The organism is Clostridium polyendosporum (genome assembly GCF_018332455.1).
Lineage (GTDB): Bacteria > Bacillota > Clostridia > Clostridiales > Clostridiaceae > Clostridium_AY > Clostridium_AY polyendosporum.
In genome coordinates, this window is the sequence record NZ_BOPZ01000022.1 from 1 (window position 1) to 57,671 (window position 57,671).

The following is a 57,671-nucleotide window of genomic DNA, read 5'->3' on the forward strand; positions in this document are numbered from 1 at the left end:
CGCCGCCAGCGTTCGTCCTGAGCCAGGATCAAACTCTCAATTTAAAAGTTTAATCTCTTGCTCTCAAAAGAATTGCTGTACTTAATTTCCTCTGTTTAATTTTCAAAGACCAAGTTGTTTTTGCGTGTCATCAACTGACCGCTTGATTATCTTATCAGCTTTTCGTTTCTCTGTCAACAACTTTTTTTATAATTTTTAAAGTTCAATTGACATCTGTAGAGAAACTACTTTTTAGTTTGTCGCACTAAGTCGACAAGTGATATCTTATCACATTTAAAGTTGTTGTCAACATTTTTATTGATAAACAACTTTTGTTTCTTCTTTGCTACTCATCGAAGCAGCGAATGTAATCTTACCACCTTTAAAACCATTATACTATTACAACATCCCTATCCATGTAATATTACATGGAATATACTCCATTATCCTTTTAAATACTTAAAGTTAACTATATAGATACACTAGACTTAGTTTATGTTGTTATAATAACAGTAACTACTAATTAACATTGATATTCCCACAGATAAATCAGTAAAAGTCTTAGGTGTTAGTCAGTGATTCATCTCTTATAACCGTAGTTCCTCTAAGGGGTATACCCGTACCCATTCTAAGACAGTACATTTAGTATACTAAACTGATAAGCTACTGTTGAAACTTTGTATTCTAAATCTGCCCCCATAACAGTATTTGATCTATTTTCTATACTTATTCATATTTAAGTAATCCATTTTGACTTTTATTAGTTACTCTTAAAGTATCTAATTTATTTGCTAATAATTCTTTGTATTCTAGTATCCAATAGAACCTTGTTATATTAAGTATTAATATTTTCTTTAACCAAACCTAAATAAAATATACAAAGTTGTCTACTCCATTCTTATATTGGTTAACTAAATCTTCTAAAGTAACAGAGTCAAAATACTCATTGATATTTTTATTTATTACATTCCATAAGTTTTCATTTATACATTTCTCCAAATTATCTATATTGTTTGTACTATTAACATCTACTAAAACTAAATCACCCTCTAATGCCCTTAGTATTTCTCCGATAGTTGTTCTATTTATAGGCTTAGATAATGAGTAGCCTCCTTGAGCTCCTTTCTTACCTATTACTAAACCGCTTTTTCTTAATCTTGAAAAAATTTGTTCTAAATATCCCTCTGAAATATTTTGCCTTTCAGAAATACTTCTCAATGTAACTACTTCAGAATTATGATACATTGCAAGATCAACAAGTGATTTTAATCCATATCTACCTTTAGTTGAAACTTTCATACAATCACCTTTCCTATTCATTTCATATCTTTAACATTTTTATATTTATGGGCACATATAGAATCAATAATTAAAACAAAAAAGTATATTAACTTTTTTATTCTAATGTATACTATTCCAATATGTTTTATATGATTGTATTTTCTCATAATGTTTCATTTGTGTCAATATATTACTGTTGTTAATCTTTCTATATTATTTCTATTAATATAACCTTCTAACAACAGATTAAATTTACTTCCCATATTGATATCTGATATTTGAACTTAATAATACTTTTTAATAAAAATGGAGATGCATATATACTTTTTTTGCATCATAGCACTTAATTTACTATAAAAGTTTTCTCATATATCACACTAAATGATTTTATAAAATTTAAAAGCTGAGTTTCTTTTACAAGAAACTCAGCTTTTAATAACTTGATCACATAAAATTTACCATTTTGCTTATATTTAAAAATTTCTGCAGAGATTATAGATAAACATTATTAATCTTGAAATAAAGCTGTTGATAAATATCTTTCCCCTGTGTCAGGAAGAAGAACTACTATATTCTTTCCTTTATTTTCAGGTCTTTTTGCAAGCTGAGTAGCTGCAAAAACTGCTGCTCCTGAAGATATACCAACTAATAATCCTTCTGTCTTAGATAACTTTCTTGAAACTTCAAAGGCATCTTCATTTCTAACTTTAAAAATCTCATCAATTATAGATGTATTTAGTACATTAGGTATAAAACCTGCTCCTATCCCCTGGATTTTGTGAGGACCTGGCTTTCCACCTGAAATTACTGGTGAGTCACTTGGCTCTATAGCAACAATTTTTATATTAGGATTCTTTTTCTTTAATGCTTCACCAACACCTGTAACTGTACCACCAGTGCCTACACCTGCAACAAAAATATCTACCTTTCCATCAGTATCTCTCCAAATTTCTTCTGCTGTAGTTTTTCTATGAATTTCTGGATTGGCGGAATTTTCAAATTGTTGAGGGATTATAGAATTGGGATTTTGTGCTGCTAATTCTTGTGCCTTTTTTATAGCCCCCTTCATACCTTCAGAACCTGGAGTTAGAACAAGTTGTGCATTAAGAGCTTTTAGTAGATTTCTTCTTTCTATACTCATAGTATCAGGCATTGTTAATATAAGTTTATATCCTTTTGCTGCTGCTACAAAAGCTAAAGCAATACCTGTATTCCCACTAGTTGGTTCTATTATAACTGTATCTTTGTTAATTAATCCTTTTTCTTCAGCATCTTTAATCATAGCGTAACCTATTCTGTCTTTAACACTTCCTGCTGGATTAAAATATTCCAATTTTCCAATTAACTTAGCTGTTAATCCATTAACCTCATTGTAATTTGAGAGTTCAAGCAGAGGAGTATTACCAATTAAATCAACTAAACTCTTTGCTATCTTTGCCATATTTCTCCCCACCTTTAATTTATTATTCCAATATGATTCCCATGATTAAATTCTTACATAATTTATTTCTAACGTCAATACATTTTTAACATCCTATTAACAACCTATATGTTTAATAGGTTACATATATAATTTATTGCGAATTTATTATGAAAAAATCGTAATTCTTATAAAATTAATTCTTTACTGATATATCAGAACCAAACCATTTTTCTGATATCTTCTTTAATGTTCCATCATCTCTCATATCCTTTAGTGTTTTATTTACTTTTTCTACCTTGCTTTTATTTTCATCATTTTGTAAGAAAGGAAATGCATTTTCCATTGTTTCTATCGGAGTTCCAGCTAATTGGAGATCATAATTTGATCTCTTAATGGTATCTATTATTGCAAGTTTATCTTCAACTAAAGCATCAGCTCTTCCAAGGTTAACTTCTGAAAATATTGCATTATAGTCACTGTATTGCTTAATATTTATTGAACCACCGTCTTTATTGAATTTTTCGATACTTTTATAAAAATTCATACCTGACTCTACAGCTACTGACTTACCATTTAAATCCTTCAAACTTTTAATTGAGTTGTTACCCTTTTTTACAGCCAACTGTACTCCAGAATAAACATAAGGATCTGAGAAGAAATACTTTTTCTTTCTTTCATCCGTAATAGTTACTTGATGTGCAACTGTATCTATTTTTCCTGAATCAAGCATACCAATTAACCCGTTCCAATTAGCAATTACATACTTGACCTTCCAGTTGTTTCTTTTTGCAATCTCATTCCATATATCAATCTCTAATCCTTTAACTTTTTCTTCACTTTCCCCTTGATCAATATAAGCAAAAGGTCTGTAATCTGTAGAAGTTCCTACCTTAATTTCAACTTGATTATTCTTGGATTGTGGTGCTGCTTCTTTCGCGCAACCTGAAAACACTCCTACTGTAAATAAAGATAATAATGATAGAATAACTACTCTCTTTTTCATTTAGCTTCCCCCTATAAAACTTGATATATTCCTAAACAACTTATATTACTGCTTTTGAAAACAAACTTCTATTATTAAACTTACTCAAAAATTGGTTAACCCTTTCATTAGTTGATTTTTCAAATATCTCTTCAGGTGTTCCACACTCAACTACTTTACCACCGTCCATAAAAACTACTTTATTAGCAATCTCTTTTGCAAAACTCATTTCATGAGTAACAATAATCATCGTTAAATTCTTACTTGCTAGATTTTTAATAACATCTAAAACTTCCCCCACCCACTCAGGGTCTAGAGCTGAGGTTGGTTCATCAAACAAAATGACTTCTGGTTTTAGGGCCATAGCTCTTGCAATCCCAACTCGCTGCTGTTGCCCTCCAGAAAGCTGTGATGGATAGTTGTTAACTTTATCTATTAATCCTACTTGTACTAGTAGTTTCTCACTAATTCTTTTTGCTTCATTCTTTGGGATTCTTTTTACTACTAACAAAGCCTCCATAACATTTTCTAAAACGGTTTTATTCTTAAACAAATTATAGTTTTGAAATACCATCGAAGTATTTTTTCTAAGTTCATGAATTTGTTTTTTTGTAGCGCTCTCTGAATCAATAGTTATATCACCTATCGTAATAATCCCCTTATCAGCGCTTTCTAAGTAATTTAAACACCTTAAAAATGTTGATTTTCCCGTACCGGAAGGTCCTATTACTACAACTATTTCTCCATTATTAATCTCTAAATCTATGCCCTTTAGAACTGCTTGATTATTATAACTCTTGTGAAGATTTTCAACTTTTATCATATAACCACCACCTAATAAGCCTTTGATAATTTCTTCTCAATAATTCTTTGAAGAAAATTAAATATCTCAACTATTATCCAATATATAATTGCTAGAGAAAGATAACTTTCCATAACTTTAAAACTTGAAGCAGCACTCATTTGAGCTCTTGCTAGAATCTCTGTTAAACCTAACACAAAGGCTAATGATGAGCTTTTCAGTAAGTCAACAAATATATTTCCTATCCCTGGAATAGCTACCCTAATAGCCTGAGGATAAATTATTCTCCTAAAAGCTTGAATATAGGTCATTCCAACAGATAATGAAGCTTCAAGCTGTCCTTTATCTATAGAAGTTATAGCTCCTCTTATAACTTCTGCCATATACGCAGATCCACAAAGACTCAACCCTACTATCATTGCTGTTAATGGTGAAATATCCTTTAGTGGTTTTATAATTTGAGGTAATCCATAGTAGAAAATAAATAATTGAACTAGAAGTGGCGTACTTCTAAAAAAAGAAATAAAGATATTAACTATTTGTGATAATCCTTTTATGTTAAATATCCTTATTAAAGCTAAAACTGACGCCAACACAAAACCTATTAAAGTCGAAGTTACTGCCATTGCAATTGTGTAATTAATATATTTTAATAAATCTGGAAAAGCACTGATAAAATATTTTACGTCAAAATTCATTATTTTGCCCCCCGAAATTAAACATAGTAATCATATATGTTTCATCTGATAATATAAATATACATCGTTTTGGTATAAGTGTCAATAATTTCTCACTATAAAACACAACATAAAACTAATAAATTTTATCGAGAAAACTTTTTAATACTATTTAAGAAATCTTTTGAATTTCTCTACTAATTCCATTTGTGTTCATTTATTTTATAAGATAAAAAAACATGCCTCTAAGTGAGACATGCCTTCTAGGATATTTGTCCTGTAAACGGCATACAGAAGTTTTAGCCAGATTTCATTTTGTGAAGTTATATAGATAAAAATTTATCCTTTTTCAACCAAAACAACTATATCTCTTAAAACTACTTTTAGGTAATTACAGTGAACCAGCAAATTTGCTTACAAAGTCCTCCATGAGATTTAATCCTCCACGATATCCAGAATAGTTACGATCCATAATTAAACGATCGTATACTGGGAAACCAACTCTTAATTGAATTGCTCCAAACTCTTCCCCTGCAATGTGCTTTTCTAATGAGCTTGCAAACAATAAAAGGAAATTTCTGCCCTTTAAGTTAGGCCTTGAGCCTATTAAATTTAAGCTAGATTTCACTTTATAAAATAGCAGAAAATAATAATTCAAAATGCTTATTCAATATATTTTAAAAGAGGTATTTTTTCTATAGATACCCCTTTTGTATATTTTATCATCTAGATAGTTCGCTAGATTGGTTAACATTTTTAATTTCATATCTTCTCATAGTGGAACTTCCTATTACTCTTAAAAGTTTATCTGTAAGAAAGCCCATTAACCCTAATGAAATTAGACCTAAAAATATCCAGTCAGTTCTAAAATATAACCTTGAAGTCCAAATCAAATAACCAATTCCTTCTTTTGCTGCAAGCATCTCTGCACTTACAATAGCCATAAAAGAATTACCCATAGCAAGCCTTACACCTGTAAAAATATAAGGAACTGCCGCCGGAATTATGACACTAAATAATATTTGAACTTCTGTTGCTCCTAAGCATCTAGCAGCTCTAATCTTCTCTTGTTCAACATGGGCAACGCCAGTTGCTGTATTTAACATAACAATAAATATAGTTGAATACATAATTAAAATTATCTTTGCTTCTTCACCAATACCAAACCATAGTACAAATAAAGTTAAGAACGCAATTGCGGGTATGAATCTAAAAAAATTCAAAAATGGTTCTATAAATTCCTTTACTGCCTTTATCCTTCCAATCAATAAACCGATAGGTATACCAATAATACTTCCAAAAGCCCAACCAACAAGCACCCTTCCAAAACTAATAATAATAAATTTAAATAAACTTCCGTCTTCAATTAATTCTTTTGCTCCTAATAAAATAACTATAGGGCCAGGTAAAAAATCTGGATTTGAAAAAGATGCTGCAAGCTGCCATATTATAATTATAAATAACCAGGATATTATCCCTAGCTTTAGTAACTTTCTAATAAAATTCATATATGCCCCCCTCCAATTCTAATAACTTTTTCTTTTAAACCTAGATGAGTCTCTTCTTCCAAATCAGCTAAAAGATTTTCGTACTGCTCGTTGAATTCACTACTAGTTATATTCCTTGGATAAGGAAAGTTAACATTATATATTTTTTCAATGCTGGCAGATGGGGATTTAGACATAATCCCTATTCGCTGTCCTAATATAAGTGCTTCTTGAATATCATGAGTAACAAAAATAATGTTTTTCTTAGTTTCGGACCAAATTCTTATAAGCTCTCTTTGCATAATTCGCCTTGTCTGAGCATCCAAAGCTCCAAAAGGTTCATCCATTAATAAAATTTCCGGATTATTTGCTAGTACTCTTGCTAATTGAACCCTCTGTTTCATTCCTCCTGAAAGCTCATAGGGAAATTTTTTTTCATGTCCAGCTAAACCTACTAAGTTTATATACTTATTTGAAATAGCACTTCTTTCCTCTTTATTTACTTTATTCATCCTCAAACCGAACTCTACATTCTCCTTCACGTTAAGCCATGGAAAAAGTGAATCATCAGGATGTTGAAAAACCATTGCTCTTTCTCTACCTGGTTTATTAACATCTTTATTATTTATTAATAATTTACCACTTGTTTTTTGAATAAAACCTGCAATTATATTTAGTAGTGTTGATTTGCCACAACCACTTGGCCCTAAAAGAATAAAAAATTCGCCGCCTTTTAAATTAAGATTAATATTTTCGATTATATAATTTGACTTACTCTTAATTGATTGATTATAACTTTTACTTAGATTTTCAATTATAATTGAATTTGGGATTATCGAACTAATTTTTGACATTTAAACTCTACCTCCCAATTATTTTAAAATTCATTTTTTAAGAAGTTTTACCTCCAATTTAATAATATAAATTTAAAACAACTAATTTAGGTTCCTAATTTATTTCAGATTATCAGGATTATACCCAAGCTTTTCTGGAAGAGCTTGCTTTAATGGTTCAATCACTATTTTTTCTTTTAAATTAAAACCACCTTTAATCAGGTTATTCTTAACTGCATAATCATAAACATCTCTTAATTGTTCAACATCTTCATTTGTTAAACGAATCTCATTAGTAATATCTTTTAAGTCTCTGGCAACACCGTCTTTAGGCAATTTTAATGTCTTAAATGCGATTTCGCCAGCTGCTTCAGGATTTTCATTTATCCATTTAGATGCTTCATTAAGAGCTAGTAATATTCTTTTAGCTGCTTCTGGTTTTTCCTTTAATAATTTATCCTTAGCCACTAAAAAACCTCTTGGAGCAAAAGGTATATCTGCCTGAGAACCTATTACTCTAGCTCCCTGAACTTTTAAAGCTTTATCAAGAAAAGTACCACTGAAAAATGCTGCTTTAATATCTCCTCTTTCAAAGGCAGCTATAAGTTCAGCATTAGAACTTAAACCTTCTTTACTTATCTCATTTGGCTTAATATTAAATTTGTCTAAATATTTTGCTACTACATACTCATTTACTGTTGCCTTTTGAACTCCAATCTTTTTGCCTTTTAGCTCTTCAACAGAACTTATTCCATCACGAGCCAATAATTTACTTTTTTCTGCTTTACCTGTTTGAATAAAACTTAAAATTTTTAAATCTCCACTGCTGAATCTAGAAAGTGCTGCAAAATCCATAGCTTCTCCTACATCAACTTGGTCCGTAAGTGCTGCATTTAAAGTATCAATACCATAAGAGTAAACAGATATTTCTGGTTTAATACCATACTTTTCAAAATAACCTTTTTCTTTTGCAACTTGAAACTGAATAGAAAATGTACCAGAATCTGCTCCAAACCTAACAGGAATGAGAGTTTGTTCTTTGTTGGTTGATGTTTTTGTGTCTATATTAGCTTTATTTTCTTTTTTTACACCACAACCAGTAAGTAAAACCGTTAAACTCATAGTAACTAAGGTCATTAATAACCTTTTATTTTTCATATTCTCCATCCCCTTTGTATCTTAAATAATTTTAAACTATAGATTTTAGCCATTACGTCCTACTACCAAATGTACCTCCTACTACTACATGGTTAAGTTATACTTATCCATCTAGTTAGCAGAATCTATTAATGAATTTTGTTGAACTCCTATAAAATAAACAAGTTCATAATTGAACTTAGAATTTCAGAAAAAGCATTAAAATACTATGCTATTTTCTGAAATTCATTAATATTTACATTATCTATTATTAAATACCCTTAAATTACACTACATATATATATATAAGTTATACCACTATACGTTCACTTAGACTTTTATTATTTACCTGTTTAAATACAGGCAATAATTCATCATTTATTTTATATAGATCGTGGCATAAAGAAGTTGGAGCTGCTGAACAATCATATAATTGATCATAAGTAAATCCTGCCTTCTTATATATGGAGTATATCTTATTTGACAAATCCAAATGCCACTGTGGTTCTGGGCTACGATGACCTTCTAAAGCAGATCCTGGATTAGGACACCATGCTCCTGCAGAGCATATTACTCCTTTAGATGCGAGATACTCTATTCCTTCTAATGTAGATTTTTTAGGCTCAATACCTGCAACTATATTTGATCTTACTCGTCCGTGCCCAAATACCTTCACTGCATACTCTAAAGCATTAACCCAATGCTCCCAACCACCGCACTGCTGTTCCTTACCAGGGCAAATAGTTTTAAAAATGTTTCTATCCCAAACTTCAATATTCATTGCAATAGTTCTATACCCTGCTTCTTTGTATTTATCAATAACTTCTAAATCCGCAGGAGCACCTATAACACCTGTTCCATTAAAATCATCTAAGCCTGTATGCTCTTTAATAGCTTCTGCCACATCAATATAATAGTCTACTTCCCTTCTTTCTGGGATAAAACCACCACTAATGGTTATATGGCGAGCACCATTTTTATACGCAGCAGCAGCAGTTTCACCAATTTGTTTCGGGTACTTCCAAAATATACCCTGCTTTTCACCATAGGTATCTTTTGTAGCATTAATATTGCAATACAAACAATCTAACCCTTTATCCTTTAAAGAGCATTCATTGCTATATGCTACAAAAATTGTACCTTCTCTGTTATATGTTGCTACATGTGACATCTCCATACCATCAGATGTTTTTAAATCATAATATCTAGGACGGGTTAAAAATTCAATAGGAAATACTTCATGACCTTTATGAGTGAGATAATATTTGTTACCATCATAATTTACTGAATATTTTGAACTTTTATCCCATCTAAAAGGTATTTTTAAGCCATTAGGTGAAGTAAATCCTACAGGAAAGTCTATTCCAGCATGTGGATGACGATCATACTCAAATAGAGTATGTATTTGTTCCTGATACTTACCACCTAAATCAAGATTAGCAAAAATCTTAGGATTAATATCAATTCCCTCAACAGTCACTTCATTTTTAATCTCTAATTCCTTATAAAGCTGCTTTTTAATATTACTCATTTTTAAATTCTCCTTATTTAATAGATTATTGTGTTCTTATTTGCTGCCATTTCACAAAGTGAAATCTGGCTAAAAATGAATAGGTTCGATATCTAATTACTTTTATTCTTTCTTTGACAACATATAGTGATATGTTAATCTTTCTTTTTTATTAAATCGCCTCCACTAAAATTGATTATAAAAATAAAGGAGACTACGTTCCTATCACTAAAACAGAAATCATAGTCTCCAGTATATCTGGTCAACCAAAAACATATAAAGTTATTTGAATTTTACTATTGCGGTATATTATTTTTTTATAATTGCTAGTATGCAATAACAGTTTTGGGATCATTAAAAAATTATTTTCTACCTTAACCTTAATTTTTCATTTCTCTCTATTTGAACAACTACTCCATCTTGTACTACCAGAGTAACAGATCCATATTTAACAAATTTAAGCACTTCTAAGAGTTTCTTTAAGTTTTCTTCAGAAATAGTACTGTTATTATATAAAATATTTTTCTCCCCCATACACATACCTCCATATAACTACAAAAGTCATATTATAATAGATACCTTTTGTAAGAATGAACTCGTGCAACGATACATTGAATAAGCAAAAAGATAACTCTTTTTCATTGATAACCCCTCCTTTATTATTATTTTTTATAGTCTAATATGTAAGTCCTCATTTTTTATGTAATTTGTGAATTTGTAAGTCAGAAATATTTCTCATATTTACCCATTTATAACACTTGAAAGATGTGAAAAAAACTAACTCTTTTACACTTTAGATTAGTTAATCTAACTGATAAAGTTTATGAATCAACTGCACACATGTAAATCAAAAGTTATGTTCTTGGAATAAAATTTAATAGGTATCGAGCCTATTAAATTTGAGCTAGATTTCACTTTATGAAATGCCAGTAAATAAAAAAAATTCTGCCTCTCAAAATACAGAGGCAGAATTTATATTCCGCGGTTCCACTCTGCTTATCATAACATTTATAAAAATGTATGACATCTAGCCTAAAAAGTACAATAATACTTCGACGCTATAACAGGCGTACCTGCTGGAGTCTACTACAAATTCGATCCAGTGCTTAGGGATGCACTTCTATTAAGTTCCATTTAAAGTTCTTTTCAGCCATGAGAACTTCTCTCTGAAAACTTTCCTTAATATACTTCTTCCCCTCATTGCATTTAATAACAATATTAATTAAACACACTATTCATATATGTTTAATATAATTATAAACAATACTTACTTACATGTCAATACTTTATTGTAATATATAATTACATTTTCCATAATTATACTAAGAGGTCAACAAAACATATGTTATTATTTTAATGATTGTTCATAATAACTCTTATCTATCCATTTATCAACATTTACATCATTTTTTATTAAGTTGTTTTCCTTAAGGAATTTAGTTACATCTGTTAATTGCTTACCTAGTTTAGATGAAGGTTCTACTGTATATACAAATTCATTTTTAGGATATAAAAAGTCGTATGCTTCCTTTGAAGTTCCATTTTTTGTCCATATTTTTTTTGCTTCTTCAGAATTTTCATCTACAAATTTCTTACTTTTGTTAAGACCTTTTATAATTGCAACTATTATTTCAGGATTTTCTTTTGCAAATTCTGTCCTTGCTACTGTAGCACTTGATCCTTTCCATTCTGGATTTTTATCGCATCCTAATATTATCTTTCCATTCTTAGCTAAAACAATCCTTGCCTCAGTTGTATTAGGAGCAACAATTGCATCAACTTTCTTTGCAATAATTGCTGATTCAGCTTCTGGAGCAGTCATATTAAAAAATTGTATATCATTTATATTTAAGCCGTTTGCCTTTAGCCCTTCCACAAGAGTTCTATGCATATATGAACCCTTCATTGTACCAACCCTTTTGCCTTTTAATTCTTTCACTGACTTAATACTTGAATCTACTGGTACAATAAATGCTGCATCATTAGCAAGATTTCCTCCTGCTACTAAAGTAGTATCAATACCAGAACTCTTTGCAACAATTGCAGGCACATCTCCTAAGGAGCCTAAATCGATACTTTTGCTAGCAAGAGCTTCATTAATAGCTGGACCAGCTCCTACAAATGGAACAAGCTCAAGTTTTCCCCCAATTTTCTTCAATTCCTCATCTATGTATCCTTTTTCTGCAGCTATACCAAAAAGATCACTAGGAAAGCTTTTTCCACCATCTACATAACCAATTTTTACACTTTTTGTTGCAGGCTTTTTATCTGTGTTAATTGCTACTCCATTATTAGTTTTTGTAGCTCCACAACCAGTTGTAAATAAAACTGTACTAAGAATAACCCCTAATAGATATGTGACTTTTTTCATAACAATCCCCCTCTTCCATTCTAAATTAGCACTAAATTTTGAAAATAATAATATAAACATTAATTATTAAAATCCATTGTTAAAGATAAACAACTCCAATCTTTAAACAATTTATGTTAAATAAAATTTAATAGGCATCGAGCCTATTAAATTTGAGCAAATAGCCTCGACATACAATGCTTTTTCTAGGATATACAAGTTCAATCCTTAACGAATTTTAGGAAATAGTCTCGGTATCCAATACTTTTCCTAAAATTCTTAGGTTAATATGAACTTGTATAGCATCAATTATAAGTTTAGTTATGAAGTTGTGTATCTATACTTTTACAGTTGCAAACTCCTATTTTAATTTAATCTATGCAGTTTTCTCCTTGAGAATTGGCAATAAACCATCTTCAATCCTATAAAGATCATGAATTAAAAAATGAGGAAATGGTGCTATATCAAAATACTGATCAAAAGTAAAACCAGCCTTTCTAAAAATAGCAAAGGATTTCTTAGCCATATCAAGATGCCATTCTGGCTCTGGAGTACGATGGCCTTCTAGTATGGATCCTGGATTAGGATTCCAAGCTCCTGTTAGACTAATTATACCCTTTGATGCAAGATATTCTACCCCTTCAAGTGTTGACTTTTTAGGCTCAATACCCGCAACAAAACCACATCTCACTCGACCATAGCCAAATACTTTTACTGCATATTCTAATGCCTTTACCCAATGATCCCAACCACCGCATTGTTCTGCTTTACCAGGACAAATAGTTTTAAAGAAATTTTTATCCCACACTTCTATGTTCATAGCTATAGTTCTATATCCAGCTTCCTTGTATTTATCAATCACACCAAGGTCAAGAGGAGCACCAATTACAGCAGTTCCATTAAAATCCTCCAAACCAGTATGTTCTTTAATTGCCTCTGCAACATCTATATAGTAGTCTACTTCCCGTCTTTCCGGTATGAAGCCACCAGTTATTGTCACATGCTTCGCACCCTCTTTATAGGCAGCTGCTACAGTTTCACCAATTTGTTTTGGATATTTCCAATGTATATTTTGTTTTTCTCCATATGTATCTTTTGTAGAATTAGCATTGCAAAATAAGCAATCTAGCCCTTTATCCTTTAAAGCGCATTCATTACTATATGCTATAGAAATAGCACCATCTGGGCTGTACGTGGCAACACGTGACATTTCTGTACCATCAGAGGTTTTTAGTGAATAATATTTTGGTCGTTGATCAAACTCAATTGGAAACAATTCATGTCCTTTATGAGTTAAATAATACTGTCCATTTTTATATTCAATGGAGTAATCAGATCTTCTGTCCCAGTTGAAACTGTATCTTAAACCATTTGGTGAAGTATACCCGCAAGGAAAATCTATTCCTGCATGGGTTTCATGATCATGTTCAAATAAAGAATGGATTTGTTCTTGATATTTTCCACCTAGATCAAGGTGCTTAAAAATTGCCGGATTAGCATTTACCCCCAAAATACTAATTTTATTTTTTAGTTCAAGTTCTTTATAAAGTTGTTTTTTAATATCACTCATTCTTAGTTCCTCCCTTTAATCTAAAATAAAATTTAATAGGCATAGAGTTTATTAAAGCTACACTATTTCAATCCTTAAACAATTTGAGCAAATTTTACTTTGTGAAATTGCAGTAAATAAGAGAAGGCCAAGCAATTCTATATATAGAATAAACTCAGCCTCCAGTATTTCTGGTCAACTTAAGATTAATTGTTTTATAAAATTCCTAACTTAATCTCTTATAATACATAATCTAATAAAATTTCTTCTTCTTTAAAAAACTCAGTAAATATTTTTTTTCTTATATATCCAAAGTCACTATTGTTCCTGTCTCTAGGACGAGGAAGTTCTACAGGCACTATGTTTTTAATCGTTCCAGGTCTTGAGGACATTACAACCACTCGATCTCCAAGAAATATTGCCTCATCTATATCATGAGTAACAAGAATCATCGTAGTTCTTTCTTTTTCCCATATTCTTAATATTTCTTTCTGCATTTGTATTCTTGTTAAAGCATCTAAAGCACCAAATGGTTCATCTAGAAGTAAAACCTTAGGCCTATTTACTAATGACCTTGCAATAGCTGCTCGCTGTGCCATACCTCCTGATAATTGATGTGGATACGCTTTTTCAAAACCTTCCAATCCAACAAGATCAATATGTTCAGCAACAACCTTCTTTTTTTCTGATTTACTAATATTATATAAACCAAAGGCTACATTATCTTTGATAGTAAGCCATGGTAGAAGCCTATGTTCCTGAAATACCATTCCTCTATCAGTTCCAGGCTCTTTGATTTCTTTTCCACCAAGGGTAACCACGCCTGCATTAAAGTCTACTAATCCTGCTATAATCTTTAATAAAGTGCTTTTACCGCAGCCACTGTGTCCTACTATGCTTATAAATTCACCTTCTTTTATTTCTAGATTTATATTCTGAAGAACATTAACAGCCTCATTGTTAACAGTAAAACTTTTACTCAAATTCTCAATAACAAGATTATTTTTACCTTCAGTTACTGCCATATCATTACCTCTCTCACTTTCTCTTATTGTTATCATCATAATATTCTTAATAATATAATCTAATAATTAATTACTAAATCTAAATTATGTTGCTTGCCATTTAGAAAAATACCTTGATACCTTTCTAAGAATAAAATCCATGATAGAACCTATAATGCCAATTACTATCATATCTGCAATCATAACATCTGACTGCATTAGACTTCTTGCATCATTTATTCTATATCCAATACCTGAACTTGAAGCAATTAGTTCTGCTGCTACAACCATAGCCCAAGCTATACCAAGACCCAATCTAAGACCTACAAATATTGAAGGTAAAGCAGAAGGGAAGTATATTTTTCTAAATAAATCAAACTTGTTGATATTATATAATCGTGCAACTTCAATGTATCCCTTGGGAGTATTCCTAATACCATCTATTGTATTTAATAGGATTGGGAAGAATGCAGCCTTAGATATTATTATAATTTTAGAAGTTTCTCCTATACCAAACCATAGTATTATTAGTGGAATCCAGGCCATTGGTGGTATTTGTCTTATTCCATTAAAAACACCTGAAAAGATTTTATTAGCTCTTAATGAAATACCCATTAACACTCCGAATGATAATCCTAAAATTACTGCAAAGGTATAGCCTCTAACCACTCTAGTTAAACTTATAGCCACATCTTGTATCATCTCTCCATTTTGTATCTGCACAACAAAGGCTTTAAGGACAATCTCCAAGGAAGGGAGTATGGCAGGAGGAGCTATGTTTAGCTTCGTAACTGTCTCCCATAATATCAAAATTAAAATAGGGATCAATGTATAACTTAAAATCCTATCTAGTAACTTTACCTTAGACTTTTTTGATTTTGTTTTTCTCTCTAAGGGTTTTGAAACAGTAGTATTCTGTAATTCATAAGTTTGTGTATTCATTCAAACCACTCCTTATTATTGTTAGTGCCAAACATGAACTAAAAATCCCCCAAGTATTAGTTTTTTAAATTTCATTTGTATTAGATTTTGCTTATCACTTTTTAAACAAAAAGGCCTCCAACGAAATAATAATTTCGTTAGAAGCCTCTAGTTATCTAGTCAGCTTTGCTTTTATTAGTAAACATATATATTTACTAAGTTTTGTCTTAGAGTAAATATATCACTTTATTATATAGATGTCAATTATTTTTCATGGACACATTTTAACATATTTTGCTAACTAAGGTTTTGAACTTTATTTTCCTCATTTATTGCAGGTATATTTAATATAATAGATATACCACATAGAATAAATAAAGGAATAAAACTTAGGAATATAGCTTGTATGCCGAAAATCTCACCAATAAAACCTCCTAAAGTAGGGCCAAGGGTTGCGCCTAGACCTGTACAAGCAGCAAACAAGGCAGATATCTTACCTTTTTCACCTTTAATCTCGCCTATCCCAGAATAAGTAATAAGATTTGTCATTCCAAGTCCAAACCCAATAATAGCTGTTCCTATTCCCAAAAACATCATATTATTTGTTAATACTACAAATAACACTCCCAAAATAACTAAAGCAAAACTACCTAAATACAACTTGTATATTTTATACTTGTATAAAAGCCTTCCTGCTATAAATACTGTAAAAATAAAAGCTCCACCTTCTAATATTATTAACCATGAAGCATAATAAGATTGAAGCTGATAGTTCTTTACTACTAAAATTACAATAAAAGTTACAAAGCATGAAAATGCTGCTGTGGATAAACTCTCTACTAATATTGATTGCTTTATAGTTTTATTTTTAAAAATCAACTTAAAATCTACTATCTGTTCTTTAAAAATATTGACTATATTTGTAGGTCTTACAGTATTATCTTTTTTATTAAGTGAAAGTAATAGAATAATTGGTATAAGGGTAACTATACTTATATAAACAAAAATACTTTTATAATTAACAAACTGAACTATATATCCACCTATAAGAGGACCTAAAAAAGTCAGACCAATAGACATAGAGCCCTTATACCATCCAGCCTTATCCTTTCCTATTAATTTTAAGTTTTTAAAAAAAGCTGCATTTAGAGAGGTAAACCTTAAAGAATTACCAAATCCCTGAAAAAGCATAATAATCATTATAAGTGCTGGCACTGCAGCAAATGGTAGAAGAAAAATGGTTATAGAAAAAATAATTCCACCTATTACATATAACTTTCTCGAACCATAATGGTCAATTAAAAACCCAGAAGGGAAAACTAATAACATTAATCCAAGTCCAGAAATTCCTTTTATTAAACCAACCTGAGCAGTATTAGCATTTATACTTAATGCATAAAGTGGCACTATCATTTGAAGTATTCCCCCAGCGGTCCCAGACAGAATGTTAAGCATTATAAATCCTAGTATTATCTTATTATTGCTATTAAAGTTTCTATACATTACGAATCCTCCAAATAGATTAATTAAGAAGTTATGTATTTTTAACTAATTATAAAAAAAATATGGACTTATCCTATAAACTACCATTTATATTAAAGTCCATATTTTTGAGATATAAAATCATCTAAAAACTGATTTTCAACAATAGGAAATTAACTAAACCTTAACCCCTATATCTAAATAAGTCCATCTTCAATTTTCCATATATCATGAGATAGACCTGTATCGTTATTACTTGCATCATGAGCCTGATCATAGGTTATTCCTGCCTTCTTTTGTAAGCGCACTACTTTTTCAGCAAGATCCAAATGCCAAGATGGTTCTGGAGTACGGTGACCTTCAAGGGCTGAACCTGGATTAGCGCACCATTGACTTGGAAGGCATATAACTCCTATACTTGAAAAGTATTCTACACCCTTCAAGGTTTTTTCTTTTGGTTCGATTCCTCCAACAATATTAGATCTAACTCTTCCATGTCCAAAAACTCCTGCTGCATATTCTATAGACTTTAACCAATGATCCCATCCACCACTATTTCTAGCCTTACCAGGACAAATAGTTTGATAAAAGTTCTTATCCCACAATTCTATATTAAGACCTATAGTTCTATAACCTGCTTCCTTCAACCTATCAATATTACTTAAATCTAATGGTGCAGCTATTACAGCAGTCCCATTGAAATCCTTAAGCCCAGTCCTTTTTTGAATTTCCTCAGCTACGTCAAGATAATATTCTATTTCTCTTCTCTCTGGTATAATCCCACCTGTTACAGTTACGTGATCTGCTATACCTTCTTCGTAAGCCGCTGCAACTGTTTCACCTATCTGTATAGGAGTCTTCCAAAATATAACCTCTTTTTCTGCATAAGTATCCTTTGTTGCATTAACATTGCAAAATAAGCAATCTTCTCCCTTATCTTTATATGAGCATTCGTTACTGTAAAAAGCAGATATATTGCTATCATTAACAAAGGTTGCTATATTGTGCATAGGCTGACCATCGGATGTTTTTAAACTATAGTATTTAGGACGTTTTTGAAAATCTACTTCAAATAGTTTATTTCCCTTTTTCACGAGTATAAACTTTCCATTCTCTAATGCTATAGTATAATTTGAGCTTTTATCCCATTTAAATGGGGAAACTAAACCGTTAGGAAGTCTAAAGCTAGCAGGAAGCTCAATGCCTACATGAGTCTCCTTATCCATCTCAAAACCACTGTGAACCTGTTCTTGAATTTCTCCCCCTACATCTAAAGCATGTAATGCTTCTTTTTCAATATTAACTCCATCAATGGATAAGTCTGCCTTAATTTTTAATTCCTCATACAATTTACTTTTTGATATTAAACTTTTTCTTTCCTCTACTAAATCACCTATAGCCATGACAATCCCCCAATTATTTTTTATTTTTTCATAATAACCTTAATCAATAAAATTACCTATAATAAGGTCCTTTTTTATTAAGCCAAAATTTTATCCTTCAACTCCAGCCTAATATGATTTTCAAATGTTATTATCACACTACTGAAGTCCTCAACTAGAGAAATAGCACCTCTAAAACCTGCATAACCCTTATTTAAAATAACATTTTCTACTATAGGAAACGAGATTACTTGCAATGGAACTTTTAACTCTTCTGAAATTTCCTTTTCCAAGGAACTACCTAAAACCAACTCAATTTTACTCTTTCTAACGATATCCTTAATCTCCCCACCATCCTCAGTAAAATAAACTTCCACATTAAAGCTATCTATTAAATTAGCTATCTGCTTAGTTAAGTAATCTTTATAGGAATCCTCTACTTTATCTGTAATGATAAGAACTTTTGGTATTAATCCAAAGGAATTAGTTAAAAATCTACTTATACCTATCACATTACTTGTTTCACCAACTATTGCAAATTCTTTCTGAAAATTATACTCAACATAGAAGTCTAAAATCTTTTCTACATAATGATCTAATTTCTTTTTTTCTTCTTTAATAAAGTTATTTACTATCACACTATCTAAATTGAGTTTTTCAGCTACTTTAGTTAGAAATAACCCAGTATCCTCAGCTCCAACAGGAAGTGCATCAAATTCTAAGTAAGGGGTTTCATAATGTTCTTCTAAGTGTTTCCCGATATTAACACCCCATGGTGAAAAAACTATGTTTAATTCTGCATTGGTTACTTCCTTCCACGCTTCAATACCTTCTCCATAGCCAACAAGAGTATTAACTTTTAGTCCTACTGCCTCTAAAATTCTCTTTAATTCCTCTAAATTACCTTTCCAAAAGACATCTTGCTTAGGTATGATTCCAAATATATTAACTAAACCTTTAGACTTTTTTGTTGGTGCCTGGTTACCCTTTGCAAGTTCATCAACTAATCCTTTTATAAAAGTTACATAACCATAATGAATTTGTCCTTTAAAACCTGGAGTACTTAAATTAATTATTGGAAATCCTTGTTCCCTGCCCTCTTTTGTCATCGCAGGTATATCGTCACCAACTAATTCTGTTGTACAACCAGACAATACAACATATAAATCTCCTTTAATAATCTTAACAGTATTTTTTATCTGTTCTCTAAGCCTTGATGTTCCTCCAAAAATAACTTGTCTTTCAATAACATTTGTTGATGCTACAGCAAAACCTCCAGCATTTCCAGAACCATTGCAACCACTTACTCTACTTCCACCTAAAAACTGCTGTAATCCGCAGCCAGCATTAGAATGTATTATTGGTACAAAACCTTCTATTTCTTGTATCGTTTGAAGAGCACCATGTAGCGCACACCCATTTCTTGAAGTTTCAATTGGCTTCGTCATGCTATTTCACCTCCTGCTTAATATACCAATTGGCACTTTTCTTAATCCAACTTTCTTCATATATTGAAGAGGTAGCCTTACCTAAATAGCGGACAAATGCTTTATTTTTTAATGCCTTATTTATTTGATGTATAAATTTAGTGATACCACTATATCCGAGTATCCCCGTTGAATCTACAGAAACTACTGGTATCCCAAGTTTTGCTATCCAAGCAGTCTGACCAAGTCCTCCAATATATAAATCTGGTTTTAATTTTCTTACTATATTTACTTCTTCAAAAGTTTGCCCATTAGCAACATGTATTTTAAAATCAGTTTTATTTTTACTAATATTCTCAAGTTCCTTTTTATGCAAATCATCGATGTGTCCAACAGTTACTCCTACTACTTCTCCTTCAAATTCTTTAATTAACTCTATAACTCCAAAGGCTAATGAAGTTGGGAGATTAACATATACTTTTACATCATTTAATTTATTTTTTTCTATATACGCTCTTAATTGACTAACAGCTTTATTAACAAAATCCTCTGTTTCTTTCTTTGTTCCAGTTACTGAAGCAATTTCTGTAAGCCACTCTGTAGTTCCTTTAATACCAATTGGTAAAGATGTTTCTATGAAAGGTATATTATATCTTTCATATAATGCCTTTCCTAAGTAATCCCCATAATCCTTATTAATATTAATTGAAAGTTTAGCTTTTGATGCGCTTTTTATGCTTTCAGGACTTGCGAAACGTGATAATAGATTGACCTTTACTCCTATGTTGTTTAGTAAACCCACTATTTCTTTTAAATCCTCAGCATTTTCAGATATAGAAATTAGATTCACAAAATCAAGTTTTTCATGATTTTCTTCCTCAGCTACTAAATACTTTACCAAAGCATGTAATGCTAAATCGTATCCTGTAATGCTATTTTTTGACTTAAATCCATCGGAGTAAATAGGTATAATATCAACTCCAAGCTCTTCTTTAAGCTCAATAACAACAGCTTGAATATCATCATTATTTATTGCTACCACAGGTGTAGCTACAATAAATATCACCTTAGGTTTATGACGGTTGTACGCAGTAAAAACAGCCTTTCTTAACTTTTCATCTCCACCCATGATTGAATCCTTCTGATTCAAATTTGTTACAATCCAAGGACTGCTTTCACCTTGGGAAAAAAAATGTAACTGAGCTGCACTGCATCCTACAGGACCATGTACTATTACAACTGAATCCTTTATACTGTTAATTGCTTGTAGAACATAAATAATATCGTCAAAACTTGTTTGTGAAAATGTTCTTATTCTTTGCTTAACATCATTTTTTTCTATATCATTTAAAAGAGAATCACTATCTCCCAAATAAGCACCTAATGTATTTAATCTATTTTCTCTAATCTGAGGCTTTTTTCTCGCTAATAGACTCATTAATATTCCTCCTTTAAATTGCTTCTCCCCTCTTTACTACACCAGACTCAAATTCAAAAATTCTATCTCCCCAAGTTCTAGCCCAATCTCTTAATTCAGTAACATTAAGAGGATTCGGTATATCTAATTCATCACTATCTGCTATATATTTAGCTAGATTTCTGTATATATTCGCATGTTCCGAGTGAGGATTCGCCTCAATAACAGTTTTTCCAAATAATTCACTTTGTGAAACTACTAGTGAACGTGGTACATATCCTACCACTTTTGTACCTGTACGCTCTGCAAAATCATCAATTAATGACTCAGAATAACTTGCTGATAATCCATTAGCTATGATTCCTCCAAGCTTAGCTCCACCTGATGGTGCATACTTATTAATAGCCTTGAAAAGATTATTTGCTGCATATACAGCCATAAAATCTGAAGAACTAACTACAAATGCACGATCAGTAATACCATCTCTTATTGGTACAGCAAAACCTCCACACACAACATCTCCTAACACGTCATATAAAACATAGTCTGGCTTGTATTCTTCAAAAAGGTTTAATTGCTGCAATAGTTCAACTGCTGCATTTATTCCTCTACCAGCGCATCCAACACCAGGAACAGGACCTCCAGCTTCTATGCATAATACACCTTTAAAGCCTTCTACTGAAATATCAGATAACTTTACGTTGTTATTCTCTCTAAGACTATCTAACACTGTAGGAAGGTAATTTCCCCCACGTAAAGTATTTGTTGAATCACTTTTAGGATCACATCCAATCTGAATTACCCTATATCCTGCTTCTGCCAATGCAGCACTTATATTAGATGTTGTTGTTGATTTTCCTATTCCTCCCTTACCATAAATAGCAATGTGTTTAGCTTTCTTTATCATAATCCTTTTCCTCCCTTAAGATTTAAACTTCTATCATTTTACGTTTGGACCCAATAACTGATAATTAAGATGTTAGTATTAAATACTAACTCTAACGACTTAATTTACTTACTCTATTCACTCAGCTAAATAAACAAGGCTAAATTTCACTCCTACAAATAAGTAAGAATAAAATTTAGCCTCTAGTATTTCTAGTCAACTAAAATATCTACTTTTCTAATAAATATTGATTAATTTCTTCAACTTTATTTAATTGTTCCCATGGAACATCAATATCAGTTCTACCAAAATGCCCATAAGCAGCTACCTGTTTATATATTGGTCTTCTTAAATCTAAATCTCTTATTATTGCAGCTGGTCTTAAGTCAAATACCTTTTGTACTATTTCTACTATTTTGTCATCAGCTATTTTTCCTGTACCAAAAGTATCTACTTCAATAGACACTGGGCTCGCAACTCCTATAGCATATGCAAGCTCTATCTCAAGCTTATCAGCAACTCCTGCTGCTACTAAGTTTTTAGCAACCCATCTTGCAGCATATGCACCTGATCTATCAACCTTAGTTGGATCTTTTCCTGAAAAAGCTCCTCCACCATGTCTTCCATATCCACCGTAGGTATCAACTATTATTTTTCTTCCTGTTAATCCTGCGTCTCCTTGTGGTCCGCCGATAACAAATCTGCCTGTTGGATTTATATAATATTTTGTTTTATCATCTAATAGCTCTATTGGTATAACTGCTTTAATTACATGTTCCTTTATATCTTTTTCTATTTGTTCCTGTGCAACCTCAGGGCCATGCTGCGTAGAAACAACAATGGCATCTATTCTAACAGGTTTATTATCCTCATATTCTACTGTAACTTGTGTCTTTCCATCTGGCCTTAAATATTCAAGAATACCTTCTTTTCTAACTTCAGCTAACCTTCTGGCTAACTTGTGTGCAAATGCAATAGGCGTTGGTAAATATTCTGCAGTTTCATTAGTAGCAAAACCAAACATCATACCTTGATCCCCAGCTCCTATGGCATCTATATTGTCGTCTTCCCCTCTTCTAGCTTCTAAAGCTTGATTTACCCCAGCTGCTATATCTGCTGATTGTTCATCTATCGCTGTAATAACAGCGCAAGTTTCACTATCAAAACCATATTTTGCCCTAGTATACCCTATATCTTTTACTGTTTCTCTTACTATCTTTGGAATATCTACATAAGAATTCGTTGTTATTTCACCTATAATATTTACTATTCCTGTTGTCACTGTTGTTTCGCAAGCAACTCTTCCATATGGGTCCTTCTCTAATATTGCATCTAATATTGCATCTGAAATTTGGTCACATATCTTATCTGGATGTCCTTCAGTAACTGACTCTGACGTAAATAGTCTTTTCATTATAATTTCCTCCCCAAATTTTAAAATATATTTATTAGATTTATGTTTATTTATTTTGATTATTAATACCTTTTTCCTTAAATATAGGCAATAATTCATCGTCTATTTTATATAAATCGTGCCATATAGATGTAGGAGCTGCAGCACAATCATATAGTTGCTCATAGGTAAACCCTGCTTTTCTAAAGATAGAATATGCTTTCTTTACTATATCAAAATGCCACTGAGGCTCTGGACTACGATGTCCTTCCAAAGCAGAACCTGGATTTGGGCACCATGGAACTGGAAAGCATATAATTCCTTTAGATGCTAGATACTCGACCCCCTCTAATGTGGATTTCTTAGGTTCAATTCCTGCAACAATTTGTGACCTTACACGACCGTAACCAAATACTTTCACTGCATATTCTAAAGCATTAACCCAATGATCCCAGCCACCGCACTGTTGTTGTTTACCCGGACAAATAGTTTTAAAAATATTTTTGTCCCAAACCTCAATATTCATAGCAATAGTTCTATATCCTGCTTCTTTGTATTTATCAATAACATCTAAGTCTAAAGGAGCACCTATAACACCTGTTCCGTTGAAGTCTTCTAACCCCGTATGCTCTTTAATAGCTTCTGCCACATCAATATAATAGTCTACTTCCCTTCTTTCTGGTATAAAGCCACCACTGATACTTATGTGACGAGCACCATGTTTATAAGCAGCTGCAACAGTTTCACCTATTTGCTTTGGGTATTTTAAAAATATTCCTTGCTTTTCACCATAGGTATCTTTAGTAGCATTAATATTGCAGTATAAGCAATCCAATCCTTTATCCTTTAATGAGCATTCATTGCTGTATGCTACAAAAATAGCACCTTCCCTGTTATATGCTGCTATATGTGACATTTCTGTGCCATCAGATGTTTTCAAACCATAGTATTTAGGACGTTTTAAAAACTCTATAGGAAAAACCTCATGACCTTTATGTGTTAAATAATATTTACTTCCATCGTAATTAATAGAATAATCTGAACTGCGATTCCATCTAAAAGGAAACTTTAAGCCACTTGGTGAAGTAAAGCCTACCGGAAAATCTATTCCAGCATGTGGATGTCGATCATATTCAAATAAAAGATGTACCTGTTCCTGATACTTACCACCTAGATCAAGATTAGCAAAAATTCTTGGATCAACATTAACGCCGTCTACAAACAAATCATTCTTAATCTCTAACTCCTTATAAAGCTGCTTTTTAACATCGCTCATTTCTTCATTCCCCCCTCTTTATACTTCTAATTATTTAACTCCAATACTCTTCAGGTAGCTGTTGTCGATAAGGTCATTAATATTTACATCTTTTCTTATTGTATTAGTTTCTCTTAGTGTCTTAATTGTATCTGAAGCAGATTTAATAACCTCATCTGTTAATCTAATATCGAAGTGTTCTTTTTTCATAGCCTTAGACAATATTTCCTTCTTCATTCCTGTATCTTTTGCAACAAGATCTACAGCTTTATCAGGATTTTCATTAGTCCATTTTTCAGCTCTTTCATAAACCTTCACTATTCTCTTCACTATTTCTGGATATTTCTTAGCAAAAGAATTTGTAACAATAATAAAGTTAGAATTAAACTTTAAATTAGTAGCATCAGCAATTTGATGGCCAATACCTTCAAATTCAACAGTTGAAATCCATGGCTCCCATGTTACCGCTGCATCAATATTCTTAGATGCTAATGCAGTTTTAATATCCGCTGGTTGTAAATTTACTTCCTTTACATCCTTAGGAGTAAGACCAACAGATTGAAGATAAAGATATAGAAGTCTATGTCCAGTAGAACCAACTGTAAATCCAACTTTTTTACCTTTTAAATCCTTTGGAGATTTTATATCAGAGCCATTAGGTACAACTAAACCGTCCAATTCATAACCTGATGCATAGACACCTATAGCTTTAACGTCAATACCATTAGCTTTTGCCTGAATGGCAGGCTGATCGCCAACCTGACCTATGTCAAGTCTATTTCCTGCAAAGGCTTCAATCATTGGAGGTCCTGAAGTAAAGCTTTCAAACTGCACATCAATACCGTCTTTTTTAAACTCCTCATCAAACCACCCCTGCTGCTTTGCTGCAATTAATAAAGTATGGTTTACACCAGGTTGGTAACCAATCTTTATTTTTTCTGGTTTTTCAGACTTAGCTTGCACTGCTGCTGACTTATCATTTATGTTCTTTTGTGCGTTAGCTTTTCCGCAACCAGCTAATAAAAATGCACTTAATGTAACTAATGAAACTATACTTACTATCTTTTTTATTCTCATGATAGTTATCCCCCCTGAAACTATTATCAATTTTATATAACTAATAAATTTTAGAATTAAGTTCTTCTAAAGTATCTTTTAGATCTCTGTATTCACTTCTAATAAAGGAAGATCAATATCAACCAAAGAAGGATACTTCAATCCTGTTCCTGTATTTAACAAAACAACTTTCTCATCTTGTTTTATAAAACCATTACTCAGCAGCTTAGTTAATGCAGCAACCAAAGTTGCTCCTTCAGGGCATACAAGCATCCCTTCTGTCCTAGCTAATAACTTTAGTGAATCTATAATCTCTGAATCTTTTACTTCAACTGCTGTGCCTTTACTTTCCCTTACAGCTTCTAACACTAAGAAGTCTCCCAAGGCCTTTGGTACACGTATTCCACCGGCTATAGTTTGAGCATTGGCACAAAACTCAGAAGTTTCACTTCCTTCATTGAAAGCCTTAACAATCGGATTACATCCCTCTGATTGTACAGCAATAAGTTTAGGTACTTTTTCTCCAATCCATCCCAGTTCCTTTAACTCCTGAAAAGCCTTCCAAATTCCAATTATACCTACCCCGCCACCAGTAGGATAAAGTATTGCATCGGGAAACTCCCAATTAAAATATTCTGCAATCTCAATTCCCATTGTCTTCTTGCCTTCGATCCTATAAGGTTCTTTTAATGTAGCTGCATCAAACCAACCATGTCTTGCAACTCCACCAGCAATTATCTTACCTGCATCAGATATCAACCCTTTTACTAAATATGTCTTAGCTCCATAAATAAAGCTTTCTTTTTTAGCTAAATCAGGTGCATCTTCAGGCATAGCTACTATTAATTCAATTCCTGCCCTAGCGGAATAAGCTGCCCAAGCACCTCCAGCATTACCAGCTGTAGGCATCGCTATTGTCTTAACACCCAATTCCTTAGCTTTTGAAACTCCTACTGCTGCACCTCTTGACTTAAATGTACCAGTGGGATTTAAGCCTTCATCTTTTATATATAAGTTATCCATTCCTAATTCTTCACCTAACGATGATGCTTTTAATAATGGAGTATCCCCTTCACCAAGGTTAATAATATTTTCCTCATTGGAAACGGGTAAAAGTTCTTTAAATCTCCATAATCCCTTTTGTCTATTCTTAAATACAGATTTACTAACATTATTTTTTATTGTCTCTAAGTCATACCTAGCTAATAATGGACCACCACAATGACATAAATTACGTGGTATATCTGCAGAATACCTTTCTTTACATTTAGCACATTCTAATAAAGTTAAATAACTCATTCAACAATACTCCTTCTACATTTTTATATTCTATCTTTTTAAATAACTGTTTTCTGCATACTTGCTCATTTTCATTAAAATTGATTGTATTTTACACTCTTTTCTTTTTGCTCTTTAACCAGTAAAATCAACTGATTTCGTGCAACCACCTCAATTATACATATATGTTTACTAGGTTTAAGTGCGTAGTTTATCTAAAAAACCCTAAATATCATAGACGAAAGGTCTATCTACCTGAGCAAAAAACTCATCGTAAATCTTTTTACGAATCTGCATAAAGTCATAACTGCTGCGATCACGTGGCCTAGGCAAATCTACTGGCACTATCTTTTTTACCATTCCTGGTCTGCTGGACATAACCACTACCCTATCACCAAGATAAATTGCTTCATCGATATCGTGAGTTACTAGTATCATAGTAGTCTTTTCTTTCTCCCATATTCTTAAAACTTCTTGCTGCATATTAATACGAGTCATAGCATCAAGAGCTCCAAAAGGTTCATCCAATAAAAGCACTTTAGGCTTATTTACTAAAGCTCTTGCAATACTGATTCTCTGCTGCATCCCCCCTGATAATTGGTGTGGATAAGCTTTAGCAAAACTGTTCAAACCAACCAACTCAAGATGCTCCTGAACAATCTCATTTTTATCAGCAGTATATGTTTTATTACTCAGACCAAACGCTACATTCTGCTCTACTGTTAACCAAGGGAAAAGACGAGACTCTTGAAAAACCATTCCTCTATCAGTACCAGGACCCTTAATAGGTTCATCTCCTAAAAGAATTTTCCCCTCGTAATTTTTCTCTAATCCAACCATTATTCTCAACAAAGTACTTTTACCACAACCACTTGCACCTACAATACTTAAAAACTCACCGGATTTTACTGTTAAGTTTACATTATTAAGTGCGGTAACACTACCAGTATCTATTTTAAAATTTTTAGTTAAATTTTCTATCTTTAGAGCTTGAGCTGATTCTACTTCAAAACCCATACTTACTCCCCCCTAACTAACTTCGATTATTCACATTCCATTTTACAATTGAAAACTCTAACTTTTTGATTATAACGTCTATTAAAATACCTACAATACCTATTGAGAAAACTCCAACTAACATTATATCTGGCTGTGATAACTCTCTAGCATAAGCTATTTTATAACCAATACCCGATGAAGCTGCAATTATTTCTGCCGCAATAACACTCATCCAAGCAGTACCAATTCCTATGCGCAAACCTGTAAATATAGATGGAAGAGCCGATGGAAGAACAACCTTTGTTAATACATTAATCTTATTTTTTTCTAAAATTTCTGCAACCTCAATATACTTTTTATCAGTGTTTTTTATTCCATGAATTGTATTAAGTAATATGGGCCAAAAACTACCAATAGCTATTACTGTTATCTTTGAGGCTTCGTCAATTCCCATCCACAGTATAAGTACAGGTACCCAAGCAACAATAGGAATAGGACGTAAAATACCTATTATTAAATTAAGTGCTTTTTCAGCTCCCTTAAAAAGTCCTATTGCTACTCCGAAGCTTATACCCAAAAAAGCTCCTAGACAAAAACCTTCAAAAACTCTAATGATGCTAATTGTTAAATGTTCAATTAATTCTCCAGTACGTAGCATATCAAGTAGCGCTATACCAATAACTGATGGTGCTGGAAGAATAGATGATCTAATAATCCCATTTTCGCCCAATAGCTCCCAAATTATTAATAATATCACTGGTGCTATCAATGGGATAAAAATATCTTTAACAATTGAAAAATTAAGAAGACTATTTTTATTAAATCTTGTTTTATTTATGCTGACTTTCAAACTATTTAGACTCATTTTAACCCTCCTAAACTGTCATTTTAATTATAATTTCATATAAAAAAAATTCTCCCTCTAAAAATACAGAGGCAGAATTATTTATTCCGCGGTTCCACTCTGATTATCATACATACTAAAATGCATGATATCTCACATAAAAAGTATAAGAAAATACCTTAACGCTGTAACAGGCGTACCTGCTGGAGTCTACTACTACTTCAATCCAGTACTCTGGGATGCACTTCCACTAAGTTCCATTTAAAGTCCTTTTCAGCCAGTGAGGACTTCTCTCTGAAAATTTTCCTTAATATACTTCTTCCCTTCATTGCTTTTAACTTAATTTATTTTCCTATTATTCATATATGTTTAGTAGTATTGTAACCTTCTATATATACTATGTCAATACCCTTTATTTAAATACAACCAAATTATCCATTAATTATAAAAATTATTATTTAATTTAATGTATACATAAACGACTTCATATACGTTTTTCACATAATCATTTTTTATAACAGTTGTTTCTAAATGACTGTTATTGCCAAAATTGACTCATTCCACAGCCAAAATTCTTATTAGGTCTTTTCCAAAAACCAAATTTTTCATAAAAATTCTCTTTACCTTTTGCCGCCATTAACCCCACAATAGCACCAGAACAAGCATTTTTGCTTATAAAACTCATAATTTTGCCCATCATTTCTAATCCAATTCCCATTCTTTGATATATAGGATTTACAATGACATCATGTATATAAAAGCAAGTAACTCCATCCCCTACTATTCTTGAAATACCAATAACTTCTCCATTTAAAATTGCACAAACTCCATAAAGGGAATTTTCTAATCCCTTTTCCATAGAACATCTATCTCGAATTTTCAGTCCTACCAACTTTCGCAAATTAAACAATTCATCCGCTGTTGGTTTTCTTTCTATTAATTCGTAATCATTAATTATATGAATACCCCCTTAATTTTTTTCATATTTCAATGATATTTTCATTTCCTATTCAAAGCAAAGTGACTCTTCTGCTAACACATACATTCCCCGTATATAAAATAGTTAAATATATTCTGCACTTCAGAAAAGTCAACAAATACTCAACAGTTTTGCCACATGAAAATTAACATTTATTGATTTATATTATTAAGATAGGCGTAATTGCATCTCACACGGATTCACCAAGTAGTTCTTCAATATTATTAAATAATATAATCATCAGGTATAAATACCTTCACATCCTTCGGTCTAATGTATACTTCTTCACCCTCATGAAGCTTCAATTCACGATAAACATCCTTACTTAACTCTGCTTCTAAATACTCTCCTGTGTCCACCCGCTTTAACTCTAAATGTACAAATGGCCCAACTGCCCTGATAAATAAAATATTAGCTTGAATAAAGTTTTTATCTATATTTTCACGCTTTATCTCAATATCATGAGGTCGAGCATAGCTTATTGCTCTAGCATCCTTAGTTTCACTGTGTTCTGGCGCATCAATCTGAATTGATCCGATTTGTACCTTTCCATTACTAATTCTACCGTGGAACAGGTTAACATTTCCAAGAAAATCATATACAAAAGGATTAGCAGGATTTTCATATACTTCTTCTGGTGTACCAATTTGTTCTATTCTGCCCTTATTTAATATTACAATTCGGTCAGCAACATCCAATGCTTCCTCTTGATCATGAGTTACAAATACACTTGTAATAGGGTACTCATCATGAAGTCTTCTTAACCAGCGGCGGAGATCTTTTCGTACTTTTGCATCTAATGCTCCAAAAGGTTCATCGAGCAGTAAAACTTTAGGTTCTACTGCTAAAGCTCTAGCAAGTGCAATCCTTTGCCTCTGTCCTCCTGATAGCTGGTTTGGATAGCGCTCTGCTAGTTCTTCCATTTTAACTAGTTCAAGTAATTCATGAACTTTTTTATGAATTTCTTTCTTACTTGGTCTATATTTACGTAAACGGACTTTTAAACCAAACGCTACATTTTCAAAAACAGTTAAATGACGGAATAAAGCATAATGCTGAAATACAAATCCTACTCTCCTATCCTGAATTCTTTTATCTGTATGGTTTTCCCCATCAAAATAAATATTTCCCTGATCTGCAGTTTCAAGTCCTGCAATAATTCTGAGTAGTGTAGTTTTACCTGAACCAGAAGGTCCAAGTAGTGCAACCAACTCGCCAGTCTCGATTTTCAAGTTAATATCATCTAAAGCCTTAAAAGCACCGAATTTTTTTGATATATTACTAACTTCAATACTCATATCAAACCCCTCCCTCTATATACTACTCTGTTTATCTAATGTTCTACTGACTTTCCATTCCACAATATTTTTTACTATTAGATTAATCACTGCTACAACCGTTAGCAAAGATGCCACAGCAAATGCAGACGCAAATTTATACTCATTGTATAATATCTCTACATGTAAAGGTAATGTATTAGTAACACCTCGTATATGTCCTGAAACTACTGATACAGCCCCGAATTCTCCAGCTGCTCTGGCTGCTGTGAGGATAACTCCATATAAAAGAGCCCATTTTATATTTGGTAAAGTAACCTTCCAAAAGGTTTGCCACCCACTTGCACCTAAAGTTAAAGCTGCTTCTTCTTCTGAATTCCCTTGAGACTGCATTAATGGAATTAGCTCACGAGCTACAAATGGGAATGTAACAAAAACTGTAGCTAAAATAATGCCTGGCTTTGCAAAGATTATATTGATGTTATGTTTTGATAACCATGAACCAAATAAGCCGTGATTAGTACTAAAAAGCAATACAAAGATAAGTCCCGCAATGACAGGAGAAATAGCAAAAGGCAAATCAATAATTGTAAGCAATATATTTTTTCCTTTAAACTCAAATTTAGCTATAGCCCATGAAGCAGCAAGACCAAAGATTGTATTTAAAGGTACAGCTACAGCTACAGTTATGAGAGTTAGCTGTAAAGCAGCTAAAGCCATTGGATCACTTATTGAAGCAATATATACTGAAATACCTTTCTCAAAGGCCTTAGCAAAAACAGCAATTAATGGAATAATTATAATTATGCCAACATAAATAAGAGCTATAATTGTTAATAAAAACCGAACTATTCTTGATTCTCCTGTAACTTTTCTCTGTGCAACAGAAGTAGTTTTTGTCTGTAGCGAAATGTTTCCCCCCAAAATTTTCACCCTCCTATCTTCCAGTATGACGTGTGTTATTCCACCACTGAAATAAATTTATAATCAAAAGCATAATAAAAGAAATAATAAGCATAACAGCAGCAATAGCTGTAGCTCCGTTATAATCATATTGTTCTAGTTTTGTCAAAATCATAAGTGGCGTAATCTCTGTTTTCAACGGCATGTTTCCGGATATGAAAACAACAGATCCATATTCCCCTAAAGCTCTAGCAAAAGCTAATGCAAAACCAGTTAATAAAGCTGGAAAAACTTCAGGAAATATTACTTTAAAAAAGGTCTGAATTTTATTAGCTCCTAAACTAGCTGCCGCCTCCTCAAATTCTAGATCAATATTCTGCAAAACTGGTTGAACAGTCCTTACAACAAAAGGTAATCCAATAAAAGTAAGTGCAATAACTATTCCATAATAAGTGTAGGAAACCTTAATTCCAAATGAAGCAAAATATTTGCCAATCCACCCATTCTCCGTATACAAAGAGGTTAATGTTATTCCAGCTACTGCAGTTGGTAGAGCGAAAGGTAAATCTACAAGCCCATCAATTATTTTACGACCTGGAAAAGAATATCTAGTTAAGACCCATGCAAGTAGTAAACCAAAAATTGTATTAATAACCGCTGCAATAAATGAAGCTCCAAAAGTTACTTTATATGAAGCTATAACTCTCTGTTCAGTAACAATTTCCCAAAATTTATACAGCCCTATAGAAGATGAATTTATAAACACCATAGCTAATGGAATTAACACCATTAAGCTTACATACAGAACAGTAAAGCCTGTTGTTATTCCAAAGCCAGGTATTATACTGTGTTGTTTAATTCTTAAAGACTTAACAGATAAATTCATTTGAGCGCCTCCTTACTTCCAGTAATCTATTAAATAAAGATGATTATCATCTTTTTATAGACACACAACTTCATAACTAATTGATTAAGGATTGAAGTTGTTTATCTTTAATAAAGGAACAAGTTCAACATTAATTAGTAAAAATTTATCGAACTTGTTCCTCTTAGAAATAGTATAGAAATCTTTATAATTTGTTTTCGCTTTTTATATCTACAAATTGTATTAGGTATAAACTACTTCTTTACATAAATTTGATCAAAAATACCACCATCACTAAAATGTTCTTTTTGTGCTTTAGTCCATCCACCAAATACATCATCAATTGTGAATAGATTTATTTTAGGAAACTGATTTTCATATTTTTTTGCAACAGCTTCATTTCTAGGACGATAGAAGTTTTTCGCAGCAATTTCCTGCCCCTCATCTGAATATAAGTACTGAAGGTATGCTTCTGCAACTTTGCGTGTACCCTTCTTATCAACATTAGAATCAACAACAGACACTGGTGGCTCTGCAAGTATACTGATTGAAGGTACAACTATATCAAATTTCCCTTCGCCAAATTCTCTGTTAGCTAGAAAAGCTTCATTTTCCCATGCAATAAGTACATCACCTATACCACGTTCAGCAAATGTTGTAGTAGCACCTCTTGCTCCTGAATCCAACACTGGAACATTTTTAAATAATTGCTGTACAAACTCTTTTGCCTTATTTTGATCTGAACCATTTTTCTTTAATGCATATCCCCAAGCAGCAAGATAATTCCAACGTGCTCCTCCTGAAGTTTTTGGGTTTGGTGTAATTACTGCAACTCCAGGTTTAATAAGGTCATCCCAATCCTTAATATTTTTAGGGTTTCCTTTGCGAACTAAGAAAACTATAGTAGATGTATAAGGAGTGGAGTTATCTGGCAACTTCTTTATCCAATTAGGATCAATCAATTGCTTCTTTTCATTAAGAGAGTCAATATCATAAGCAAGAGCTAGTGTAACTACGTCAGCATCTAGTCCATCTATAACTGCTCTAGCTTGTTTTCCTGAACCACCATGAGATTGTTTTATAGTAACGTCTTTCCCAGTTTTGTTTTTCCAATAATTTGAAAAGGAACTATTATAAGACTCATATAATTCTCTAGTTGGATCGTATGAGACATTTAACAGTGTAATAGGCTTTGTATCTCCAGCTTGTTCCTTAGTAGTTGCTGCTTCTTGCTGCTTTGAAGCACTTGTACCGCATCCTACTAAAGCAATCTGAATGATTAATAATACTGTAGCAACTAGACTGTATTTAGTCTTTCTACCCCTTAACTTATTGACATTTGATTTAATAAACATAAATATCTCCCCCTAAATATAAAACTTTGTACTTATAGATATACAACTTCATAACTAAATTGATTAATGACTGAAGTTGTTTATCTTTATTTAAACCTAAACCATCTCTTTCATTGGCAATTTGGTTTCCTCCTAAATCTCTCAAATACCCTTTCCTAGTATTTATATCGGAATAATATTATTCTATGCAATTTTACGAATTCTGAATACAGTAATTTTCAAATAATTCAATTAAACAGTTAAGTGTAGAAACAACTTAATTTAAAATTTAAATTCTTAATAATATAAATATCTGTTTTAAGTTCAGTTGTTTTATCACTTTTCTCAGCCTAATCTTTTATGTTTTTGGTTTGTAATCTTATAAAAAAATTCTGTCTCTCAAAATACATAGTGAGAATTATATTGCAAAATATACTTTTTTCTACATTGCCACAACACCATTTCCTTTTCCAACTATTCTTATATGTTTACTGGTATTATAACGCTTTATATTTACCTAGTCAATAACTTTTTTGTATTAAATAATTAAACTTTGTATTAATATCCTCTTATACCAATTTATATTGAGAATCATTTGATAAATAGGTTATAATCCACAAATATTATACTGACTAAGCATCGAAACTACTCAACTTCAGCCACATTTCACTTTGTGAAATGTCTGCAAATAATAAAAAAAGAGGCTTTATCCCCTAAGTACATTCATTCATACTTTTTGGGATAGCCCCTTACTTCATTCTTCAAATATTAACTTTTTCTTGTTGTTCTAGTTATGGAATTAATCTGCTCTATAAAAATTCCTTTGACCTGAAATCATAAGGATCTATTCTTTTCAACATCCTAAGTTCCTCTTCAGAAGGTTCTGGTGTATATTTTATTTCATTATAGTTTACTTCAAATCCAGTATTCTCAATGACTTCATTTAAGGATGATGTTGGATGTATACTTTCTAACAAGAGCTTGCCCTCTTCGAACTTGAATATACATAAAGGAGTTACAATCTTCCACAGGTTTCCTCTTGTGGTTACAAAATCAACCTTCTCAACAAAAGTTCTTTTATCATGCTTGGTTCTCCATATAATCGCCTTCTTTGCTGTAGGTATAAGAACTGCACTTCCTGCTCCACCTGGTAATCTTACTTTAGGCTTATTATAATCTCCTATAACAGAGGCATTTACATTCCCATTGATATCAAATTGTACTCCACTTAGAAACGCAACATCTAGCTTCCCTCTCATGGATAAATCAAATACTTCTTCTAAGGAAAAAACTGCTTCTGCACCATTCCATAAATCTGCTCCTGCTGAAGAATAATACGCATCCTTTACTGTTTGAGGATTTACACCTCCAGAAATATTAAGGTGAACAAGATTTGGTGCATGCATACTTCTAGCAAGCATCATTGCAACCATTGGCAAATGTGAAGATACACCGTGGAATACCTTTTCCTCATCCTTAAGCAATCTTGCCATAGCGCAAGTCATAATATCACTGACTCTTAAAGTATTTTTATTAGCCACCCTCATTTATCTTAGCCTCCTGCTCACAAACCTTCTATCCTTTACTTCGTATGTTTTCACATACGAATCTATTTCATCAGGACTTTTTATGGATATAAACTTTGATAAAGCATTTTTATCAATATCATACTTTTTAGCACAAGAACAAGGAGCTGCTCCATTAGGTACATGAACTATAGCTTCAACTAAAAAATGTGGTATATCAACCATCTCAGCATTCATCTTCATTTTACTTTCAGGAGCAATCTGTTCCGTAGTGATTATAAGTTTTTGAGAGGCACGACTTATGAGTACATCATCAAATTTAGGACCATAAATCCTACAATTACCTTTAGCATCACATTCCTGTACATGTATTACTCCAATATCAGGAGTTATTGCCTTTACTAAAGCAACAGGTTCTTTACTAAAAGGATCCTCAACCATCTTAAAATAATCGTTGTAAGCAAGCAGGTCTCCATACATTAAGCCTTTAACTGGCATAAATTGTACTCCATATGCTGCCGCCCTTAAGGCACTTATTACTGTATAACAAGCATGCTCATTACTTTTGACATTCCCAGATTGAACTGCTTTTCTATAATGATTTGCCAATCCGTATTCAGTTTCATAACTTATAAAACCTGCATCAACACTTTCTACACACCCTGCAGCACATAAAAGGTCAACCTCATGAGCACCTGCAGTCTTTACAACCTTAAGTCTCTTTTTACCTTGTCTCACCAACTCACGGGTAAAAGCCATAGGTGCTCTATGTAACACATTTCCTCCGAAAGCTATAACATCTCCATCTGATACCAGTTTTACAGCATCTTCTAATCTCAATACTTTATCCTTCATATTTCTCACCACCATTATTTTGCTGCATTACATGCTATGTGCACTGCATCCCATACACCTGCAAAAGGAGGTGCGTAACATAAATCTGTCATACCTAAATCCATTGTAGTCATATTATTATGAATTGCTATAGCAAACATATCTATTCTTAGTACTGCACCTTTTTTGCCGATAGCCTGTGCACCAAGAATCCTGTTAGTTCTTGCTTCATAAATAAGTTTAATCCAAATAGGAGTTGGGTTTGGATAATAAGCAGGATGATCCTGTGCTTTTACAAACACAGTTTTATATTCAATAGCTAGCGCTTCTGCCTCATTCTCAGATAATCCTGTTCTAGCTAATTCATAATCTAAAACCTTAATTGCTGCACTTCCTAAAGCCCCCACATACTTTATATGTTTACCTAATATATTTTCACCTGCTAGCCTGCCACACTTGTTAGAGTTGGTTCCTAAGGGTATAAAGGAGTTCTCTTCTTTAATCTTGTTATATACCTCAGCACAGTCACCGGCTGAATATATGTCAGCTATATTAGTTTTCATCTCTCTATCAATTATAATGGCTCCGTTTCTTGCTAAAGCTATGCCCGCCCCTTTTAAAAAGTCTGTAGCTGGTCTTACCCCAATTGCAAGAATAACTAGATCCGCTTCATATATTCCTTTATTAGTTCTTATACCAGTAACTCTATCTAAGCCAACAATCTCTTCAACTTTTTCAATTAAATTAAGATGAATTCCTTGCTGTATCATATTTGTAGCAACCATTTCAGTTATTTCGCTATCAAAAGGCTGTAGTATCCTTGGAGCTAACTCAATAACTCTTACATTCTTACCAGCATTATGCAATGCCTCTGCTACCTCTATACCTATGTAGCCACCACCAACGATTGCTATATTCCTTATCTCTGGATTTTCTAATGCTTTTCTAAGCGCTATTCCATCATCTAGGGTTTTCAGCACATAGACCCCATTAAGATTTTTCCCCTTTAAAGGAGGTACTACTGGCACAGTACCAGTAGTAATCATAAGCTTATCGTAAGAATCTATAAATAACCTATTAGCTTCTAAGTCCCTAACTAGGATTTGCTTTTTTTCAGGTACTACCTTTACAACCTCATGCCTAGTATTAATCTTCATTCCTACCTTTTCAAATTCTTCCTTGGTTCTTGCTATCATTTTAGTGTAGTCATCATTGATGCCAGCTATATAATAAGGAAGTCCGCAAGCTCCATAGGATAAAAAGGAACCTTTTTCATAAACTACAACTTCTGCACTACTATCAATTCTTTTTATCTTTGAAGCAGCAGACATACCCGCAGCTACTCCACCTATGATAATAACCTTCATACGTACCCCCTCTTCCATAACTATAGTGTTTTACCAATCTAGCAGAAGACTCCATTCCTAAATTGTGGGTTCATTATCAATTATCCCTACTACAATAGAATCTACTGGTGCCTTTCTATCAAGTGCATATTTGGTTGCTTCTCCCTGGGTTATAAGCACTAATTCTCCTACGCCTGCACCTATTACGTCTGCAGCTATAAAATAATCTTTCTTTTCTCCATAATAAGGTTCCACTACCAACAGTTTTAGTCCCTGAAGACTATCATATTTACGAGAGGATACTACATTACTAACGACTCTTCCGATAATCATTGCTTAACCCTCCATATTATTTAAGTATTTCTAGCATGTCCCCATTTTTAATAAGGAAAGCATTTGAATCATCCACATCTATATGCATATCCAAGGCAAAATCTTTTTGAACTCTTACAAATACGTTATCTAATATCCCTCCACGGATACTATCTACTTTTACACAAACTTTCTGACCATCACTTACCCCAAAATTTACTGCATCCTCAGGTGTCATATGTATATGACGTTCGACTACTATGCAACCTCTTTTAAGATTTAGTATTCCCTTAGGACCTACTATCACTAAACCTGGAGTACCTTCATGATTGCCACTATTTCTTACTATTGGTTCGATTCCTAGAACTCTTGCATCGGTAGCACTTATCTCTACTTGAGTTTCTTCTCTTAAGGGTCCCAATACTCTTACATTATCAATTCTACCTCTAGAACCAACAAGTGTTACCTTTTCTTCAGCTGCAAACTGCCCTGGCTGAGAAATATCCTTAACCTTGGTCAGTTCATAACCAATCCCAAATAAGAGGTCTAGATGTTCTCTATTAAGATGTAAATGTCTTGCAGATATGCTCACCGGAACCTTATTTCTTTCCTTTTGAAGTTTAAACCCTAGTGAAGTTACTTCTTTAAGTACTAATTCTGTTATATAATTGATTGTCTCTTTTGTTTGTAAATTATCCATTAATTATCACCGTATTATTTTAATATCGGTAGAATTTTCTCTATATCACTATGAGGTCTTGCAATTACATGAGAAGCCACAAGTTCTCCAACACGTTGAGCTGCGTCAATACCAACTTCTATAGCTGCCTTTACAGCTCCTACATCTCCTTTAACTATTACAGTAACAAGACCAGATCCGATTTTTTCAGTTCCTACTACTTCTACATTAGCTGCTTTAAGCATAGCGTCTGTAGCTTCTATCGCTGCTGTTAATCCTCTAGTTTCAATTATTCCTAATGATCCATTCATTTTTATATCCTCCCTGCTTAAATTAATTATTTATTTAGAATAGGCAAAATCTTTTCGATGTCAGAATGAGGTCTTGGTATAACATGTGAAGCTACTAACTCCCCAACTCTTTGTACTGCATCAATACCAACTTCTACAGCAGCCTTTACAGCTCCAACTTCCCCCTTAACTATTACAGTAACAAGGCCAGATCCTATCTTTTCAGTTCCTACTACTTGTACATCAGCAGCCTTAAGCATAGCGTCTGCCGCCTCTATTGCAGCTGTCAATCCTCTAGTTTCAATTATTCCCAATGAACTCATGTTATTCTTCCTCCTTTATACTATCCTTTTTTAGATCTTTATTACTTCTTTTCTTTTTTGTGGTTTCTTTACTTACTATAAACTTCATTATTTCTTCGTGTGGTCGTGAGATAGTTAATGCCATCTTAAGAAGCTCCTCTCTACCTTCACACACAAGTTTTGCAGCATCTATTGCTGCATTTACATTGCTAATGGAACCACCTATTATAGTAGTTACTAATCTACCACCAAGAGTCTTTTCACTGGCTAAGAGCTTTACATCTGAAGCCTTACACATAGCATCAATTAATTGTAAAGCGGTAGTAAAATGTTTAGCTTCGACTATTCCTATAGCCTCATATTCCTTCATTTACACCATCTCCATTTTGTTCACCTGTGGCTTGTTTATCTGAATCCTTTAATTTGAAATCTTTATTTAACTCAAATAAAGGCTTTGCAATTGAATGTACCGCAATTAACTCACCTGTACTTTGTGCTGCTTCTGCACCTACTTCTAGTGCTATCTTTACAGATTCGATGTCTCCCTCAAATATTGTAGACACTAACCCTGAACCTATACGTTCCATACTAATCACATTTATATAAGCCATCTTTACCATCATATCTGCGGCTCTCAGTGCAGCAGTGTATCCTAAGGTTTCTATAATTCCAATAGATTTGCCCATGTCTGTCACCTCAAAGTCTCATTAAATTTGCTTATTTTTTACCTTGCCAACATTAAGAAGTATTTCAAGTTCCTCATGACAAGAAGCTATACATCTAGTGACTATCTCTTCATTTGGAATATACTTTAATGCAGCTTCTCTAGCTACCTCTAAAGCAACTTTTACATCACTGACGCTTCCTACAAACTTTACCTGAACAACCACTGGGATATGAGCATTATCTCCTGCTTTGGGATTATTGCAATCTATAGCTTTTATTTCAATATCTGCTGACTTACAAGCTTTATCCATAACCGCTAAAGCCACACTATACCCTTGAACTTCTAATAAACCTAAAGCCTTTTTTTTCATAATTTCCACCTATAATTATATTATTCTAAGTCCGCCTTCAGCAAATACGCATCTGCGTTTTCTAGTAAAGTTCTTTGCAGAAATTAACCCTTCTCCTGTTGGTCCTGCAATAGACATCGTAGTATAACCCTCACCTTCTGCACCAACACCTGCTAAAGATGAAGCGTTATTTACAAAAATCGTTGTTTCTATAGCTCTTGCAAACTTAGTAACATTATCTATATTTTTTGAATGTATAATGGCTGTATGTCTGTTTCCATGTTCAACTTCCACTGCCATATCTATTGCGTCATCTATATCTCTCACTCTTACTATAGGTAAAATAGGCATCATTTGTTCTAGTTGTACAAAAGGATGATTGAAGTCAGTTTCAAAGATTAACAGTTCTATTTGTTTGTCAACTTCTATACCAACCTTCTCTAGGAAAAGTCTTGCATCCTTTCCTACCCATTCTTTTGAAATATGATAATCTATCTTATTACTTAGAGAACAACCACAACCTCTTGCAGTGCTATTGGTATCTCCTTCAAGTGCAAACTGCATTATTAACTCCAATTCCCTATTTGATAGCATGTATGCACCGTTATTAAGCATATGGAATATTAATTCTTCTGCAACTTCATCTACAACAAAGACTTCTTTTTCTGCTATACATAATATGTTGTTATCAAAAGAAGCACCCTTTATTATTTCTTTTGCCGCATGCTCTAAATCTGCTGTCTCATCAACTATAACTGGAGGGTTACCAGCACCTGCTCCTATTGCCTTTTTTCCAGACTTAAGTATTGTCTTTACTAATCCCGATCCCCCAGTTCCAACTAGCATCCTCACCTTAGGATGGCTTATTAAAGTATTAAGTGTTTCCATTGTCGGAATTCTTACCATATTAATTAAATTTGGAGGGCCTCCTGCTTGAATTATTGCATCATTTAGAAGTTCTACTATGTATACACAAGAATTCTTTGATGAAGGGTGTACATTAAACACTACAGTATTTCCAGCTGCTATCATCCCTATAGAATTATTTATTATGGATTCAGTTGGATTTGTAACTGGAGTAACAGCACCTATTACACCAAATGGTCCTTGCTCAACTATAGTTAATCCGTCGTCCCCTGAGAAAGCTTCTGTCTTTAAATCTTCAGTTCCTGGTGTCTTTGCAGCAACCAACTCAAGTTTTGCAATCTTATGATTATACCTTCCTAGTCTTGTTTCCTCAAAAACTATTTCAGCTAACTTTTCTTTATTTTTAAGGACAACCTTTCTAATAGCATCTATTATACGTTCTCTGTCTTGTAATTTGAAATTCCTAGACAAATCCTTTTGAGCTTTATCTGCCGCCTCTATAGCTTCATCTATATCTTCAAAAATACCATTTCTAACAGGAAGCTTACTATAAAGAACAGAATCCTCTCTTATTAAATCACTACTAGAAGGTATCTTTATTTCCTTTAAAGACTCTATTTTATTATCATTAACTTTCTCTTGAGCTACACTTAACTCCTGAACTTTAGAAATATTTTTTACTACCTCTTCTACAATACGCTGCAAGTCTATTTCAGTTATATTTACGCTCAAAAAATCCACCTCCTATAAATTTAATTTCTTTATTACCTGCTCTGTTACTTTTGCTACTATAGCTTTTATAGCCTCATCTTTAATACTATTACTTTCTTCTTTTACGTCCTTTTCTTCATCAATTCTACAGGGTGGAATACCCCCACTTTCTATACCTAGTTTTTCTCTTATCTTTATTAGTTCACTAACTTGATTACAACTTAACTCGTTAGATTGATTTATAATTTTACCTGTATACATGAGTATTTGGGCATAGTGCTCTAAAGATTCCATTCTATGATAAGCCTCTATAGCATCACTTCCCCATGTTAAAGCTCCATGATTTGCCAAAAGCACAGCGTTATAATCTCTACAATAAGGTGCTACTGAATCTGGTACTTCTTCAGTCCCCGGAGTAGCATAATGTGCTACCGGTACTGTTCCAAGCAGTACTACTGCTTCAGGCAGAACTGCTTTATCTAATTGAATTCCTGCTATTGCAAAAGAAGTTGCAACTGGTGGATGAGCATGAACAACTGAATTTACTTTTGGGTTTTCATCGTATACTCTAAGATGCATCTTAACTTCGGAAGATGGTTTATTCTTTCCATAAATTACATTACCTTTTAAATCCATTTTCACAAGCATATCTGGAGTCATAAATCCCTTGCTTACCCCTGTGGGAGTGCACCATATGATGTTAGGTCCACACTTTACAGAAATATTCCCATCGTTGGCAGCTACATATCCTCTGTTATACATCCTTTTTCCTATTTCACATATTATCTTCTTTGCTTCAAAATCAGAGTAATATTTACCTTCCGCCATTTGTTATCTCCTCTCTTATTTCCTGTCATTTCACGAAGTGAAATCTGGCTCAAGCTATAGATAGACAACTTCTTAACTGAATTTTTTTAGGATTGAAGTTGTTTATCTTTAGTACACTCGATGCCTGCTCGGTTTTATTAATTTTATATAAAATTAATTATCTTCTATAATATTAACGGTCTAAGTAATTCCGTTGTACTTGGACCTTTATATACCATTATAACAAAAAACTACTAAAAAAGTTCAGCAAGACTCTTAGTATATGGTGGATAAGCTATCCCTTTCTCTGTTACAATTGCGGTGATTAGTATATTATCAGTAACATCAAAACAAGGGTTGTACACTTCAACACCTTCTGGTGCCATTGGTTTTTCATACCACTTAGAAGTTACCTCTTCATTTGACCTTAATTCTATGTGTATATCTTCACCAGTACTACATTTTAAATCAATTGTAGATAAAGGTGCACAAACATAGAATGGTATTCTATAATGCTTAGCTAAGATTGCAACACCTGAAGTTCCAATTTTATTAGCAGTATCTCCATTAGCTGCTACTCTGTCACAACCAACTAAAACTGCTTGAATTCTCCCTTCCTTCATAACAATAGATGCCATGTTGTCACATATCAACGTAACATCTATCCCTGCTTCATTAAGCTCCCAAGCAGTTAGCCTCGCTCCTTGAAGTAAAGGTCTTGTTTCATCTGCATATACCTTAAATTCATAGCCGCGTTCCTTACCAAGATAAATTGGTGCTAATGCAGTTCCATATTTAGCTGTGGCTATTGCACCTGCATTACAGTGAGTTAATATCCCCATACCACTCTCTAGAAGTGATAGTGCATTCTCTCCTATACTCTTACAAACCATCTCATCTTCAATTCTTATAGTATCAGCTTCATCTTTTAATGCATTCTTAATTTCATCTACAGTTTTTCCTTCTTCTGCTTTAAATCTGGTTTCCATACGATCAAGAGCCCAAAAAAGATTTACTGCTGTAGGTCTTGAAGAAGCCAAATATTCTTTGACCTTTTTCAAATCCTCGTATAATTGTTCATAACTTTCTGCCTTAGATTCTTTTATTCCAAGGTAAGCACCATAAGCTGCTGCAATTCCAATAGCAGGTGCTCCTCTTACTCTTAAAGAATATATAGCTTCCCATATTTGATTTTGATTAGTTAACCTTAAAAATATCTTTTCATTAGGAAGTAATGTTTGGTCTAATATTATTAGTGTGCTGTTCTCATCATCCAACATTACAGACTGAATATCACTATTATCGAATTGCCTATTCTCTAACATATTGCTCTTCCTCTCTTATCTCTTCAAGGATTCTATTAAATCTAAGTAATTCTTACCATCCGTTATTTTATCTCTATTCATAATAAGTTCTTTTCCAAATACTAAGCAGAATCTTTCAGCAGCAGCTCTTTCTACAGCATCCTGGATAGTTGTTATGTCTTTAACATGAGCTAAACCTATAACCCTTCTACAAAGCTCTAACCCTGTTACTGCTGCAGTATCACTTAATATTCTATCTAGATAATACTCTTTAAAACCTTCATATTTCGCTACTCTCTCGCTTACTTTTTCATTCCACAGTTTATTGAATTTATATTTGAATATATCAATTAAATTTAAAATCGATTCCTTCAACCATGCTAAGTAATCTTCTTTTTCTTGTCCATCATTCATTGTGGCTTCAGCATTCACCAATGCAAACACAAAGTGGGCTATAACATTACCAACATCATAGCCAGCGGGGCCATAGAAGGCAAATTCAGGATCTATAACCTTTGTTGAGTTTTCTTTTACGAATATTGAACCACTATGGAGATCTCCATGTATAAGACATTGAGCATTTGTCATAAAATCAAACTTTAATTTTGCAGTCTCTAACAAGAACTTCTCATCATTCCAAAATAGTTCCTCAGCTAACTTCTCTGTTGGTTCAAATACATCATTTCTTGAACAGTCAAAGAATGGTTCAGTATAAACTAAATCCTCAGATATCTCAGAAAGCTCAGGATTTATAAAATTCTTAACAAGCTCCTTCTTTTCCTTATGTTCCATAACAACATCTGAAGTAAGGAGAAGTGTGTTAACCATGTAAGTAGTTATATGATCTATTAATAAAGGAAACTTCTTATGCTGCAAAAGTGCTGTACGTAGTATTATGTGATCAGATAGATCTTCCATAACACAGCAATTCATAATAGCATCATGATGATAAACCTTAGGTACTAAGCCTGGTGCAAGAGAATGTTGAATCTTTAAAATTTCACTTTCTATTCTGTTACGATCTGGCGAAACCTTAAATTCATCTGAAATTCTAGCTACTGGACCAGCTTGTTTTATTATTATGGACTTTTCATTTTTCTCATCAACCACTCTAAATACATAGTTAAGATTTCCATCCCCAATTTCTTTGCAAGTTAAAACTGAATCTTTATCAAAGAAATCTAAGACATCCTTAGCATATTCTACGACGTCACTTTCTTTCATTGTAAAATATTCTTTAGTAAAATCTAGCTTTGACATAATACCCCCCCTAATTACCAACTTTTTTTCTTAAACCCTTTATTTAACTATAAACTTGTAGATCTATAATAAGTTAATGCAAGTGCAAAAGCTAAAACCATACCCTTAACTATATCCATAGCATAATACGGAACTGAAAGCATAACTAAACCATTTTGTAGTACACCTATTAGAATAGCACCTACTAGTGTACCAACTGCATTGGCCTTCCCAGAGCCAGCTACTGAGAATCCTATATAAGTAGCAGCTACAGCATCCATTAAATATGGTGCTCCAGCATTTATTTCTGAAGTCATTACACGTGAACCAAGTATGATTCCACCTATTGCAGCAAATACTGCTGAAAGTAAATATGCTAGTACTCTATATCTATTAACAGGAATACCTGATAATCTAGCAGCTTCCATATTACCTCCGATTACATACATGTATCTTCCATGCTTTGTATATGTAAGAAATACATGTACTATAAAAACAACTACTAACATTATTATTATTATCCATGGCACCTTACCAAGTTGTTCAAATGCCGGACTTATCTTACCTGATGCTGTTTCTCCATTAGGCATAACCATATTCTGAGATATAACTGCACCTTTTGTATAAGTTAAAGCAATTCCTTGGAATACAAACATCGTTGCAAGTGTCATAAGCATATCTGGAATTTTTACTTTGACAATCATAAATGAGTTAATCCCACCAGCTATTAAAGCTGCTAATATAGCTGCTGCTATAGCCAAAAAGGTACTATGGCCATACCATACAAACATCGAAATTACAATAGCCACAGATATGGAAGCTACTGACCCTACTGAAAGGTCAAATCCTCCTATCGATAGAGAAATCGTTATTCCAATAGCTATAATAGTTACAATTGATATTGAACGTAAAATATTTATTAAATTAGCTTGAGTTAAAAACCTGTCTGAAGTAACAGCAAAAAATACTATAAGAATAAAAATGGTTAGGATTGTGCCATATTTATATAAGAAATCAAATATACTGAAGCTGTTATTTCTTTTAGTTCTTATTTGCTCATGATTTAACATGATTACTTTCCTCCTGTAGAATAATATAGTATTTCTTCTTCATTGGTCTTATCTGTTTCAAGTTCTTTAACTATCTTTCCATCGTACATAACATAAACCCTATCGGTTATACCGAGTATCTCAGAAATTTCACAGGAGGCGTATATTATTGCCTTCCCTGCTTTCGCTAGATTACAAATGAGTTCAAATATATCTTTTTTAGCCCCAACGTCTACCCCTTTGGTAGGCTCATCAAAAATATAAACCTTAGAATCAGTTACTAACCACTTACCAATAGCTACCTTCTGCTGATTTCCTCCCGAAAGATTCTTGACCTTAGTCTCATGACTAGGTGCTTTAATTCCTAAACTATTAATCATTTCTTTTGATATTTTTTTCTCACTACCAAAATTCAGAAATGTACCAACATTACAGAATTTCTTAAGATTTGTGACTGTTAAATTTATACTAACGGATTCATTTACTAAAATCCCTTCTTTTCTTCTTTCTTCAGGTACAAGAGCTATAGCGTGTCTTACTGCATCATATGGAGTTTTAATAGAAAGCACCTTGTTTTCTAACACTCTTTCTCCAGTTACATTAGATGTTACTCCAAATACTGCTTTACATAATTCTGTTTTACCTGCACCTACCAAACCTGATATACCTACTATCTCACCAGCATTAACATGAAATGTAATATCAGACACCATCTGTCCGTCACTTAAATTTCTTGCTTCAAATAGTCTTTCACCAACTTTGTTTTCCTTTAATGGAAATTGCTCGTCCATCTTTCTGCCTAACATGTACTCTACTATCTCATTCTGATTTGTATCCTTCATACTCTTTTTTACAATAAATTCTCCATCTCTCATTACTGTTATGTCATCACATACCTCAAAAAGCTCTGATAATCTATGAGAAATGAAAATTACGCCAACATTTTTTTTCTTTAATTCTCTTACTATTCTAAAAAGCTCTTCTGTTTCAACATTGCTTAATGGCGCAGTAGGTTCATCTAATATTAAGAATTTACAATCCTTAAATATAGCCCTAGCTATTAACACCATTTGTTTTTCTGCTAAAGTAAGTTCACTTACCAGCTTTTTAGAAGAAACCTTTACATTCATACTATCTAGTATTTCTTGAGATCTTTTATAAATAGAACCCCAATTAACAAAATGAGTCTTTTTTCCTAAATCAACTATATCATTAAGCATTATATTCTCAGCCACAGTAAGATAATGAATGAGAGCAGTATCAACCTCTTGACACACAACTTGTACACCATACTGTTTTGCTTCCTTTGGAGATCGTATTTGCGCCCTATCTCCATTAAAATAAATTTCTCCTGTGTAATTATTATAAGCGCCTGTTAAAACCTTCATTAATGTAGATTTACCGGCACCATTAGCTCCAATCAGAGCATGTGATATTCCTGATTGTGTTGAGAAATTAACGTTTTTTAGTGCCTTTACTCCAGGAAATTCTATAGAAATGTCATTCATATCTAATACTACTTTTTCTATTAAGTCCATTTATCTCACCTTACTCTAGGATAATTTACAGAGAGCACATATTAAATGTGCTCTCTGTATAAAAATCAATACTTATTTCTTAAATATTCCTTTCAATTCAGTCATCCAAGGCTCTTGGAATGCATCTGACTTACCCCATCCTTGTACTATCTCTGAAAGGTTATCCATATTAACTGGTTTTCCTGAAGATTTAAGCTGCTCTTGTGTAATCAAAGTAGCTTCAAATTTATATGTTTCTGGAGTTTCTTCTCCAGCAATCTTTTTAGCTAAAATTCTTAAATCTACAGCGCCTATAAGCTTAGGATCGCATGCAGCAGTTCCAATCCATGGACTTCCTTCTTCCTGAATCGCTTGAAGATCTGCATTTGAAACATCTATACTAACAAGCTTAACATCTGTTCTACCAGCTTCTTTAATAGCACGGGCTGCACCAATAGCGAAAGCATCCCACGTAGCAAAAATTGTGTCTAACTGACCTTTTGGATATTTAGTAAGCATTGCAGAAACAGCGTTTTGTGTTTGTACTGAAGTATCTGCAGTAGCCACTCCAAAACGATCTATCTCCTTTATTCCAGGGTTATCCTTTAACAATTGTTGGTAAACCTTATTTCTGCTCACCATTGGTGGAAAACCATCAACCCAAAGGTAAGCCATTTTTGCCTGCCCTAAAGTTACCTTTTTTAATTCTTCTAGTGATAGCTTAGCTAAGGATTCATCATTTTGTGACGTGATTGTAACTCCCTTTATTTTTGAGATGTCACTATTAGAGTCAAACGTTACTACTGGAATACCCTTATCTGTCAACTTTTTAACATCATCTACAGTTGCAGCATCATCACCATGTGAAATAATAACCCCGTCATAGTTCTTTTCTATAGCTTGATTTATTGCATCATGGAATTTAGCTGTATCCCCATTAGCGGTAAAGGTATCAACCTTGAAGCCTAAAGATTCACCTTCATTCTTAGCACCTGCTAAGTACTGAGCAGTATGATCATCTCCGCCTATCTTACGGATAACCATAACTTTTACTTTATCTGACTTCTTAGAAATCTTTTCTGGAATATTCTTAGAATACTCTACTTTTTTTCCACTCGTACTTGCAGTAGAACTAGAATCTTTTGAACAACCTGTAAGTCCAACTAATAATGACATTGAAATAGCTAGTGTAAGAGTTAAAAGTCTTTTCCCCATATTCTCCCCCTTATACCTTCGTCTTTATTACATTATGAATTATTTTTAATTGCGTTATGAAGTGCTTGATCTAAATCTTCTATAAGATCTCTTGCATCCTCTATTCCTATAGAAAGTCTAATCATATCAGGAGTTACTCCTGCTTTTAACTGTTCATCTTCATTTAATTGTGCATGAGTAGTACTTGCAGGATGGATTACTAATGATTTTGCATCCCCTACATTTGCAAGTAATGAGAAAAGTTCTAGGTTTCTAATAAATTCTCTTCCTTCTTTTACTCCACCCTTTATTCCAAAAGTAAAAATAGAACCTGGTCCATTTGGGAAATACTTCTTGGATAATTCATAATACTTGCTATCCTCTAATTCAGGGTAATTTACCCAAGAAACTAATGGATGTGATTTTAAAAACTCAACAATTTGTCTTGTATTTGAAACATGTTTTTGAATTCTAAGAGATAATGTTTCCAACCCTTGAAGTAACAAGAATGAATTAAATGGACTTATAGCTGCTCCAGTATCTCTAAGTAACTGCACCCTTGCCTTTAAGATATATGCAAGAGGTCCTAAATCTTGTGCATATCTAATGCCGTGATAACTTGGATCAGGTGTTGTAAAATCTTTAAACCTACCACTAGCTGCCCAATCAAATTTACCTGCATCTACAATAACTCCTCCGATAGAAGTTCCATGTCCGCCTATAAATTTTGTTGCAGAGTGTACAACTATATCTGCTCCGAAATCTATTGGTCTAAATAGATAAGGAGTTCCAAATGTATTATCTACAATTAAAGGAAGTTTATTTTCATGTGCTATATTAGCTAAAGCTTCTATATCAATAAGATTAACTCCTGGATTTCCTATTGATTCAATGTATATCGCTTTTGTTTTAGGCGTAATTGCTTTTCTAAAGTTTTCCAAATCATCAGGATTAACAAAAGTAGTTTGTATCCCAAGTTTAGGAAGAGTTATTGCAAATAAATTATAAGTTCCTCCATATAGCGTACTTGCAGCTACTATTTCATCTCCAGCTCCTGCTATATTCAAAATTGAATAAGTAATAGCTGCTGAACCAGATGCTACACTTAATGCTCCTACACCGCCCTCAAGAGCTGCTATTCTCTTTTCAAAAACATCATTAGTAGGGTTCATAATTCTAGTGTATATATTTCCTGATTCTTTTAATGCAAATAAATCAGCTGCGTGTTCTGGACTATTAAAAACATAGGATGTTGTTTGATAAATCGGAACTGCTCTTGATCCTGTAGATGGATCTACCTCCTGACCTGCATGAACTTGAAGTGTGTCAAATCTCAACTCTTTTTTACTCATTTTATTTATCTCCTTTCAACCTGTTGTGTTTTATTAAAATTTACACATAAAAATATTTGCTCACGTATACCTATTAATCTTATACAATTAGTAGGATTAATTGTTAATAGATTACCATGTCTTTCCCAGGATGTCAACAAAAAGTAGATTTTATGAATTTATTTATCTATATCATCAGCTAGTATTTCCAATTCAATAGACTTTTACTACCAAAGTATACTAATTTTATTTATATAAATCAAATTGAATATGCATAGAGTCTACTTAATTTGATCGAGATTTCACTTTGTGAAATGACAACAAATAAAAATGATAAGAACCTGGTTTTATCTATATTTTACTAGTGAGATGGCAGCAAATAAAAAAGAAGAGTATCCCCAAGTAAATCCATACTTTTTGGAGATAACCCTCTAATCTTTATTTTATAGTATAGCGTCCTTGAAACTCTTAACTAGATTTCTTAAATCAACAATGGTTGCTTCACCTTTTCCGATTTCCTCAACCTTCTTAACTAAAACTGATCCTATAATTATTCCATCCGCAAAAACTGAAAACTCTTTTGCCTTTTCTACATCTCCTATCCCAAATCCTAAACAAAGAGGTAGAGTAGTATTTTTTCTTATCTTTTCGATATACTTTCTTAAATCAATAGAGAATTCACTTCTTACGCCTGTAACACCTAAAGAAGTTACACAATATACAAAGCCACTAGCATCATCTACTATATTTTTTATTCTCTCCTCAGAAGTAGGAGCTACAAGAGGTATAAGTGACATATTCACTTTCTTAAGATCTGCCTTTAGCACTTCCTGCTCCTCTAAAGGTAAATCAGGAATAATAAGCCCATCTATTCCACAAGCAGCACACTTCTCTATGAACTTTTCTTCTCCATATGCGAATATGGTGTTGTAGTAAACAAGAAATACTAAAGGTGTACTTACTTCCTTTCTTATATCCTTTAATGTATCAAAAAGTTTATCAACAGAGAATCCGTTCTTAAGTGCTCTTTGAGCTGCCTTTTGAATTACAGGACCATCTGCTAAAGGATCTGAAAAAGGAACTCCTATCTCAATTACGTCTGCTCCACCATCTTCCATTGCTTTAAGCAAGCTTTTTAAAAAGTCAAGGTTAGGATCTCCAGCTGTAATATATCCTATAAGTCCTTTTTTATTTTCTTCTCTTAAACCACTAAATGTTTTTTCCATTCTATTTTCCATAATCTTAGCCCCCTCTTTAAGTATCTTTACTTCTACTAAATATTTTTCATCCCCATGAATTCAGCTACTTGATGAACGTCCTTATCTCCTCTTCCTGAAAGATTAATTACTACTATATTATCCTTTGGAAGATTATTTGCAAATTTCATTGCATATGCAACAGCATGAGAACTTTCTAACGCAGGTATTATACCTTCACATTGTGATAACACTTTAAAAGCATCTAATGCCTCATCATCTGTTACACTTTCATATTTAACTCTTTCTGTCTCATGAAAATATGCATGTTCTGGTCCAATTCCTGGGTAGTCTAGCCCTGCTGATATTGAGTAAGGCTCCATTACTTGACCATCCTCATCCTGAAGAAGGTATGTTTTCATTCCATGTATAATTCCTATTGTTCCTTTAGCAAAAGTTGCAGCATGAAGTTTAGTGTCTATACCCTTTCCAGCAGCTTCAACACCTATAAGCTTCACTTCTTTATCTTCTACGAATGGGTAGAACATTCCCATTGCATTACTTCCTCCCCCAACACAAGCTATAATGTAGTCAGGAAGTCTTCCTTCATGATCAAGAATTTGTTCCTTAGTTTCCTCTCCTATAACTTTTTGGAATTCTCTAACCATTACAGGATATGGATGCGGTCCTACTACTGAACCAATTATATAGTAAGTATCTTCAATATTTTGTACCCAGTATCTTATAGCTTCATTTGTAGCATCCTTAAGAGTTGCTGTTCCTGATTTTACACTAATAACTTTAGCACCAAGAAGCTCCATACGGAAAACATTAAGTTTTTGTCTCTTAACATCTTCCTCTCCCATAAATACTTCACATTCCATACCAAACATAGCTGCTACTGTTGCTGTTGCAACACCATGCTGTCCAGCTCCAGTTTCTGCAATAATTTTTTTCTTTCCCATTCTCTTTGCAAGAAGAGCCTGACCTAAAGCGTTATTTATCTTGTGAGCACCTGTATGATTTAAATCTTCTCTTTTTAAATAAATCTTTGCTCCTCCAAGTTTTTCTGTTAGATTCTTTGCATAATAAAGTGGAGTACTTCTACCATCAAACTCTTTTAAATAGTATTTATACTCTTTATGAAACTCTTCATCCTTCATTGCCTCTGTAAAATGTTCTTCTAACTCTATAAGTGCATTCATAACTGTTTCTGGTACATATTGACCACCAAATTGTCCAAACTTTGCTTTGCTATTAATTATCATAACCTTTCACCTTCCTAACAAATTCTATTATCTTGTTTCTATCTTTTTTACCATCTGTTTCAACACCACTGCTCACATCAATTACATGTGGTTTATAGCTTAGTGCCTTATCAACATTAGGGATGTTAATTCCTCCAGCCAATATCCACTTATTTTTAAATTCGTAATCCTTTAGGTAGTCCCAGCAGAAGCTTTCTCCACTACCGCCAGCCATATTAGGGCTATAGGTATCTAGAAGAATACCTGCATTATTGTAACTACTTTCTTTCAATAAATCTTCCTTGCTTTTTATTGAAATACTTTTCCACAACTCACACCCTAAATCTAAATAATCATCAGGGTTTTCACTACCGTGAAGCTGAATTACATCTAACTTACATGCTTCCTTTGCCTGCTTTATGAATTCATAGTCTTCATTAACAAAGACACCTACTTTTTTTATTCCTGGCTTTAGATCTCTACATAGGTTTTCTGCTTCTTCTATAGATACTCTTCTCTTACTTTTGGCAAATACAAAACCTATATAGTGAGGCATAACTTCATTTACTGCCTCTATATCCTCTTTTCTTCTTATCCCGCATATCTTAACCTCTGTCATAACCTCTAAGCTCCTTAACTTTGGTTGGAATATTTTCTGCAATCATAAGGCTTTCTCCTATTAAAGCACCATTTGCTCCAATGGATTCAATATATCTGATATGCTCTCTTGTGTGTATACCACTTTCACTTATGATATAATTATCTTTTTCTATAACCTTCATTACCTTTTCAGTGTTTCTTATATCAACAGTAAAATCCTTAAGATTTCTATTATTTATACCTATTATTTTTGCTCCAACTTCTTGAGCTATCTTTGCTTCTTCTTCATCATGTACTTCAACTAAAGTGTCTATTTGTATAGATTGTGCTACAGAAATAAGATCCTTAAGCTCTTTTGGGTTAAGCATTGCTACTATCAAAAGAACACAATCTGCTCCAATAGTCTTAGCTTCATATATTTGATAAGGATCGAAAATAAAATCCTTTCTTAATATAGGCTTATCTGTTTGAAGTCTTGCCTTAACAATGTTTTGTGAAGAACCTTTAAAGTATCTTTCTTCTGTTAAAACAGATATTGCCTGCACTTGTGCTTCGTGATATTGCCTTGCTATTTTTTCAACATCTATATTAGGTGCTATATCCCCTTTAGAAGGTGACGCCTTCTTTATTTCTCCTATTATAAATAACTCTTTTGTATTCTTAAGAGTCTTTAGGAACAAGTTCCCCTCCCTGTCAACATCTTTAAGCTTACTCATAATTGTTGATAAAGAGCAACTTTCCTTTTCTCTTTCAAGCTGTTTCCTTCTCTCTTCAAAAATAGTATCTAAAATCATTATTTCACCCTCTCACAAAAACTTTTCCATTCATTAAGCTTTTTCATGGCTTTTCCTGAGTCTATTATCTCCTTAGCCATTTCAATTCCCTCATTCATATCCTTTGCTTTTTTACCAACTACTAAAGCTGCTGCTGCATTTAAAAGCACTATATCTCTCTTAGATCCATTTTCTCCATTAAATATATCAATGATTATTTGAGCATTTTTCTTTGAATCGCCTCCTATAACCTCACTCATATCAGAAGTTTTTAATCCAAAGTCTGAAGGATTTATAATATAAGTCTCTATCTCACCATCTCTAAGTTCACTTACCTGTGTATCTCCGCTCAAAGTTATCTCATCCATACCATCTAATCCATGAACTACCATTGCTCTTTCTGTACCAAGATTCTTAAGAACCTTTGCCAAACTTTCCGTAAGAGCTGGTGAAAATACTCCAAGAACCTGACCATTTGCTGATGCTGGATTGGTTAGTGGTCCAAGAATATTAAATATAGTTCTAATTCCCATTTCCCTTCTTGGAACTGCTGCATATTTCATAGCTGGATGGAAGGTTGGTGCAAATAAGAATCCTATATTTACTTCCTTTATACACTGATATACATCCTCTGGAGCCATAGAAATATTTACTCCTAATGTTTCTAGAACATCCGCACTTCCACAATTACTGGATACTGATCTATTTCCGTGCTTTACAACAGTTATCCCTGCTGCGGCTGCAATCATTGATACTGCTGTTGACACATTGAAAGTTCCTTTTTTATCTCCCCCTGTTCCACAGGTATCAATGGTAAATTCATCTATTTTCCCTAAAGGTATAACCTTACTTCTCATAACCCTAGCAGCTGCAGTGATCTCATCAACATTTTCCCCTTTTATTCTAAGTGCTGTAAGAAAACTTGCTATTTGACTGTTAGTAAGCTTCCCTTCCATAATATTATCCATAATAAGAGTCATCTCTTCTTCTGAAAGATTCTCTTTTACTATGAGTCTTTCAACATAATTATTAATCATATAAATAACCCCCTTTTTACTAATATACAAGCTTAATTCTTAATTAAATTATCAACTTGTGTATCTTATTTATAGCTTTATATGCTAATGAAATTCTTCAATAAATTCTTTCCTTCTTTTGTAAATATGGATTCAGGATGAAATTGTATTCCATATACATGATGTTCTTTATGCTGAAGTGCCATTATTTCTCCCTCTTCTGACACTGAGGTTATAATTAAATCCTCTGGTAGGTTTTCTGAATTAACTATAAGTGAATGATATCTTGCTACCTTACAAGGGTTCTCTATACCCTTAAAAATTCCAAGAGAATTATGCTTTACATCAGATACCTTTCCATGCATCTTATACTTTGCATGCACTACCTCTCCACCATATGCAACTCCTATTGCTTGATGTCCTAAGCAAACTCCAAGAATAGGTATTCTTCCTCCAAAAGCCTTAATCACATCAATACATTTTCCTGCATCCTTTGGATGTCCAGGACCTGGAGAAATGATTATATGACTTATTTCATTTTCATCTATATCTGATAATTCGAACTTATCATTTCTTACTACCTTTACTTTGCATCCTAATTCCCCAATATATTGATAAAGATTAAATGTAAAGGAATCATAATTATCAATTAATAAAATCATATCTTCTCCCCCTCTGCTTTTTTTATCGCTGTAATTATGGCTGAAGCTTTATGAAGTGTTTCCTCATATTCCTTTTCAGGTATTGAATCCATAACTATTCCTGCTCCTGCTTGAACAAAAGCCTTATTATCCTTACAAACTACCATTCTTATACCTATACATGTATCCATGTTTCCGTCTAAACCAAAGTATCCAATAGCCCCACCGTAAACTCCTCTTTTTTCTTCTTCAAGCTCTTCTATTATTTCCATAGCTCTTATTTTAGGAGCACCTGATAATGTACCTGCAGGTAATGTAGCTAACACAGCATCAATACCATTTAACTCATCCTTTATTTCTCCATTTACAAGAGATACTATGTGCATTACATGAGAGTACTTTTCTACATTCATAAATGTTGGTACTTTAACTGTACCTATTTTCGATATCTTACCTATATCATTTCTTGCAAGATCAACAAGCATTAAGTGCTCTGCTCTTTCTTTTTCATCTGCCAAAAGTTCTTCTTTTAATATTTCATCTTCCTGTTCATTACATCCTCTTGGACGAGTACCAGCTATAGGACATGTAGTTACTATTCCATTTCTTACTTCAACCATAGATTCAGGTGAACTTCCTAACACTTGAAAATCATTAAAGTTAAAATAGAAAAGATATGGAGATGGATTTATTACTCTAAGAGTTTTATATATTTCTAAAGGATGAATAGTTATATCCATTGATACTCTTTGAGATAAAACAACTTGGAAAATATCTCCATCCTCTATATAATCTTTTGCTTTATTAACCTTATTTATAAAATCTTCTTTAGTTACATGGTATTTTATATTTAACTCTTTAGAGTTAGCTCTTTTCTCTCTTTCTAGTACCTTACCTTTTAAAATGCTATCTTCTAATTCTTTTAATTTTTCTTCATATAAACTAGCTACTATTATTTCATCAGTTTTATGGTCATAAGCTAAAAACTCATCTATAAAAAAGAAATTACATTTAGGAAAACCTATGTTATCTGGGTTCTCATTTGGTATTTCTTCAAGCTCTTTCGCTACATCGTAAGTTATTACACCTACATATCCCCCAGTGAAGGGAATATTTTCATTACAGTATACCTTAAATTTACTAATATTTTCTTTTATTTCAT

57 protein-coding genes and 2 other annotated features (1 of these 59 running past the window's edge) are annotated in these 57,671 nt (G+C 32.9%); all 57 genes read right to left on the reverse strand.

What is annotated here, in order from left to right:
* Positions 1–843: 843 nt before the first annotated feature.
* Positions 844–1,278, reverse strand: a complete 435-nt coding sequence (locus tag CPJCM30710_RS12170; RefSeq protein WP_212904444.1) for an RrF2 family transcriptional regulator — start codon at positions 1,276–1,278, stop codon at positions 844–846.
* Positions 1,279–1,768: 490 nt separating this feature from the next.
* Positions 1,769–2,701, reverse strand: a complete 933-nt coding sequence (gene cysK / locus CPJCM30710_RS12175; RefSeq protein ID WP_212904445.1) for a cysteine synthase A — start codon at positions 2,699–2,701, stop codon at positions 1,769–1,771.
* 175 nt (positions 2,702–2,876) lie between these two features.
* The gene (locus CPJCM30710_RS12180) at positions 2,877–3,686 is read right to left on the reverse strand and encodes an amino acid ABC transporter substrate-binding protein (protein ID WP_212904446.1); all 810 of its coding nucleotides are present in this window, start codon (positions 3,684–3,686) and stop codon (positions 2,877–2,879) included.
* Positions 3,687–3,726: 40 nt separating this feature from the next.
* Positions 3,727–4,488: an amino acid ABC transporter ATP-binding protein gene (locus tag CPJCM30710_RS12185; RefSeq protein ID WP_212904447.1), complete on the reverse strand. Its 762-nt coding sequence runs from the start codon at positions 4,486–4,488 to the stop codon at positions 3,727–3,729.
* 11 nt (positions 4,489–4,499) lie between these two features.
* A complete protein-coding gene (locus CPJCM30710_RS12190; RefSeq protein ID WP_212904448.1) occupies positions 4,500–5,165 on the reverse strand; it encodes an amino acid ABC transporter permease in 666 nt (221 codons plus the stop codon).
* Positions 5,166–5,535: 370 nt separating this feature from the next.
* The gene (locus CPJCM30710_RS12195; protein ID WP_212904449.1) at positions 5,536–5,709 is read right to left on the reverse strand and encodes a hypothetical protein; all 174 of its coding nucleotides are present in this window, start codon (positions 5,707–5,709) and stop codon (positions 5,536–5,538) included.
* Between the two features lie 157 nt (positions 5,710–5,866).
* The gene (locus tag CPJCM30710_RS12200; RefSeq protein ID WP_212904450.1) at positions 5,867–6,652 is read right to left on the reverse strand and encodes an ABC transporter permease; all 786 of its coding nucleotides are present in this window, start codon (positions 6,650–6,652) and stop codon (positions 5,867–5,869) included.
* Positions 6,649–7,485 (reverse strand): ABC transporter ATP-binding protein, encoded by an 837-nt coding sequence (locus tag CPJCM30710_RS12205; RefSeq protein WP_212904451.1) that lies wholly within the window; start codon positions 7,483–7,485, stop codon positions 6,649–6,651. The genes CPJCM30710_RS12200 and CPJCM30710_RS12205 overlap by 4 nt, the downstream gene beginning before the upstream one ends.
* Positions 7,486–7,584: 99 nt before the next feature.
* Complete coding sequence (locus CPJCM30710_RS12210; RefSeq protein ID WP_212904452.1) at positions 7,585–8,622, reverse strand: ABC transporter substrate-binding protein; 1,038 nt, start codon at positions 8,620–8,622, stop codon at positions 7,585–7,587.
* Between the two features lie 289 nt (positions 8,623–8,911).
* Positions 8,912–10,132, reverse strand: coding sequence for a radical SAM protein (locus CPJCM30710_RS12215; protein WP_212904453.1), 1,221 nt, complete (start codon positions 10,130–10,132; stop codon positions 8,912–8,914).
* Positions 10,133–10,480: 348 nt separating this feature from the next.
* Positions 10,481–10,645 carry a YezD family protein gene (locus CPJCM30710_RS12220; protein WP_212904454.1) on the reverse strand — a complete coding sequence of 55 codons (165 nt, stop codon included), beginning with the start codon at positions 10,643–10,645 and terminating at the stop codon, positions 10,481–10,483.
* 424 nt (positions 10,646–11,069) lie between these two features.
* Positions 11,070–11,321: a binding site (T-box leader), on the reverse strand.
* A gap of 138 nt (positions 11,322–11,459) precedes the next feature.
* Positions 11,460–12,482: an aliphatic sulfonate ABC transporter substrate-binding protein gene (locus CPJCM30710_RS12225; protein ID WP_212904455.1), complete on the reverse strand. Its 1,023-nt coding sequence runs from the start codon at positions 12,480–12,482 to the stop codon at positions 11,460–11,462.
* Between the two features lie 355 nt (positions 12,483–12,837).
* Positions 12,838–14,031, reverse strand: a complete 1,194-nt coding sequence (locus tag CPJCM30710_RS12230) for a radical SAM protein (RefSeq protein WP_212904456.1) — start codon at positions 14,029–14,031, stop codon at positions 12,838–12,840.
* 218 nt (positions 14,032–14,249) lie between these two features.
* Positions 14,250–15,035 (reverse strand): ABC transporter ATP-binding protein, encoded by a 786-nt coding sequence (locus tag CPJCM30710_RS12235; RefSeq protein ID WP_212904457.1) that lies wholly within the window; start codon positions 15,033–15,035, stop codon positions 14,250–14,252.
* A gap of 84 nt (positions 15,036–15,119) precedes the next feature.
* On the reverse strand, positions 15,120–15,956 hold the full coding sequence (locus tag CPJCM30710_RS12240) for an ABC transporter permease (RefSeq protein WP_212904458.1): 837 nt from the start codon (positions 15,954–15,956) through the stop codon (positions 15,120–15,122).
* A gap of 276 nt (positions 15,957–16,232) precedes the next feature.
* Positions 16,233–17,438 (reverse strand): MFS transporter, encoded by a 1,206-nt coding sequence (locus tag CPJCM30710_RS12245; RefSeq protein ID WP_212904459.1) that lies wholly within the window; start codon positions 17,436–17,438, stop codon positions 16,233–16,235.
* Between the two features lie 176 nt (positions 17,439–17,614).
* The gene (locus tag CPJCM30710_RS12250; protein ID WP_212904460.1) at positions 17,615–18,820 is read right to left on the reverse strand and encodes a radical SAM protein; all 1,206 of its coding nucleotides are present in this window, start codon (positions 18,818–18,820) and stop codon (positions 17,615–17,617) included.
* Between the two features lie 77 nt (positions 18,821–18,897).
* Positions 18,898–20,247, reverse strand: a complete 1,350-nt coding sequence (locus tag CPJCM30710_RS12255; RefSeq protein ID WP_212904461.1) for a nitrogenase component 1 — start codon at positions 20,245–20,247, stop codon at positions 18,898–18,900.
* Between the two features lies 1 nt (position 20,248).
* Positions 20,249–21,664 (reverse strand): nitrogenase component 1, encoded by a 1,416-nt coding sequence (locus CPJCM30710_RS12260; protein ID WP_212904462.1) that lies wholly within the window; start codon positions 21,662–21,664, stop codon positions 20,249–20,251.
* 13 nt (positions 21,665–21,677) lie between these two features.
* Positions 21,678–22,550, reverse strand: coding sequence for a nucleotide-binding protein (locus CPJCM30710_RS12265; protein WP_212904463.1), 873 nt, complete (start codon positions 22,548–22,550; stop codon positions 21,678–21,680).
* A 208-nt stretch (positions 22,551–22,758) separates the two neighbouring features.
* Complete coding sequence (gene metK / locus CPJCM30710_RS12270) at positions 22,759–23,943, reverse strand: methionine adenosyltransferase (RefSeq protein WP_212904464.1); 1,185 nt, start codon at positions 23,941–23,943, stop codon at positions 22,759–22,761.
* Positions 23,944–23,989: 46 nt separating this feature from the next.
* Positions 23,990–25,198: a radical SAM protein gene (locus CPJCM30710_RS12275; RefSeq protein WP_212904465.1), complete on the reverse strand. Its 1,209-nt coding sequence runs from the start codon at positions 25,196–25,198 to the stop codon at positions 23,990–23,992.
* A gap of 30 nt (positions 25,199–25,228) precedes the next feature.
* Complete coding sequence (locus CPJCM30710_RS12280) at positions 25,229–26,254, reverse strand: ABC transporter substrate-binding protein (protein WP_246503533.1); 1,026 nt, start codon at positions 26,252–26,254, stop codon at positions 25,229–25,231.
* A gap of 78 nt (positions 26,255–26,332) precedes the next feature.
* A complete protein-coding gene (locus CPJCM30710_RS12285; protein ID WP_212904466.1) occupies positions 26,333–27,532 on the reverse strand; it encodes a threonine synthase in 1,200 nt (399 codons plus the stop codon).
* Between the two features lie 204 nt (positions 27,533–27,736).
* Complete coding sequence (locus CPJCM30710_RS12290) at positions 27,737–28,528, reverse strand: ABC transporter ATP-binding protein (protein ID WP_212904467.1); 792 nt, start codon at positions 28,526–28,528, stop codon at positions 27,737–27,739.
* A 16-nt stretch (positions 28,529–28,544) separates the two neighbouring features.
* Positions 28,545–29,375, reverse strand: a complete 831-nt coding sequence (locus CPJCM30710_RS12295) for an ABC transporter permease (protein WP_212904468.1) — start codon at positions 29,373–29,375, stop codon at positions 28,545–28,547.
* Positions 29,376–29,439: 64 nt separating this feature from the next.
* Positions 29,440–29,692: a binding site (T-box leader), on the reverse strand.
* A 200-nt stretch (positions 29,693–29,892) separates the two neighbouring features.
* Entirely contained in the window at positions 29,893–30,213 is a 321-nt protein-coding gene (locus tag CPJCM30710_RS12300) for a GNAT family N-acetyltransferase (protein WP_212904469.1), read from the reverse strand.
* 344 nt (positions 30,214–30,557) lie between these two features.
* Positions 30,558–31,631, reverse strand: a complete 1,074-nt coding sequence (locus tag CPJCM30710_RS12305; RefSeq protein WP_212904470.1) for a sulfate/molybdate ABC transporter ATP-binding protein — start codon at positions 31,629–31,631, stop codon at positions 30,558–30,560.
* Positions 31,632–31,646: 15 nt separating this feature from the next.
* Positions 31,647–32,534, reverse strand: coding sequence for a sulfate ABC transporter permease subunit CysW (gene cysW / locus CPJCM30710_RS12310; RefSeq protein WP_212904471.1), 888 nt, complete (start codon positions 32,532–32,534; stop codon positions 31,647–31,649).
* Positions 32,535–32,547: 13 nt separating this feature from the next.
* Positions 32,548–33,399: a sulfate ABC transporter permease subunit CysT gene (gene cysT, locus CPJCM30710_RS12315; RefSeq protein ID WP_212904472.1), complete on the reverse strand. Its 852-nt coding sequence runs from the start codon at positions 33,397–33,399 to the stop codon at positions 32,548–32,550.
* Between the two features lie 233 nt (positions 33,400–33,632).
* The gene (locus CPJCM30710_RS12320; RefSeq protein WP_212904473.1) at positions 33,633–34,733 is read right to left on the reverse strand and encodes a sulfate ABC transporter substrate-binding protein; all 1,101 of its coding nucleotides are present in this window, start codon (positions 34,731–34,733) and stop codon (positions 33,633–33,635) included.
* Positions 34,723–34,878 carry a hypothetical protein gene (locus CPJCM30710_RS12325; protein WP_212904474.1) on the reverse strand — a complete coding sequence of 52 codons (156 nt, stop codon included), beginning with the start codon at positions 34,876–34,878 and terminating at the stop codon, positions 34,723–34,725. Before CPJCM30710_RS12325 ends, CPJCM30710_RS12320 begins: the two co-directional genes overlap by 11 nt.
* A gap of 643 nt (positions 34,879–35,521) precedes the next feature.
* Positions 35,522–36,259, reverse strand: a complete 738-nt coding sequence (locus CPJCM30710_RS12330; protein WP_212904475.1) for a CoA-transferase subunit beta — start codon at positions 36,257–36,259, stop codon at positions 35,522–35,524.
* Positions 36,260–37,093, reverse strand: a complete 834-nt coding sequence (locus CPJCM30710_RS12335; RefSeq protein WP_212904476.1) for a CoA transferase subunit A — start codon at positions 37,091–37,093, stop codon at positions 36,260–36,262. It abuts the gene before it with no gap.
* Positions 37,094–37,107: 14 nt separating this feature from the next.
* On the reverse strand, positions 37,108–38,439 hold the full coding sequence (locus CPJCM30710_RS12340) for a CoA-disulfide reductase (protein WP_212904477.1): 1,332 nt from the start codon (positions 38,437–38,439) through the stop codon (positions 37,108–37,110).
* A gap of 57 nt (positions 38,440–38,496) precedes the next feature.
* On the reverse strand, positions 38,497–38,751 hold the full coding sequence (locus CPJCM30710_RS12345) for a EutN/CcmL family microcompartment protein (RefSeq protein ID WP_212904478.1): 255 nt from the start codon (positions 38,749–38,751) through the stop codon (positions 38,497–38,499).
* Positions 38,752–38,767: 16 nt separating this feature from the next.
* Positions 38,768–39,430: a phosphate propanoyltransferase gene (pduL, locus tag CPJCM30710_RS12350; RefSeq protein ID WP_212904479.1), complete on the reverse strand. Its 663-nt coding sequence runs from the start codon at positions 39,428–39,430 to the stop codon at positions 38,768–38,770.
* A 14-nt stretch (positions 39,431–39,444) separates the two neighbouring features.
* On the reverse strand, positions 39,445–39,720 hold the full coding sequence (locus CPJCM30710_RS12355; protein ID WP_212904480.1) for a BMC domain-containing protein: 276 nt from the start codon (positions 39,718–39,720) through the stop codon (positions 39,445–39,447).
* 26 nt (positions 39,721–39,746) lie between these two features.
* On the reverse strand, positions 39,747–40,022 hold the full coding sequence (locus CPJCM30710_RS12360) for a BMC domain-containing protein (protein ID WP_212904481.1): 276 nt from the start codon (positions 40,020–40,022) through the stop codon (positions 39,747–39,749).
* Position 40,023: 1 nt separating this feature from the next.
* Positions 40,024–40,371, reverse strand: coding sequence for a BMC domain-containing protein (locus tag CPJCM30710_RS12365; protein WP_212904482.1), 348 nt, complete (start codon positions 40,369–40,371; stop codon positions 40,024–40,026).
* The gene (locus CPJCM30710_RS12370) at positions 40,358–40,687 is read right to left on the reverse strand and encodes a BMC domain-containing protein (protein ID WP_212904483.1); all 330 of its coding nucleotides are present in this window, start codon (positions 40,685–40,687) and stop codon (positions 40,358–40,360) included. Before CPJCM30710_RS12370 ends, CPJCM30710_RS12365 begins: the two co-directional genes overlap by 14 nt.
* Before the next feature lie 21 nt (positions 40,688–40,708).
* Positions 40,709–41,038 carry a BMC domain-containing protein gene (locus CPJCM30710_RS12375; RefSeq protein WP_212904484.1) on the reverse strand — a complete coding sequence of 110 codons (330 nt, stop codon included), beginning with the start codon at positions 41,036–41,038 and terminating at the stop codon, positions 40,709–40,711.
* Between the two features lie 15 nt (positions 41,039–41,053).
* Positions 41,054–42,616 carry an aldehyde dehydrogenase family protein gene (locus CPJCM30710_RS12380; protein ID WP_246503534.1) on the reverse strand — a complete coding sequence of 521 codons (1,563 nt, stop codon included), beginning with the start codon at positions 42,614–42,616 and terminating at the stop codon, positions 41,054–41,056.
* Between the two features lie 12 nt (positions 42,617–42,628).
* Positions 42,629–43,423: a class II aldolase/adducin family protein gene (locus CPJCM30710_RS12385; RefSeq protein ID WP_212904485.1), complete on the reverse strand. Its 795-nt coding sequence runs from the start codon at positions 43,421–43,423 to the stop codon at positions 42,629–42,631.
* Positions 43,424–43,656: 233 nt separating this feature from the next.
* A complete protein-coding gene (mtnA, locus tag CPJCM30710_RS12390; protein WP_212904486.1) occupies positions 43,657–44,727 on the reverse strand; it encodes an S-methyl-5-thioribose-1-phosphate isomerase in 1,071 nt (356 codons plus the stop codon).
* A gap of 15 nt (positions 44,728–44,742) precedes the next feature.
* Complete coding sequence (gene mtnK, locus CPJCM30710_RS12395) at positions 44,743–45,966, reverse strand: S-methyl-5-thioribose kinase (protein ID WP_212904487.1); 1,224 nt, start codon at positions 45,964–45,966, stop codon at positions 44,743–44,745.
* A gap of 47 nt (positions 45,967–46,013) precedes the next feature.
* The gene (locus CPJCM30710_RS12400; RefSeq protein ID WP_212904488.1) at positions 46,014–47,015 is read right to left on the reverse strand and encodes an ABC transporter permease; all 1,002 of its coding nucleotides are present in this window, start codon (positions 47,013–47,015) and stop codon (positions 46,014–46,016) included.
* Positions 47,016–47,017: 2 nt separating this feature from the next.
* Positions 47,018–48,532 carry a sugar ABC transporter ATP-binding protein gene (locus tag CPJCM30710_RS12405; protein ID WP_407644992.1) on the reverse strand — a complete coding sequence of 505 codons (1,515 nt, stop codon included), beginning with the start codon at positions 48,530–48,532 and terminating at the stop codon, positions 47,018–47,020.
* Positions 48,533–48,604: 72 nt separating this feature from the next.
* Complete coding sequence (locus CPJCM30710_RS12410; protein WP_212904489.1) at positions 48,605–49,726, reverse strand: sugar ABC transporter substrate-binding protein; 1,122 nt, start codon at positions 49,724–49,726, stop codon at positions 48,605–48,607.
* Between the two features lie 32 nt (positions 49,727–49,758).
* A complete protein-coding gene (locus tag CPJCM30710_RS12415) occupies positions 49,759–51,057 on the reverse strand; it encodes a homocysteine synthase (protein WP_212904490.1) in 1,299 nt (432 codons plus the stop codon).
* A gap of 422 nt (positions 51,058–51,479) precedes the next feature.
* Positions 51,480–52,274: a tryptophan synthase subunit alpha gene (trpA, locus tag CPJCM30710_RS12420; RefSeq protein ID WP_212904491.1), complete on the reverse strand. Its 795-nt coding sequence runs from the start codon at positions 52,272–52,274 to the stop codon at positions 51,480–51,482.
* A 35-nt stretch (positions 52,275–52,309) separates the two neighbouring features.
* Positions 52,310–53,500 carry a tryptophan synthase subunit beta gene (gene trpB / locus CPJCM30710_RS12425; RefSeq protein ID WP_212904492.1) on the reverse strand — a complete coding sequence of 397 codons (1,191 nt, stop codon included), beginning with the start codon at positions 53,498–53,500 and terminating at the stop codon, positions 52,310–52,312.
* Positions 53,490–54,098, reverse strand: coding sequence for a phosphoribosylanthranilate isomerase (locus tag CPJCM30710_RS12430; protein WP_212904493.1), 609 nt, complete (start codon positions 54,096–54,098; stop codon positions 53,490–53,492). The genes trpB and CPJCM30710_RS12430 overlap by 11 nt, the downstream gene beginning before the upstream one ends.
* A complete protein-coding gene (trpC, locus tag CPJCM30710_RS12435) occupies positions 54,085–54,873 on the reverse strand; it encodes an indole-3-glycerol phosphate synthase TrpC (protein WP_212904494.1) in 789 nt (262 codons plus the stop codon). Before trpC ends, CPJCM30710_RS12430 begins: the two co-directional genes overlap by 14 nt.
* Entirely contained in the window at positions 54,873–55,889 is a 1,017-nt protein-coding gene (gene trpD / locus CPJCM30710_RS12440) for an anthranilate phosphoribosyltransferase (protein ID WP_212904495.1), read from the reverse strand. Before trpD ends, trpC begins: the two co-directional genes overlap by 1 nt.
* A 77-nt stretch (positions 55,890–55,966) precedes the next feature.
* A complete protein-coding gene (locus tag CPJCM30710_RS12445; protein WP_212904496.1) occupies positions 55,967–56,530 on the reverse strand; it encodes an anthranilate synthase component II in 564 nt (187 codons plus the stop codon).
* Positions 56,527–57,671: the 3' portion of an anthranilate synthase component I family protein gene (locus CPJCM30710_RS12450; RefSeq protein WP_246503535.1), read on the reverse strand. The gene runs 175 nt beyond the window's last position; 1,145 of the gene's 1,320 nt are visible here — the last part of the coding sequence; the start codon falls outside the window, past its right edge; its stop codon occupies positions 56,527–56,529. The genes CPJCM30710_RS12445 and CPJCM30710_RS12450 overlap by 4 nt, the downstream gene beginning before the upstream one ends.

Excerpts from the sequence above, each read along its gene's own strand:
- CPJCM30710_RS12170 (WP_212904444.1), bottom strand. The coding sequence starts at position 1,278 with ATGAAAGTTTCAACTAAAGGTAGATATGGATTAAAATCACTTGTTGAT.
- cysK (WP_212904445.1), bottom strand. The coding sequence starts at position 2,701 with ATGGCAAAGATAGCAAAGAGTTTAGTTGATTTAATTGGTAATACTCCT.
- CPJCM30710_RS12180 (WP_212904446.1), bottom strand. The coding sequence starts at position 3,686 with ATGAAAAAGAGAGTAGTTATTCTATCATTATTATCTTTATTTACAGTA.
- CPJCM30710_RS12185 (WP_212904447.1), bottom strand. The coding sequence starts at position 4,488 with ATGATAAAAGTTGAAAATCTTCACAAGAGTTATAATAATCAAGCAGTT.
- CPJCM30710_RS12190 (WP_212904448.1), bottom strand. The coding sequence starts at position 5,165 with ATGAATTTTGACGTAAAATATTTTATCAGTGCTTTTCCAGATTTATTA.
- CPJCM30710_RS12200 (WP_212904450.1), bottom strand. The coding sequence starts at position 6,652 with ATGAATTTTATTAGAAAGTTACTAAAGCTAGGGATAATATCCTGGTTA.
- CPJCM30710_RS12205 (WP_212904451.1), bottom strand. The coding sequence starts at position 7,485 with ATGTCAAAAATTAGTTCGATAATCCCAAATTCAATTATAATTGAAAAT.
- CPJCM30710_RS12210 (WP_212904452.1), bottom strand. The coding sequence starts at position 8,622 with ATGAAAAATAAAAGGTTATTAATGACCTTAGTTACTATGAGTTTAACG.
- CPJCM30710_RS12215 (WP_212904453.1), bottom strand. The coding sequence starts at position 10,132 with ATGAGTAATATTAAAAAGCAGCTTTATAAGGAATTAGAGATTAAAAAT.
- CPJCM30710_RS12220 (WP_212904454.1), bottom strand. The coding sequence starts at position 10,645 with ATGGGGGAGAAAAATATTTTATATAATAACAGTACTATTTCTGAAGAA.
- CPJCM30710_RS12225 (WP_212904455.1), bottom strand. The coding sequence starts at position 12,482 with ATGAAAAAAGTCACATATCTATTAGGGGTTATTCTTAGTACAGTTTTA.
- CPJCM30710_RS12230 (WP_212904456.1), bottom strand. The coding sequence starts at position 14,031 with ATGAGTGATATTAAAAAACAACTTTATAAAGAACTTGAACTAAAAAAT.
- CPJCM30710_RS12235 (WP_212904457.1), bottom strand. The coding sequence starts at position 15,035 with ATGGCAGTAACTGAAGGTAAAAATAATCTTGTTATTGAGAATTTGAGT.
- CPJCM30710_RS12240 (WP_212904458.1), bottom strand. The coding sequence starts at position 15,956 with ATGAATACACAAACTTATGAATTACAGAATACTACTGTTTCAAAACCC.
- CPJCM30710_RS12245 (WP_212904459.1), bottom strand. The coding sequence starts at position 17,438 with ATGTATAGAAACTTTAATAGCAATAATAAGATAATACTAGGATTTATA.
- CPJCM30710_RS12250 (WP_212904460.1), bottom strand. The coding sequence starts at position 18,820 with ATGGCTATAGGTGATTTAGTAGAGGAAAGAAAAAGTTTAATATCAAAA.
- CPJCM30710_RS12255 (WP_212904461.1), bottom strand. The coding sequence starts at position 20,247 with ATGACGAAGCCAATTGAAACTTCAAGAAATGGGTGTGCGCTACATGGT.
- CPJCM30710_RS12260 (WP_212904462.1), bottom strand. The coding sequence starts at position 21,664 with ATGAGTCTATTAGCGAGAAAAAAGCCTCAGATTAGAGAAAATAGATTA.
- CPJCM30710_RS12265 (WP_212904463.1), bottom strand. The coding sequence starts at position 22,550 with ATGATAAAGAAAGCTAAACACATTGCTATTTATGGTAAGGGAGGAATA.
- metK (WP_212904464.1), bottom strand. The coding sequence starts at position 23,943 with ATGAAAAGACTATTTACGTCAGAGTCAGTTACTGAAGGACATCCAGAT.
- CPJCM30710_RS12275 (WP_212904465.1), bottom strand. The coding sequence starts at position 25,198 with ATGAGCGATGTTAAAAAGCAGCTTTATAAGGAGTTAGAGATTAAGAAT.
- CPJCM30710_RS12280 (WP_246503533.1), bottom strand. The coding sequence starts at position 26,254 with ATGAGAATAAAAAAGATAGTAAGTATAGTTTCATTAGTTACATTAAGT.
- CPJCM30710_RS12285 (WP_212904466.1), bottom strand. The coding sequence starts at position 27,532 with ATGAGTTATTTAACTTTATTAGAATGTGCTAAATGTAAAGAAAGGTAT.
- CPJCM30710_RS12290 (WP_212904467.1), bottom strand. The coding sequence starts at position 28,528 with ATGGGTTTTGAAGTAGAATCAGCTCAAGCTCTAAAGATAGAAAATTTA.
- CPJCM30710_RS12295 (WP_212904468.1), bottom strand. The coding sequence starts at position 29,375 with ATGAGTCTAAATAGTTTGAAAGTCAGCATAAATAAAACAAGATTTAAT.
- CPJCM30710_RS12300 (WP_212904469.1), bottom strand. The coding sequence starts at position 30,213 with ATGGAAAAGGGATTAGAAAATTCCCTTTATGGAGTTTGTGCAATTTTA.
- CPJCM30710_RS12305 (WP_212904470.1), bottom strand. The coding sequence starts at position 31,631 with ATGAGTATTGAAGTTAGTAATATATCAAAAAAATTCGGTGCTTTTAAG.
- cysT (WP_212904472.1), bottom strand. The coding sequence starts at position 33,399 with ATGAATTTATCTGTTAAGTCTTTAAGAATTAAACAACACAGTATAATA.
- CPJCM30710_RS12320 (WP_212904473.1), bottom strand. The coding sequence starts at position 34,733 with ATGTTTATTAAATCAAATGTCAATAAGTTAAGGGGTAGAAAGACTAAA.
- CPJCM30710_RS12330 (WP_212904475.1), bottom strand. The coding sequence starts at position 36,259 with ATGAGGGTGGCTAATAAAAATACTTTAAGAGTCAGTGATATTATGACT.
- CPJCM30710_RS12335 (WP_212904476.1), bottom strand. The coding sequence starts at position 37,093 with ATGAAGGATAAAGTATTGAGATTAGAAGATGCTGTAAAACTGGTATCA.
- CPJCM30710_RS12340 (WP_212904477.1), bottom strand. The coding sequence starts at position 38,439 with ATGAAGGTTATTATCATAGGTGGAGTAGCTGCGGGTATGTCTGCTGCT.
- CPJCM30710_RS12345 (WP_212904478.1), bottom strand. The coding sequence starts at position 38,751 with ATGATTATCGGAAGAGTCGTTAGTAATGTAGTATCCTCTCGTAAATAT.
- pduL (WP_212904479.1), bottom strand. The coding sequence starts at position 39,430 with ATGGATAATTTACAAACAAAAGAGACAATCAATTATATAACAGAATTA.
- CPJCM30710_RS12355 (WP_212904480.1), bottom strand. The coding sequence starts at position 39,720 with ATGAATGGATCATTAGGAATAATTGAAACTAGAGGATTAACAGCAGCG.
- CPJCM30710_RS12360 (WP_212904481.1), bottom strand. The coding sequence starts at position 40,022 with ATGAGTTCATTGGGAATAATTGAAACTAGAGGATTGACAGCTGCAATA.
- CPJCM30710_RS12365 (WP_212904482.1), bottom strand. The coding sequence starts at position 40,371 with ATGAAGGAATATGAGGCTATAGGAATAGTCGAAGCTAAACATTTTACT.
- CPJCM30710_RS12370 (WP_212904483.1), bottom strand. The coding sequence starts at position 40,687 with ATGGGCAAATCTATTGGAATTATAGAAACCTTAGGATACACTGCTGCA.
- CPJCM30710_RS12375 (WP_212904484.1), bottom strand. The coding sequence starts at position 41,038 with ATGAAAAAAAAGGCTTTAGGTTTATTAGAAGTTCAAGGGTATAGTGTG.
- CPJCM30710_RS12385 (WP_212904485.1), bottom strand. The coding sequence starts at position 43,423 with ATGGCGGAAGGTAAATATTACTCTGATTTTGAAGCAAAGAAGATAATA.
- mtnA (WP_212904486.1), bottom strand. The coding sequence starts at position 44,727 with ATGTTAGAGAATAGGCAATTCGATAATAGTGATATTCAGTCTGTAATG.
- mtnK (WP_212904487.1), bottom strand. The coding sequence starts at position 45,966 with ATGTCAAAGCTAGATTTTACTAAAGAATATTTTACAATGAAAGAAAGT.
- CPJCM30710_RS12400 (WP_212904488.1), bottom strand. The coding sequence starts at position 47,015 with ATGTTAAATCATGAGCAAATAAGAACTAAAAGAAATAACAGCTTCAGT.
- CPJCM30710_RS12405 (WP_407644992.1), bottom strand. The coding sequence starts at position 48,532 with ATGGACTTAATAGAAAAAGTAGTATTAGATATGAATGACATTTCTATA.
- CPJCM30710_RS12410 (WP_212904489.1), bottom strand. The coding sequence starts at position 49,726 with ATGGGGAAAAGACTTTTAACTCTTACACTAGCTATTTCAATGTCATTA.
- CPJCM30710_RS12415 (WP_212904490.1), bottom strand. The coding sequence starts at position 51,057 with ATGAGTAAAAAAGAGTTGAGATTTGACACACTTCAAGTTCATGCAGGT.
- trpA (WP_212904491.1), bottom strand. The coding sequence starts at position 52,274 with ATGGAAAATAGAATGGAAAAAACATTTAGTGGTTTAAGAGAAGAAAAT.
- trpB (WP_212904492.1), bottom strand. The coding sequence starts at position 53,500 with ATGATAATTAATAGCAAAGCAAAGTTTGGACAATTTGGTGGTCAATAT.
- CPJCM30710_RS12430 (WP_212904493.1), bottom strand. The coding sequence starts at position 54,098 with ATGACAGAGGTTAAGATATGCGGGATAAGAAGAAAAGAGGATATAGAG.
- trpC (WP_212904494.1), bottom strand. The coding sequence starts at position 54,873 with ATGATTTTAGATACTATTTTTGAAGAGAGAAGGAAACAGCTTGAAAGA.
- trpD (WP_212904495.1), bottom strand. The coding sequence starts at position 55,889 with ATGATTAATAATTATGTTGAAAGACTCATAGTAAAAGAGAATCTTTCA.
- CPJCM30710_RS12445 (WP_212904496.1), bottom strand. The coding sequence starts at position 56,530 with ATGATTTTATTAATTGATAATTATGATTCCTTTACATTTAATCTTTAT.